48 protein-coding genes and 4 tRNA genes are annotated in these 52254 nt (G+C 41.6%); 12 read left to right on the top strand and 40 right to left on the bottom strand.

Annotated elements, in window-relative coordinates:
- Positions 1–607: 607 nt before the first annotated feature.
- Genes cysQ through cysG form a run of 6 tightly spaced genes read right to left on the bottom strand, consistent with a single transcriptional unit; the run spans position 608 to position 7518 of the window.
- Positions 608–1345, bottom strand: a complete 738-nt coding sequence (cysQ, locus tag C9I86_RS17450) for a 3'(2'),5'-bisphosphate nucleotidase CysQ (RefSeq protein WP_080158629.1) — start codon at positions 1343–1345, stop codon at positions 608–610.
- Positions 1346–1369: 24 nt separating this feature from the next.
- Entirely contained in the window at positions 1370–1993 is a 624-nt protein-coding gene (gene cysC / locus C9I86_RS17445; protein ID WP_107277064.1) for an adenylyl-sulfate kinase, read from the bottom strand.
- 19 nt (positions 1994–2012) lie between these two features.
- The gene (locus tag C9I86_RS17440) at positions 2013–3743 is read right to left on the bottom strand and encodes an SLC13 family permease (RefSeq protein WP_080158631.1); all 1731 of its coding nucleotides are present in this window, start codon (positions 3741–3743) and stop codon (positions 2013–2015) included.
- Between the two features lie 5 nt (positions 3744–3748).
- On the bottom strand, positions 3749–5170 hold the full coding sequence (gene cysN, locus C9I86_RS17435) for a sulfate adenylyltransferase subunit CysN (protein ID WP_107277063.1): 1422 nt from the start codon (positions 5168–5170) through the stop codon (positions 3749–3751).
- Between the two features lie 10 nt (positions 5171–5180).
- Positions 5181–6089 (bottom strand): sulfate adenylyltransferase subunit CysD, encoded by a 909-nt coding sequence (gene cysD, locus C9I86_RS17430; protein WP_080158633.1) that lies wholly within the window; start codon positions 6087–6089, stop codon positions 5181–5183.
- A gap of 13 nt (positions 6090–6102) precedes the next feature.
- Positions 6103–7518, bottom strand: coding sequence for a siroheme synthase CysG (gene cysG, locus C9I86_RS17425; RefSeq protein WP_080158634.1), 1416 nt, complete (start codon positions 7516–7518; stop codon positions 6103–6105).
- A gap of 414 nt (positions 7519–7932) precedes the next feature.
- On the opposite strand from cysG, the gene C9I86_RS17420 reads away from it, so the two are divergent.
- From C9I86_RS17420 to C9I86_RS17405, 4 genes are all read left to right on the top strand, one after another.
- Positions 7933–9900: a bifunctional 2',3'-cyclic-nucleotide 2'-phosphodiesterase/3'-nucleotidase gene (locus tag C9I86_RS17420; protein ID WP_080158635.1), complete on the top strand. Its 1968-nt coding sequence runs from the start codon at positions 7933–7935 to the stop codon at positions 9898–9900.
- A 94-nt stretch (positions 9901–9994) separates the two neighbouring features.
- Positions 9995–10591 carry a Crp/Fnr family transcriptional regulator gene (locus tag C9I86_RS17415; protein WP_107277062.1) on the top strand — a complete coding sequence of 199 codons (597 nt, stop codon included), beginning with the start codon at positions 9995–9997 and terminating at the stop codon, positions 10589–10591.
- 70 nt (positions 10592–10661) lie between these two features.
- A complete protein-coding gene (locus C9I86_RS17410) occupies positions 10662–11123 on the top strand; it encodes a GNAT family N-acetyltransferase (RefSeq protein ID WP_107277061.1) in 462 nt (153 codons plus the stop codon).
- The gene (locus C9I86_RS17405) at positions 11123–11995 is read left to right on the top strand and encodes a DMT family transporter (protein ID WP_080158638.1); all 873 of its coding nucleotides are present in this window, start codon (positions 11123–11125) and stop codon (positions 11993–11995) included. The genes C9I86_RS17410 and C9I86_RS17405 overlap by 1 nt, the downstream gene beginning before the upstream one ends.
- A 72-nt stretch (positions 11996–12067) precedes the next feature.
- Here C9I86_RS17405 and C9I86_RS17400 read toward each other — a convergent pair whose 3' ends face one another.
- Positions 12068–12931: a LysM-like peptidoglycan-binding domain-containing protein gene (locus C9I86_RS17400; protein WP_107277060.1), complete on the bottom strand. Its 864-nt coding sequence runs from the start codon at positions 12929–12931 to the stop codon at positions 12068–12070.
- Between the two features lie 124 nt (positions 12932–13055).
- On the opposite strand from C9I86_RS17400, the gene C9I86_RS17395 reads away from it, so the two are divergent.
- Both C9I86_RS17395 and C9I86_RS17390 read left to right on the top strand, forming a co-directional pair.
- Positions 13056–13676, top strand: coding sequence for an FKBP-type peptidyl-prolyl cis-trans isomerase (locus C9I86_RS17395; RefSeq protein WP_080158640.1), 621 nt, complete (start codon positions 13056–13058; stop codon positions 13674–13676).
- A 176-nt stretch (positions 13677–13852) separates the two neighbouring features.
- Positions 13853–14344, top strand: a complete 492-nt coding sequence (locus C9I86_RS17390) for a DUF2780 domain-containing protein (protein WP_107277059.1) — start codon at positions 13853–13855, stop codon at positions 14342–14344.
- An 84-nt stretch (positions 14345–14428) separates the two neighbouring features.
- On the opposite strand, the gene C9I86_RS17385 is transcribed toward C9I86_RS17390, so the two are convergent.
- From C9I86_RS17385 to C9I86_RS17350, 8 genes are all read right to left on the bottom strand, one after another.
- Positions 14429–15193, bottom strand: coding sequence for a phosphoadenylyl-sulfate reductase (locus C9I86_RS17385; RefSeq protein ID WP_080158642.1), 765 nt, complete (start codon positions 15191–15193; stop codon positions 14429–14431).
- Positions 15186–16877, bottom strand: coding sequence for an assimilatory sulfite reductase (NADPH) hemoprotein subunit (cysI, locus tag C9I86_RS17380; RefSeq protein ID WP_107277058.1), 1692 nt, complete (start codon positions 16875–16877; stop codon positions 15186–15188). Before cysI ends, C9I86_RS17385 begins: the two co-directional genes overlap by 8 nt.
- Positions 16877–18691 carry an assimilatory sulfite reductase (NADPH) flavoprotein subunit gene (locus C9I86_RS17375; RefSeq protein ID WP_107277057.1) on the bottom strand — a complete coding sequence of 605 codons (1815 nt, stop codon included), beginning with the start codon at positions 18689–18691 and terminating at the stop codon, positions 16877–16879. The genes cysI and C9I86_RS17375 overlap by 1 nt, the downstream gene beginning before the upstream one ends.
- A gap of 166 nt (positions 18692–18857) precedes the next feature.
- Positions 18858–19088 carry a thymidylate kinase gene (locus C9I86_RS17370; RefSeq protein WP_080158645.1) on the bottom strand — a complete coding sequence of 77 codons (231 nt, stop codon included), beginning with the start codon at positions 19086–19088 and terminating at the stop codon, positions 18858–18860.
- A 154-nt stretch (positions 19089–19242) separates the two neighbouring features.
- Positions 19243–19869 carry a TIGR04219 family outer membrane beta-barrel protein gene (locus C9I86_RS17365; RefSeq protein ID WP_080158646.1) on the bottom strand — a complete coding sequence of 209 codons (627 nt, stop codon included), beginning with the start codon at positions 19867–19869 and terminating at the stop codon, positions 19243–19245.
- A gap of 114 nt (positions 19870–19983) precedes the next feature.
- Positions 19984–20226, bottom strand: coding sequence for an envelope stress response protein PspG (pspG, locus tag C9I86_RS17360; protein WP_080158647.1), 243 nt, complete (start codon positions 20224–20226; stop codon positions 19984–19986).
- A gap of 231 nt (positions 20227–20457) precedes the next feature.
- Positions 20458–21438 carry a tRNA dihydrouridine(20/20a) synthase DusA gene (gene dusA, locus C9I86_RS17355; RefSeq protein WP_080158648.1) on the bottom strand — a complete coding sequence of 327 codons (981 nt, stop codon included), beginning with the start codon at positions 21436–21438 and terminating at the stop codon, positions 20458–20460.
- Positions 21439–21775: 337 nt separating this feature from the next.
- Positions 21776–23038 (bottom strand): RidA family protein, encoded by a 1263-nt coding sequence (locus C9I86_RS17350; protein WP_107277056.1) that lies wholly within the window; start codon positions 23036–23038, stop codon positions 21776–21778.
- Between the two features lie 751 nt (positions 23039–23789).
- Here C9I86_RS17350 and zur point away from each other — a divergent pair.
- The gene (gene zur, locus C9I86_RS17345) at positions 23790–24242 is read left to right on the top strand and encodes a zinc uptake transcriptional repressor Zur (RefSeq protein WP_080158650.1); all 453 of its coding nucleotides are present in this window, start codon (positions 23790–23792) and stop codon (positions 24240–24242) included.
- 221 nt (positions 24243–24463) lie between these two features.
- Positions 24464–24670, top strand: a complete 207-nt coding sequence (locus C9I86_RS17340) for a cold-shock protein (RefSeq protein WP_080158651.1) — start codon at positions 24464–24466, stop codon at positions 24668–24670.
- A 90-nt stretch (positions 24671–24760) separates the two neighbouring features.
- On the opposite strand, the gene pgi is transcribed toward C9I86_RS17340, so the two are convergent.
- On the bottom strand, positions 24761–26413 hold the full coding sequence (pgi, locus tag C9I86_RS17335) for a glucose-6-phosphate isomerase (RefSeq protein WP_080158652.1): 1653 nt from the start codon (positions 26411–26413) through the stop codon (positions 24761–24763).
- Positions 26414–26666: 253 nt separating this feature from the next.
- Here pgi and C9I86_RS17330 point away from each other — a divergent pair, with 253 nt between their 5' ends.
- Entirely contained in the window at positions 26667–27086 is a 420-nt protein-coding gene (locus tag C9I86_RS17330; protein ID WP_107277055.1) for a secondary thiamine-phosphate synthase enzyme YjbQ, read from the top strand.
- A 66-nt stretch (positions 27087–27152) separates the two neighbouring features.
- Here the strand turns inward: C9I86_RS17330 and alr are convergent, their stop codons facing one another.
- Both alr and C9I86_RS17320 read right to left on the bottom strand, forming a co-directional pair.
- Positions 27153–28232 (bottom strand): alanine racemase, encoded by a 1080-nt coding sequence (gene alr / locus C9I86_RS17325; protein WP_080158654.1) that lies wholly within the window; start codon positions 28230–28232, stop codon positions 27153–27155.
- 26 nt (positions 28233–28258) lie between these two features.
- Entirely contained in the window at positions 28259–29656 is a 1398-nt protein-coding gene (locus C9I86_RS17320) for a replicative DNA helicase (protein ID WP_080158655.1), read from the bottom strand.
- 230 nt (positions 29657–29886) lie between these two features.
- Here C9I86_RS17320 and C9I86_RS17315 point away from each other — a divergent pair, with 230 nt between their 5' ends.
- Positions 29887–30645 carry a YdiY family protein gene (locus C9I86_RS17315; protein ID WP_080158656.1) on the top strand — a complete coding sequence of 253 codons (759 nt, stop codon included), beginning with the start codon at positions 29887–29889 and terminating at the stop codon, positions 30643–30645.
- Positions 30646–30720: 75 nt separating this feature from the next.
- Here the strand turns inward: C9I86_RS17315 and rplI are convergent, their stop codons facing one another.
- The 7 genes from rplI to nsrR all read right to left on the bottom strand — a co-directional run bounded on the left by rplI (position 30721) and on the right by nsrR (position 36344).
- On the bottom strand, positions 30721–31173 hold the full coding sequence (gene rplI / locus C9I86_RS17310) for a 50S ribosomal protein L9 (RefSeq protein ID WP_080158657.1): 453 nt from the start codon (positions 31171–31173) through the stop codon (positions 30721–30723).
- Between the two features lie 38 nt (positions 31174–31211).
- Complete coding sequence (gene rpsR, locus C9I86_RS17305; protein WP_005421136.1) at positions 31212–31439, bottom strand: 30S ribosomal protein S18; 228 nt, start codon at positions 31437–31439, stop codon at positions 31212–31214.
- A gap of 15 nt (positions 31440–31454) precedes the next feature.
- A complete protein-coding gene (gene priB, locus C9I86_RS17300) occupies positions 31455–31757 on the bottom strand; it encodes a primosomal replication protein N (RefSeq protein ID WP_036788812.1) in 303 nt (100 codons plus the stop codon).
- Between the two features lie 9 nt (positions 31758–31766).
- Positions 31767–32153, bottom strand: coding sequence for a 30S ribosomal protein S6 (rpsF, locus tag C9I86_RS17295; RefSeq protein ID WP_045038396.1), 387 nt, complete (start codon positions 32151–32153; stop codon positions 31767–31769).
- Between the two features lie 309 nt (positions 32154–32462).
- Positions 32463–33197 (bottom strand): 23S rRNA (guanosine(2251)-2'-O)-methyltransferase RlmB, encoded by a 735-nt coding sequence (gene rlmB, locus C9I86_RS17290; protein ID WP_080158658.1) that lies wholly within the window; start codon positions 33195–33197, stop codon positions 32463–32465.
- Positions 33198–33200: 3 nt separating this feature from the next.
- A complete protein-coding gene (rnr, locus tag C9I86_RS17285; RefSeq protein ID WP_080158659.1) occupies positions 33201–35774 on the bottom strand; it encodes a ribonuclease R in 2574 nt (857 codons plus the stop codon).
- A 135-nt stretch (positions 35775–35909) separates the two neighbouring features.
- A complete protein-coding gene (gene nsrR / locus C9I86_RS17280) occupies positions 35910–36344 on the bottom strand; it encodes a nitric oxide-sensing transcriptional repressor NsrR (RefSeq protein ID WP_080158660.1) in 435 nt (144 codons plus the stop codon).
- A gap of 105 nt (positions 36345–36449) precedes the next feature.
- On the opposite strand from nsrR, the gene hmpA reads away from it, so the two are divergent.
- A complete protein-coding gene (gene hmpA, locus C9I86_RS17275) occupies positions 36450–37652 on the top strand; it encodes an NO-inducible flavohemoprotein (RefSeq protein ID WP_107277054.1) in 1203 nt (400 codons plus the stop codon).
- Between the two features lie 90 nt (positions 37653–37742).
- On the opposite strand, the gene C9I86_RS17270 is transcribed toward hmpA, so the two are convergent.
- The 11 genes from C9I86_RS17270 to tsaE form a co-directional block, all read right to left on the bottom strand.
- The gene (locus C9I86_RS17270; protein WP_107277053.1) at positions 37743–38366 is read right to left on the bottom strand and encodes a tetratricopeptide repeat protein; all 624 of its coding nucleotides are present in this window, start codon (positions 38364–38366) and stop codon (positions 37743–37745) included.
- A gap of 144 nt (positions 38367–38510) precedes the next feature.
- Positions 38511–39827 carry an adenylosuccinate synthase gene (locus C9I86_RS17265; protein WP_080158663.1) on the bottom strand — a complete coding sequence of 439 codons (1317 nt, stop codon included), beginning with the start codon at positions 39825–39827 and terminating at the stop codon, positions 38511–38513.
- Positions 39828–39947: 120 nt separating this feature from the next.
- A complete protein-coding gene (locus C9I86_RS17260) occupies positions 39948–40142 on the bottom strand; it encodes a DUF2065 domain-containing protein (RefSeq protein WP_080158664.1) in 195 nt (64 codons plus the stop codon).
- A gap of 76 nt (positions 40143–40218) precedes the next feature.
- Entirely contained in the window at positions 40219–41220 is a 1002-nt protein-coding gene (gene hflC / locus C9I86_RS17255) for a protease modulator HflC (protein WP_080158665.1), read from the bottom strand.
- A 2-nt stretch (positions 41221–41222) separates the two neighbouring features.
- Entirely contained in the window at positions 41223–42386 is a 1164-nt protein-coding gene (hflK, locus tag C9I86_RS17250) for an FtsH protease activity modulator HflK (RefSeq protein ID WP_080158666.1), read from the bottom strand.
- A gap of 53 nt (positions 42387–42439) precedes the next feature.
- The gene (gene hflX, locus C9I86_RS17245; RefSeq protein ID WP_107277052.1) at positions 42440–43729 is read right to left on the bottom strand and encodes a ribosome rescue GTPase HflX; all 1290 of its coding nucleotides are present in this window, start codon (positions 43727–43729) and stop codon (positions 42440–42442) included.
- Positions 43730–43757: 28 nt separating this feature from the next.
- Positions 43758–44024, bottom strand: a complete 267-nt coding sequence (gene hfq / locus C9I86_RS17240; RefSeq protein WP_107277051.1) for an RNA chaperone Hfq — start codon at positions 44022–44024, stop codon at positions 43758–43760.
- An 86-nt stretch (positions 44025–44110) separates the two neighbouring features.
- A complete protein-coding gene (gene miaA, locus C9I86_RS17235; RefSeq protein ID WP_080158721.1) occupies positions 44111–45046 on the bottom strand; it encodes a tRNA (adenosine(37)-N6)-dimethylallyltransferase MiaA in 936 nt (311 codons plus the stop codon).
- A 21-nt stretch (positions 45047–45067) separates the two neighbouring features.
- Positions 45068–47200 (bottom strand): DNA mismatch repair endonuclease MutL, encoded by a 2133-nt coding sequence (gene mutL / locus C9I86_RS17230; protein WP_107277050.1) that lies wholly within the window; start codon positions 47198–47200, stop codon positions 45068–45070.
- Positions 47201–47202: 2 nt separating this feature from the next.
- On the bottom strand, positions 47203–48933 hold the full coding sequence (locus C9I86_RS17225) for an N-acetylmuramoyl-L-alanine amidase (RefSeq protein ID WP_107277049.1): 1731 nt from the start codon (positions 48931–48933) through the stop codon (positions 47203–47205).
- Positions 48934–48938: 5 nt separating this feature from the next.
- A complete protein-coding gene (gene tsaE, locus C9I86_RS17220; RefSeq protein ID WP_080158671.1) occupies positions 48939–49403 on the bottom strand; it encodes a tRNA (adenosine(37)-N6)-threonylcarbamoyltransferase complex ATPase subunit type 1 TsaE in 465 nt (154 codons plus the stop codon).
- Between the two features lie 425 nt (positions 49404–49828).
- On the opposite strand from tsaE, the gene queG reads away from it, so the two are divergent.
- Positions 49829–50962 carry a tRNA epoxyqueuosine(34) reductase QueG gene (queG, locus tag C9I86_RS17215; protein WP_107277048.1) on the top strand — a complete coding sequence of 378 codons (1134 nt, stop codon included), beginning with the start codon at positions 49829–49831 and terminating at the stop codon, positions 50960–50962.
- Positions 50963–51682: 720 nt separating this feature from the next.
- Here the strand turns inward: queG and C9I86_RS17210 are convergent.
- The 4 genes from C9I86_RS17210 to C9I86_RS17195 all read right to left on the bottom strand — a co-directional run bounded on the left by C9I86_RS17210 (position 51683) and on the right by C9I86_RS17195 (position 52213).
- Positions 51683–51758, bottom strand: a tRNA-Gly gene (locus C9I86_RS17210).
- A gap of 24 nt (positions 51759–51782) precedes the next feature.
- A tRNA-Met gene (locus C9I86_RS17205) sits at positions 51783–51859 on the bottom strand.
- Positions 51860–52036: 177 nt separating this feature from the next.
- Positions 52037–52112: transfer RNA gene (locus tag C9I86_RS17200), tRNA-Gly, on the bottom strand.
- 24 nt (positions 52113–52136) lie between these two features.
- A tRNA-Met gene (locus C9I86_RS17195) sits at positions 52137–52213 on the bottom strand.
- Between the last annotated feature and the right edge of the window lie 41 nt (positions 52214–52254).

Below are 52254 nucleotides of genomic sequence, written 5' to 3'. Positions count from 1 at the left end.
TAATGAATTGACTGTGCCAAAATAACTTACGTCATTTTGTATTGGTCACTCAGTTCATTGATAAATCTTTCGACTTAACTATTCAACGAGTGCCCACACAGATTGCATGGTCAAATTGTTAAAGAACGTTAGCACAATACATCGTATTGGCTGAGGCTGCGTATATTACTCCGCGCCAGTTTAAAGTCAACAAGTTTTTTAAAATTAGATTTAACAAACCCTTTATTGACCTGCCCTGCGTTAAAAATAAATTATATTTTCAACCACTCGAATAATATTCGAGTCAAGACTGCAGTTTTCATAGCTTAATGTAAGACAAGAACCGTCAATTACCGCAATGATTTTTATAAACCGCTTATCGACAAGTTACACACAGGTTGTAAATAACTTACTAACCGCACGTATTCCGTGTCGTTGGGGTGCATTATAGAGATAACAGGAAGGATGACAATTGTTTATTTGCTTTTTTAATGCGAATGCTAGTAATACCAACCAAAAGCCACAAAAGAGTCAATATTCATACAATAACGCTATTAAACAATAGTCGCTATTTAAAAATAGTGTTGAGTATTTAATCAATCCATGACATTTAGTTGATTGTATATAGTTAAGAGACAACAAAATAAGGATTTAATAGTGACTCTCGATCATAACGAAGGGGAAAACCATCCAGATCATTCACTGTAGCGCCTGCGCTTTCAGCGATACATTGACCAGCTGCAGTATCCCACATCATTGTTGGTCCTAAACGCGGGTAATATTGAGCTCGCCCTTCAGCCACTAAGCAAAACTTTAATGATGATCCCACTGCCACTAATTTATGATCTCCTAGTTGTTGAAGATAAGCCTCTAACTCAACCGAAGGATGTGAACGACTACCAACCACAGTTGGTATAGTTGAAGGTAAAAGACGAATAACCTCTTTACCTGCTTTAGTCATTAGCCAAGCTGTTTTTCCATCACCCAGCCATGCTTTATTTAATGCGGGAGCATAAACAACAGCTAAAATAGGTTTCCCATTTTCAATCAGCGCAATATTAACGGTAAACTCACCGTTCTTATTAATAAATTCTTTAGTTCCATCCAATGGGTCCACCAGCCAAAAAGATTGCCAATGTTGACGCTGTTGCCAATCGGTCTGTGGCGACTCTTCAGATAAGATAGGAATATCGGGTGTCAGTTGTTGTAGCTGATTAATGATAATTTCATTTGCAGCAAGATCAGCAATAGTGACCGGACTATTATCTGCTTTATTTTCAATCGCTATATTACTGTGATAATGCGCCATTATCGATTTACCCGCATCCAATGCGGTAGTGTATATAGCATCAAGTAATGTTGTCACTTACGGTACTCCTATTACCGATGATCACGCAATAATACTTCGACTACGTAAAGCGTTAATACATTGATCAACCAATTCATGAATATTATGACTATCAGCGGCTAAATGAATTTCAGGTTGTAAAGGCGATTGGTACTCTGCATCAATACCTGTAAATTGCTTTATTTCACCCGCTCGTGCTTTTTTATATAACCCTTTAGGATCGCGCTTTTCGCATTCAGCTAAAGGGGTATCAACAAACACTTCAATAAACTCACCTTGTGGCAGTAAATCTCGTACTATTTGTCTTTCTTCACGATGAGGAGATATAAACGCACTCAGTACGATCAATCCTGAATCTGCCATCAATGTGGCAACCTCACCGATACGACGAATATTTTCTCGTCGATCTTGAGCAGAGAAACCAAGATCTTTACACAAACCATGGCGAACATTATCACCATCTAATAAATAGGTATGATAACCCAATGCCAAGAGTCTATGTTCAAGAGCACCAGCAACAGTCGACTTACCTGCACCACTTAATCCAGTAAACCATAACACGCAAGGCTGCTGCTGCTTTTGCTGTCCTCGCTGATCTTTAGTCACACTATAACTATGCCAGACAATATTATTGTTATCGTCATGGGGCTTCGTGGTCGTATTCATAACATATTCCATTGTTAATTTAGTTAAAAGGGAAGACGACTGGGATCAAGATCAACACTACAGTGGAATACACAATTGAAAGCGGTAACCCCAGTTTTAAATAATCTCGAATTTTATAATTACCGACGCTATACACGAGTAGATTGGTTTGATAACCATACGGCGAAATAAAACTCGCACTAGCGCCAAACAGTACCGCCATAATAAAAGGCATCGGATCGATACCATAGCCCAGCGCCAAGCTATAACTTATTGGGAACGCTAATGCAGCGGCAGCGTTATTAGTGATCAACTCAGTTAGTATTAATGTAAGTAAGTAAACTGCAATTAATCCGCCATACACTCCCCAGCCATTAAATGCGGTAATAAGTGCTTGGCCCATTTGCTGTGATAAACCACTGGTTATCATTAATTGTGCCAGCGTTAATGCTGATCCAACAATAACTACAATATCAATCGGAAATCGACGTCGAAGCTCACCAAAGGAAATAATCCCTAATCCCACCAGCAGTACCAAATAAACGGCTAACCCTTTAATCAATGGCAGCCAATCAGCTAAAGCCAATACAATCACACTTAAAAAACCGACCAATACTGTTGTGCTGCGGTAACGGTCTAAACGTGCACTTGAATCAAGACCATTAACTAGCACAAACTCGCGTTCCAGCATGGCTTGTTTTTGGTTAAACAATTTCCCCGGTACAATAACTAACGTATCACCCGCGCGTAATTCAATATTACCCAAGCCACCAGCTAACCGTTCATGACCGCGACGGATGGCGACCACGACCGCATCAAAGTTTTCACGAAATTGAGTGCTCTTTAAGGTACGACCACAAATAGCAGCAGAATGACTGACCACAACCTCCATCATCGATTGACCATTAAGATGGTGCTGACCAAATAAATGCAGTCCTTCTATTTCTTGTAAGGTGGTAACACTTTCAATATCACCACAAAACAATAATCGATCTCCGGCTTGTAATTTAGTTTCAGGGCAAACAGGGGCTATAGTCTTACCCTCACGGATAAGCTCAGCTAAAAATAAACGTCGTAATGCACGTAGTCCATTTTCAGTGACGCTCTTTCCTATTAACGGTGAATGACTTTTTACTCGCGCCTCTAAGAAATAAGGCAGCTGTTCTTCACTGTCATCGTCGTTATTCGGTAAAAAATAACTCAGTGGAATTAAAATCATTAATCCAATAACTAACACCGCTAAGCCAATCATGGTGGGTGCAAAAAAGCCCAGGCTAGGTAAACCAATATCTTCTACAAAACTATTAATAATAAGGTTCGTTGATGTACCAATTAGCGTTAATGTGCCACCTAAAATAGCGGTATAAGATAACGGCAGTAATAATTTAGAGGGGGCATGGCGTTGATTACGCTTTATCGCCCCTATTAATGACACCACCACCGCAGTGTTATTGGTAAAGGAGGACAATAATGCGGTCGATAAGCCCAGCTTAGCCACAACAGAGCTATGACCACCTTGTGAAATTTGCCGCCCAACCCAACTAATTAAGCGGGTTTTTTCAAGAGCAATGGAGACCAAGATTAATAACACTAAGGTTAATAATGATGAATTGGTAAAATTTGCGGCAATAGCAGGTAATTCAATTAAGTTCGCTTGAAAACCAATAAATGCACAGCCAGCAAATAAATACGCAGGTTTAATCTTCGTAGTGAGCAAGCAGAGAATAATCACTACTAGCATTGCCAGCACAGTAGCTTGTTCCCAGCTCATTCACATTACTCCAGTAATTGACCGATATCTTTTGCATCCCAATGCGGAAAATGCTTACGGACTAGTGCATTAAATTCAACTTCAAACGTTGAATAACGACGACTGTTATCGATGGCTAATGGTTCACGAATTAAACCAGCCCCAACAGTGACATTGGTTAATCGATCAATAATGATAAACCCGCCAGTATCTTTACAAGTTTGATAGCTATCAACGGCAATTGCATCATGTAAGTTGAACTCACATAAACCAATGCCATTAAGGGGTAATGTCTCGGTTGCAAAGGTATCAAGACTATTAATATCAACTTGATGACGTATCGCACTTACACTACCTAGCGTTTTTTTACCTGCCACTTTAATATCATACTGACGTCCAGCCGTTAATGCGGTTTCACCCATCCACACGATATCTGCCAATACATTGTTACTTAGCGGCACTTCATCTTCCGCTGCGATCAACGTATCACCACGGCTAATGTCAATTTCATCGGCTAAGGTAACGGTAATGGCTTGACCTTTAGTTGCAAATGCTAAATCACCATCAAAAGTTACGATTCGCTCTACGGTTGATGTTTTTCCTGATGGTAATGCTGTTACTCGTTGCCCTACCTTTAGTTCGCCTGAGGCTAATGTGCCAGCAAAGCCACGAAAGTCGAGATTAGGACGGTTTACATATTGAACCGGAAAACGTAACACTGGTGAGTCATCATCAGTGAATAAATCAACTTGCTCTAATAATGTTAACAATGGCTCGCCTTGATACCACGCCATCTTGGCACTTTGACTAACAACGTTATCGCCTTCTAAAGCAGATAAGGGCAATAATTGAATATTGATCTTAGGGTTGAGTTTTTTTGAAAACTGGAGGTATTGCTGACTAATATCGTCAAAACGAGCTTGATCAAAATCGACCAAATCCATTTTATTGACAGCCACAATAAATTGGCGAATACCGAGTAAACTAGCGATATAAGAATGACGACGGGTTTGATCTAATACCCCTTTACGGGCATCGATTAAAATAACCGCCACATCACAGGTTGAAGCACCGGTTGCCATATTACGGGTGTACTGCTCATGTCCTGGGGTATCAGCAATAATAAATTTACGCGCTTTGGTCGAGAAATAACGGTAAGCAACATCAATGGTGATCCCTTGTTCACGCTCAGCTTGCAAACCATCGACTAATAACGCTAAGTCTGGCTTATCACCCGTGGTACCGACTTTTTGACTGTCAGTATGAATTGCGGCTAGTTGATCTTCATAAATTTGGTGAGAATCATGCAGCAGACGACCAATTAAGGTACTTTTACCGTCATCTACGGAGCCACAAGTTAAAAATCGCAACAGAGATTTATTATGATGCTGATCGAGATAAGCTTCGATTCCAAGCTCTGCGACCTGTTGTTCTATCACACTATTCATTTATCTCTCCTTAGAAGTAACCTTGGCGTTTTTTCAATTCCATTGAGCCAGATTGATCGTGGTCGATAGCCCGCCCTTGACGTTCACTGGATGTCGCCACCAGCATTTCTTCAATGATCCCCGGTAACGTATCAGCCGTTGATTCCACCGCTCCCGTTAATGGATAACACCCTAAGGTTCTAAAACGGACACTTTTTTGTTGAATCGTTTCACCCGGCAATAATTCGAGTCGCTCATCATCAACCATGATTAACATTCCATCTCGCTCAACAACGGGGCGTACTTGGGATAAATACAGTGGCACAATTTCAATTTGCTCTAAGAATATATATTGCCAAATATCAAGTTCAGTCCAATTGGAGAGTGGAAACACGCGAATGCTTTCACCTTTATTAATTTGACCGTTATAGGTTTTCCATAATTCAGGACGTTGGTTTTTTGGATCCCAGCTATGGTTTTTATCGCGAAAGGAATAGACTCGCTCTTTCGCACGTGATTTCTCTTCATCACGCCGAGCGCCACCAAACGCAGCATCAAATCCATATTTATCGAGAGCTTGTTTTAAGCCTTGGGTTTTCATAATGTCGGTATGCTTTGATGAACCATGAGTAAAAGGTCCAACACCCATCGCCACCCCTTCTGGGTTCTGATGGACTAATAAATCAAAACCGTATTTTTCAGCGGCACGGTCTCGAAATTCAATCATTTCGCGAAACTTCCATGTGGTATCGACATGCAATAGTGGAAATGGAATTTTACCCGGATAAAAAGCCTTACGGGCTAAATGCAACATCACCGACGAATCTTTACCGATGGAATACATCATTACTGGATTATCAAATTCAGCCGCGACTTCACGCAAAATATGAATACTTTCAGCTTCAAGCTGTTTGAGGTGGGTTAAACGTTTCGGGTCCATCACTCTCTCCATGTTATGCCAGTTTCACTGCCGCTTCAGGTTGCGGCTGTAACTGTTCCTTTGTTGTGAACCAAGCTAATTTATGTGATAACTTTACGACTTCACCGACAACAATTAATGATGGTGATGCAGCATGTTGTGCTAAATCAGCGAGTTCATGTAATTGTCCGGTTAATACTTTTTGAGTGGCTTGTGTACCACGTTCAATAATCGCGATTGGGGTATTAGGGGCGCGGCCGTGTTGTAATAACTGCTGTTGAATATGACTGGATTTCATTAGCCCCATGTAGATAACTAATGTTTGATTACCACGCGCTAATGTTAACCAATCAAGTTGTTTACCATCAGGCTTTAAGTGCCCAGTAATAAACATTGCTGTTTGAGCATAATCACGGTGGGTTAATGGAATACCTGCATAAGCGGTGGCACCAGCGGCGGCTGTAATGCCGGGAACAACTTGAAAATCAATCCCCGCCTCCACCAGCACTTCTAATTCTTCTGCACCACGACCAAATACAAACGGATCACCACCTTTAAGTCGCACCACACGTTTGCCTTGTTGGGCATATTCAACAATCAATTGGTTGGTTTGCTCTTGCGGCACACTGTGAAAGCCCGCTTTTTTACCAACACAAACAAGTTCTGCATCACGACGTACCAACGCCATCACTTCATTGGAAACAAGGTAGTCATACAACACCACATCCGCTTGCTGCATTAATTGCAAACCACGTAAAGTTAGTAACCCCGCATCACCAGGGCCGGCACCAATTAACGCAACTTGCCCAACAGGTGACGTGTGCTGTTGTAACTGTTGATGTAATGCTTGTTGGGCTTCACTATGACGACCGACAGCAACCAAATCTGCAAAGCGACCATTAAATGCTTGCTCCCAAAAGGCGCGACGGCTAGAAAAGGTAGAAATCTTGGTGGCAAGATAGTCACGAAAACCGCCTGCAATAGTCGCCATTTTTCCTAAATGCTGTGGCAATGTTGCTTCTAGTTTTTGACGCAATAAACGCGCTAAAACGGGTGCTTTACCCGATGATGAAATAGCAACAATGATCGGTGAGCGGTCAACAATAGAAGGCACAATAAAACTACAACGTTGAGTATCATCAACAACATTCACTAACACTTGACGTTGATTGGCTGATTGGTAAACCAGAGCATTCAGCGCTTTATGTGGCGTTGCGGCAATGGCTAGAAAAATCCCATCAAGATTCGCGGGAGAAAATGTGTCACCAACAAAGCGGATCTGGTTAGCAGCAATCGCCGTGGTAAAATCAGCATTAAGCTTAGACGCGATAACCCCCACATCGGCACCCGCTTTTAATAACATTTGAGTTTTGCGCCATGCGCTATTACCACCACCGACAACCAAACAGGGTCGACGCTTTAAATCCGCAAATATTGGTAAATAATCCATTGTTAACTCTCCTTGGTGTTCTGTAACCACTATAGAGAGCTCGTGATATTACTTGAAATTCTAAAGTTTCATTTTTTATATCAAAAAGTTTGGTTATTAATTCAACAATCCTAATTTCATGATCGAATAGAATGATCAACCGCAAATAAATATAAAGCAGATATAAATAGCTAGCAGTAAGCAAAATGAAGAATATTCAAATATCACTTCGAACCTAAGTTATGCCTTTTCTTTCTTAATTTAATCAACACCATTTCGTTTTGAATCAAATATTGCGATTCTTTCACCGCTTAATAATGGTTATGCATATAAAAAATGAGAGTTAAAGCACAATTATGTGACGGGTTCAGATAGTAACTGCATAAGATTTGTTATTTTAGGCACGCTTTCCTTACCTACCCTTTGGAGAAACACATGACACTATCTGTTAAGCCTTTATCAATCGCTGTTTTAGGCGGTTTGCTATTACTAGCAGGCCCCGCAAATGCAGAAACGATTAAATTACGTATTCTTGAAACAACAGATATTCATACAAATGTAATGGATTACGATTACTACAAAGATAAGCCGACTGATAAAACGGGGTTAGTCCGTACAGCGACCTTGGTTGAAAAAGCACGCGCTGAAGTCATTAATAGTGTGTTAGTCGATAACGGTGATTTGTTGCAAGGTAGCCCTATGGGTGACTACATGGCAGCAAAAGGTATTAAAAAAGGCGAAGTGCACCCTGTCTATAAAGTGATGAACCAACTCGGTTATGCGGTAGGTAATATTGGTAACCATGAATTTAACTATGGGCTTGAGTTCCTTGATACCAGTATTGAAGGGGCAAATTTCCCTTATATCAATGCCAATGTTTATGATTTAAAAACCGGTAAAAATTTATTTACCCCTTACCTTATTCAGGATTACACCTTTAAAGATAACGATGGCAACAACCAAAAACTAAAAATTGGTTACATTGGCTTTGTTCCGCCACAAATTATGGTGTGGGATAAAAACAATCTTGAAGGCAAAGTAGAAGCAAAAGACATTAAGCAAACTGCAGAGAAATTCATTCCTCAAATGAAAGCCGAAGGCGCTGATATTATTATCGCCATTCCACACTCTGGCGTTTCAGCAGACCCTTATAAAGTCGGCGCAGAAAACTCAGTCTACTTCCTAACCCAAGTAAAAGGGATTGATGCGATTGCATTTGGTCACTCGCATGCGGTATTCCCAAGTAAAGATTTTGCAAATCTACCAGGTGCTGACATCAACAAAGGCACCATCAATGGTATTCCTGCAGTAATGCCTGGTCGTTGGGGTGATCATGTGGGTATTATGGATTTGGTGTTAGACAAAGACGGTAATAGCTGGAAGGTGACCTCAGCCCAAACTGAAGCGCGTCCTATCTTTGATAAAGCCAACCAAAAATCATTAATCAAAGCCGATCCAAAATTAGTCGCGGCAGTAAAAATTGATCATAACGCTACCCGTGACTTTGTTAACCAGCCAATTGGTAAAGCCAGTGATGTAATGTACAGCTATTTAGCCTTGGTTCAAGACGACCCAACGGTACAAATTGTTAACTTGGCCCAAAAAGATTACGTTGAACGCTTTATTCAAGGTGACCCCGACCTTGATGGTTTACCCGTATTATCAGCAGCTGCCCCATTTAAAGCTGGCGGTCGTGGTAATGACGCAGGCAACTACACCGAAGTAGAAGCAGGCCAACTAACATTCCGTAACGCGGCTGACTTATACTTATACCCCAATACCCTTGTTGCGATGAAGGTAAAAGGTAAAGATGTTCAAGAATGGCTAGAATGTTCCGCGGCACAATTTAATCAAATTGATATTAACAGTGAGAAGCCGCAAGGACTTATTAACTGGGATGGTTTCCGTACTTACAATTTTGATGTCATTGATGGCGTAAAATACAACATTGATATTTCACAACCAGCAAAATACGACGGTGAATGTAAACTGATTAATCCAACCGCTAATCGTATTAAAGATTTAAGCTTTAATGGCAAACCGATTGATTTAAAGCAAACGTTCTTAATCGCGACCAATAATTACCGCGCGTACAGTGGTAAGTTTGCAGGTACAGGTGAAGCGTTCGTTGCCTTTGCCTCACCGGATGAAAATCGCACTGTATTATCAGATTACATCAGTCGCGTGAGCAAACAGAAAGGTCAAGTTGTTCCAAGTGCAGATAATAACTGGCACTTCACACCACTGAAAAGTGATAAGAAGTTAAAGATTCAATTTGAAACAGCGAACAGTGATAAAGCAGCGAAATTTATTAAAGATAAAGGCCAATACCCAATGCAACAAGTCAACACCACGCCGGGTGGGTTTGCTATTTATCAATTAGATCTTCAAACGCGTAAATAATTCCCCTCAATAAAATATCTATATACCGCAGCCTTGGTTGCGGTATTTTTTTGATACACTGCCACTATCATTCTTTTTATTCATTAACTCGCTTATGCCTTTAAATAACCATTCTGAATTAGCGGCTTTCTTAACTCAGCTAGGTGCAGATACCGCCACTATCAACGATGTCATTGCCGTTGCTGAACCACTAGATCTTCCGACTCGTCATATTTTATTACACCAAGGGCAAACCCCAACCCATTGCTACTTTTTATTAAACGGTTTGTGCCATGCGTGTTATTTAACCGAACAAGGTAAACAATTCAGTAAAGAGTTCTATTGGGATCAAGATGTTATTATTGGCTTTGAAAGCTTAATTAATGACGCGCCCTCAGCCTATTTATTAGAAACATTATCTGCCAGCCAATTAATCATGTTACCCATTACCCTATTTCAGCAATGGCGTCAGCAGCAGCACCCGTTGTATCAGACCTTATTAGAACGTCAATTACTGCATAAAGAGCACAAAGAACGCTTTATGCTCATGCATACTCCGAAGCAACGGTTACAACTGTTTAGTGATCATTTCCCCGAGTTAGTTGGGCGCATAACCGATTACCAATTGGCTTCTTATTTAGGTATTACTTCCATTAGTTTAAGTCGAATCAAAAAACGGCTCGCGAGTGGTGAAATTAATCTTAAAAATTAACCATTGTTAACTTCATTTTTGGCGTAAATCGGTACACTACTCACATCATACCGAATTCAGGATCTTAACCATGACGACATGGCAGTGTTTACCCTTTGACGAATTAACAACCCACCAGCTCTATGATCTATTAAAACTACGCTCAGAGATTTTTTGCGTTGAACAAAATTGTGTGTATCCCGATCTTGATGATCACGACCGCGCTCCAAATGTGTTCCATTTGTTAGGTTACGTAAACAATGAACTCGTCGCATACTTACGTTTATTAGCCCCTTGTGTTACTTATGATAATGTCAGTATTGGACGAGTTGTAGTAACACCAAGTCAGCGTAAGCATGGTTTAGGACATCAATTATTACGTCAGGGATTAACCCATGCCGAGAAAATTTGGCCACAACAGCTAATTGAAATTGGCGCTCAACAATATTTAGTGGCGTTCTATCAGTCTCATGGATTTACCCAAACGTCAGATATGTACCTTGAAGATGGCATTCCCCATGTTGATATGCAGTTATTACAAGATCCCACCTAATGCGCTGGTCTGCGGTTTCAATCGGTATTGCTATTTTAATTTGCGGTAATTTATCGTCATCACTGTCTGATGTGGCGGTAAAATTATTAGACGGTAGCGTATCGGCATTTCAGTACATGTTTATTCGCCAACTATTGAGCGTGATCCTAATTGCGCCATTATGGCTACGATTAACCCCCGCTCAGCGTGATATTGGGCATTGGAAGGTGAATGCAATCCGTGCCCATCTTGTATTAGCGGGTAGTGGCATGTTGCTGATTGCCTTAACTTACCTTCCATTAGCCACCGCCAATGCCTTATTTTACGCCGCACCGTTACTCATGCTGCCATTATCAATGCTGGTATTAGGTGAGCGGCCAAATAAAGAAAAAGTATTAGCAACTGCTGTCGGGTTTATTGGCATCGTCATTGTGTTACGCCCCGATCAATTTCATTGGGCCGCATTTGCCGCATTAGGCACCGCCTCAACATTGGCGTTATACAATGTTTTAGTACGTAAACTACCGCCACAACAACCGATTATCAGTACTCTATTTTGGACAGGTATTTTATCGTTACCCATATCAAGCCTATTAGCCTACCAATATTGGCAGCCACTACAGCCAAAACAATGGTTATTAATTACGGCAAGTGCGTTATTCACTTTAGGTTATCAGGGCTGCTGTGTTGCGGCTTACCGTCAAAGCGAGACTTATAAGATTGGACTTGCGGAATATTCAGGGCTTATTTTTGTCGCGATATTTGGTTATTTATGGTTTGACGAGATTCCCGATCTGCTCACGGGGTTAGGTATTCTTTTGATCATCATTCCAATGGCCCCATGGCCGAAAATCCGTCGCTCATCACAAAGCCTGAGCCATAACGCAGATTAAACATTTATCACTTAAAAATAATAAGCCGCCTTAACTGGCGGCTTATTATTTTAACGTATAACCATTGCAAATTTATTGACGATAAAAACGGCCACTAGCATTAACTGCATACGAAGCAGAAACACCATTACCTAAAATTTGTAAGCCACTAATTTCACCACGGCTGTTTTGACGATAACGTAACGTCTGTCCAGCTTGAATACGGCTAATAGGTTTACCCGCCCCTTCAACTTTCGCGATAGCATAAAGATCCCCAAGTGGTAGTCCTTTATTACGGAAAATATTGGCTAATGTATCTCCCGCTGGCACTTTATAGCTATACCATTGATTTGCAGCACCCGCTGGCTGCTGAGTCGCCTTTGGCGTTGATACTGACGCTGTCTTTACCGCAGCTTTTGCAGCGACCACGGGTTTATGAGTAGCGGTATCAATGGTGTAGACCTTACCACCATTAATCGGATAGATTTTTGAAGTCATCGGTTTACGCTCAGGTGCTGGGCCGCGATCTTCCATGCCTCCCCTCGCTTTCATACCTGAATCTTCTTTAATATCAGCGCTGTCTAATACAACATCGGTACGTTTAACCGCACTGTGCTTACCATTGCCATCTGGATTATTTTCAGTTTGAGTATTAGGCTCCGACGTCACCTGACTTGCCACATCACTATTGCCTAAATTTAAGGCAATATCACGCCGCATCGGTACACCGTCAGATTGACCTTCTAATTCTTTGGTTGATGGCAGCATTAGCGCACCAATAAATACGGGCACAATAACGACTAACGCCCAACGATGAAACCGAGGGAAACGCTGCCATACCTGACATACACCAGATACACGCTCACTGCACTTTGCCTTTATTGCACCAAAATTGAGTTTCATTGGTGGTTGCAGGTTAGCGTTTTTTTTATTTGAACGGCGATTTACCTTTCCCATATACAGCACTCCAAAGCTTCATATGTCACGCAATTAGCGAATATTAGTTACAAACATTTACCCGATGGGGGCTAAACTGTTATCCTGCCTGCTTTAATTCATTCTACATTAAGAGATGACAATAATGTCTGACGTTAAACTAGATACAATTGAGACTAAAGCAAGCTACGGTATTGGTCTACAAATGGGCCAACAACTAGCACAAAGCGGTCTTGAAGGCCTAAACGTAGCAGCTATTGCTAAAGGTATCGCAACTTCTCTAGCTGGCGAAATGCCAGAAATCGAAGTTGATGACATCAACAATGCACTACGTGAACTTCACACAACAGCAGATGCAGCTCGTCAAGAACAAGCTAAACTAGCAGCAGCTGATGGCGAAGCATTCCTAGCTGAAAATGCACAACGTGCAGAAGTTACAGTAACTGATTCTGGTCTTCAGTACGAAGTTCTTGTTGAAGGTACTGGCGAAATTCCAACTTCAGACAAGCAAGTTCGTGTGCACTACCACGGTATGCTAACAGATGGCACTGTTTTTGACAGCTCTGTATCTCGTGGTCAACCTGCAGAATTCCCTGTAACTGGCGTTATTGCTGGTTGGGTTGAAGCTCTTCAAATGATGCCTGTAGGTTCTAAGTGGAAACTGTCTATTCCACAAAACCTAGCTTACGGTGAGCGCGGCGCAGGTGCTGCAATCCCTCCGTATGCAGCACTAGTATTTGAAGTAGAGCTATTAGATATCCTATAAGATATCAAGCTTGAACAAATAAATAAACGGCGCTATGAGCGCCGTTTTTATACCTATACGTCATTCAAATAACAAAAAATCATTGCAACAAGACAAATCTTCACTAGGATTGACATACCCAAGTCAATTTCTGATTTAAAAGACTTCGGTATTAATCTTTACTAAGGAGTCTCCCCATGAAAAAACATCGTATCGTAACGACTGTTGCAGCAGTTGCATTGCTATCATCAAGCGCCATGAGTTACGCTTTTAGCTTATCTGATATTTTCGGTGGCGAAAGTGCCGATCAAGTGGTTAGCCAAGTTGCAGAAAACCCGCTAACAAAAACCCTGATTTCTGAACTCGGTGTTAAACCTGAACAAGCAGCCGGTGGTGCAGGCGCATTACTAGGCATGGCTGCAAGTCAACTTTCAGGTCCACAAGGAAGCGAACTGGCTAAATTGATCCCTGGCGCTGAAAAATTAACGGACTCATTACCAATGGGACTTGGCCAGCTACTTAGCAACCAAGCTAACATTGATAAAGTGTTCTCAGTTCTAGGAATGGATCCTGCGATGATCAATAAGTTTATTCCCGTTATTACCCAATTCTTAGGCCAACAAGGTGCAAGTAATGCTCTTTTAGGCGCATTAGATAAAGTATGGGCTCCTGCTGCGGCAGCAAAATAATCTTATTCTCTATCTGAATAACCCACAAGGCAGCGTCGATACGCTGCCTTGTTTTTTTATTGATAAACCCAACACAAAATGAAACTAAATCCCTGAACCTTGTGATTCAGTGTCATTGTCTTCATGCAAACCACATTCACGTTTCAAACCAAAAAAGCGCGTCTCTTGTTCTGTCATTCCTGGCTGCCATTTCACCGTAGTATGAATATCACCGACAGATAAATAATCGTGGTGTTTTAACGGATGATAAGGTAATTGATGTTGCAGCAAGTAAGCATCAATATCGTCATTAGTCCAATCAATCACAGGCAAAAATTTAAAACGACCATTTTGAATCGCTAATACAGGTAACGTCGCACGAGAATCGGCTTGCTCACGACGTAATCCTGAAAACCATGTTCCAACATTCAGCTCACTCAATGCCCGCCGCATCGGCTCTACTTTGTTTAATTGGTTATATTGCTTAATACCTTCGACACCTTGCAGCCATAATTGACCATAACGTGCTTCTTGCCATGCAGCACTGTGTTGAGCGCGATAAATATATAAATTCAAATTAAGTTGTTTAGTTAAACTATCAATAAACTGATACGTTTCGGTAAATAAATACCCGGTATCCGTTAATATCACCGCAATATTTGATCGAACTTCCGTCACTAAGTGCAGCATAACTGCCGATTGAATCCCAAAGCTAGATGCTAATGCAAACTCGCCCTCAAGATTATCAAGCGCCCATTGCACTCGCTGTTGAGCTGTCATTGTTTCCAGCGTGGCATTAATTTCAGCCAGCTGAATAATTTGACTCACTTTTGGCAGTTCAAGTAACTCAGCCAGTTGAAATCTAGGCATAAAAATCCCTCATTGATATTTTTACTTCATCAATAATGCCAGCACGAATAGTGAAATCACCAAAGCCTTCATTTTCTTGACGCTCCGTCGACCAACGACCGACTAAACTATCTATCTCATCCATTATTTGAGCTACGGTAATATTTTCGCGGTACATTTTAGGTACTCGAGTACCATTACGGTTACCACCTAAATGAAGGTTATATCGTCCAGGCGCTTTACCCACTAAGCCTATTTCAGCCAACATCGCGCGCCCACAGCCATTAGGACACCCGGTTACCCGTAAAATAATATTCTCATCTTTGGCTAAATCATGCTTCGCTAATACCGCTTCAACATCAGTCACAAATTCAGGTAGGAAGCGTTCGGCTTCCGCCATGGCTAACGGACAAGTTGGCAGAGACACACATGCCATTGAGTTTTTTCGCTGCTCACTGACACTGTCATCCATCAAACCATGATCACGCGCGATCTTCTCGATCTTAGCTTTGTCTTTTGCTAACACACCAGCAACAATCAGATTTTGGTTGGCCGTCATTCTAAAATCACCACCATGGACCTTGGCTATTGCTGCCATACCGGTTTTAAGAGGTTTATTCGGTGTATCCAATAAACGGCCATTTTCAATAAATAACGCTAAATGGTGCTTACCATCAATACCCGCAACCCAACCAATACGATCACCACGATCGGTAAACTCATACGGTCGACTGACTTCAAAGGTAACCCCGGCTCGTGACTCAACTTCTGCTTTAAATACCTCCACGCCAACCCGATCAATAGTGTATTTAGTTTTGGCATTTTTACGGTTAGAACGGTTTCCCCAATCACGTTGAGTAGTAACCACAGCAGTCGCGACATCAAGGGTTTTATCTAAAGGTACAAACCCGAAATCATCAGCACGGCGCGGATACGTGGCATGGTCACCATGGGTCATTGCTAAGCCACCGCCAACTAACACATTAAAACCTACCAATTTCCCATTATCGGCAATTGCGATAAAATTGAGATCATTAGCATGGACATCAACATCATTTTGCGGCGGAATAACCACTGTGGTTTTAAACTTACGCGGTAGATAATTACTGCCTAAAATCGGCTCTTCATCGGTTGTTTCACGCTTTTCACCGTCTAACCAAATTTCAGCATAAGCACGGGTTTTCGGCAGTAGATGTTCACTGATCTTTTTTGCCCATTCATACGCTTGTTGGTGTAACTCAGATTCAACAGGGTTAGTGGTACACAACACGTTACGGTTTACATCTCCCGCCGTTGCGATGGAATCAATACCAATACTATTTAGTGTTTGGTGCATTAGTTTAATGTTAGGTTTCAGCACTCCATGAAACTGAAATGTTTGACGGGTAGTTAAACGAATACTGCCGTAAGAAGTGTGCTCATCAGCAAATTTATCAATTGCTAACCATTGTTCAGGAGTGATCACGCCCCCCGGCATTCGCGCCCGTAACATCACATTCTGAAGCGGTTCTAATTTTTGTTTAGCGCGCTCAGCACGAATATCACGATCATCTTGCTGATACATGCCATGAAAGCGAATTAATTGAAAGTTATCAGCGCTAAATCCCCCGGTGATACGATCATCAAGATCTTGCTCTATAGTACCGCGAAGAAAATTGCTTTGACGTTTTAGACGCTCATTGTCTGATAGTTTTTGCTCTGTCATTAGTACACATCCCTTTGATAGCGCTTAGTTTTACGCAGCTCATTGAGATACTGCTCGGCTTGCTCGCGCGTTTTCTTTCCTTGTTGTTCAATAACGGTTAACAAGGCTTGATGAACATCTTTGGCCATGTGGGTTGCATCACCACACACATAAACATGCGATCCTGCTTGTAACCACTGCCACACTTGTGGTGCCTGTTCTAAAATGCGCTGTTGAACATAGATTTTCTCGGCTTGATCTCGACTAAATGCGACATCTATTTGATCCACCACTCCGTCTTTTAGATATTTCTGCCATTCAACTTGGTAAAGAAAATCTTCAGTAAAAGTTCGATCACCAAAAAATAACCAGTTTTTACCTGTTGCTTCACGGCTATCACGCTCTTGCACAAAGGCACGAAAAGGCGCAATTCCCGTACCAGGACCAATCATGATCACTGGCGTATTATCATCAACTGGTAACTTAAAGTTATTATTGGTTTCAACAAACACTTTCACCGCTGCACCTTCTGCTAGACGTTGCGCTAAGAAACTTGATGCGCCACCTTGGCGTTGCTCATCGCCTTGGGAAAATTCAACCACACCGACCGTTAAATGCACTTCTTCGCCCACTTCTTGTTGGCTGGAAGCAATGGAATATAAACGGGGCGTTAAACGACGTAATAAACTGATTAATTGGGTGGCAGTTAATACCGTCTTCTTAGCCGTTAAAACATCAATAATTTGGTTATTAGCCGCATACTCACGCAATTTTTCACGATCATTCACCAGCTTTTGTAATTTTTTACTGCCAGATATTTCTGCATATTTAGTTACAAACTGTGGATTTGATGCGGTAATTTCATAATGGCTAATCAACGCATCACGAATAGATAAGTTACTGCCATCAACATCCACCGAAGTTGCGGCATCTAAGTCAAGTTTCGCTAATATGGCATCAACTAATTGTGGATCATTGTCAAACCACACCCCTAGCGCGTCACCCGCTTGGTAGCTTAAACCTGAACCTTCTAAATCAATTTCAATATGGCGTACATCTTTATCTGAATGGCGACCAGTGATTTTCTGGCTTACTAATAAACTGGCGGTATAAGGATTTTGCTTAGTATAAGTCGCAACAGCTGTGGCCTTTTGTCCCACGGGTAACTGAACAACTTCTGCTTCACCGGTTGATAAGGTTTGTTTGGTTTTGGCTAATACTTGTGTACACCACTCTGCGGCGGCCGCTTCATAGTCAACATCACAATCAAGGCGATCAAGCATCGGCTTCGCACCCAGTTTTGCTAAGTAGCGATCAAAATCTTTAGCTGTTTGGCAGAAAAATTCATAACTAGAGTCGCCGAGCCCAATCACGCTGTAGTGTAAATTCGATAATTGGGGGGCTTTTTTTGACTGTAAAAACTGATGCAGTTCTATTGCATCGTCGGGGGCTTCACCTTCTCCATGTGTTGAAGCAATAATAATAACGTGAGTTTCTTTACTAAGATTTTTCCCCTTATAGTCCCCCGCCGACACAAGATTCACCGCAATATCTTGTGCGAGAGCTTGCTGTTGTAACGCTTGAGCGACACCTTTAGCATTGCCTGTTTGCGAGGCATAAATAATGGTTAGTTTACCCGCAGTTTTTGCAGCGGCCAGTACATTTGATGCAGGAACAGTTGCCGTTGTTGATGATTGAGATTGACTCAACCCCCAAAAATAGCCACTGATCCAAGCCAGTTGTTGTGGTGATGATTCTGCTGCGGCTAGCTTAAGCTGATCTATTTGTTGATCATTAAGTGGGCTAGCTAAAGCTGATAGTTGGTTGATTGACATAGCACGACGATCCCTATTCATTGCGTTATGTTAGAGTAGCCATTTAAACTAATAACAAGAAAGAATAGATAAGAATGTTTTATAACCATTTGTAAGGTTAATCGTACAAAAAAACCAAATAGCGATAACACTATTTGGTTTTAGAATAGAGAAATAAAGGCAGGATTTAATATTCGTCAGCAATTCTAACTTGTTGAAAACCAACTTCAAATGCTTGTTGAGTCGCACTATCAACATCACCATAGCATTGTTCACTACCACTAATATCAGTTAATGGCACCAAACCGCCGCGACGATGACGAAATTCAACGATATAACCACTATTAATTGATGGTTCGATGAGTGCCTCAACAAGATCTTGGTCAGCGTATAGGTGTTTCAATTCAGTTAATGTCATCACTTACTCCTCCCTAATACTGATATTGTGCATCACACATATAATCAGTTTGCTTACCTTTAAAAGTGGTACATAAATGGGATTAGCGCCAATAAAAAAACCACGAAATAATCGTGGTTTTATAATTAGATCACACAATGAAAGCTGAAGTTAATTAGAAATCAACTTCTACGCCAGCAAACCAACCATCTAGGTCAACATCACCAGATGTTGATTTTTTAAAGTCATAATCCATCATGCGGTAACCTGCTCGAAGGTTAAGATCTGCTGCAATTAAATCTAATGTGAATTTCACACCCGCTTGGCCATCAAACAAACTTGTACCATCGTATTTACCCGCATTCGCTTGAGCAAATACTGATAATGGTGTTGCTGGAATACCTAACTCAGCAGCAGCATAAACTGTTGGCTGCCAATCACTAAAGCTGTTCTGGTGTTGAATTTGAACACCAGCAAACTTAGTCATTGTTACACCTAAATCCAATGCGACTAAATCGTTATCAAGAATTTCATAATAAGCCGTGAAATCACTTTGCTCAAAATTCACATTCCCAGTGTCAATATTGTTGTAACGTACCATTACGTTTGGCACTAAAGGAATAAAGTGCTCAAAAGATGCATAGTAAGATGTTGATGTATCGTCACTTTTTTGACCAGCTACTTTTGCGTTTGTAAACCATGCATCCGCACCTACTTTAACACCTAGTAAAGTATCTGCTTGTGCTGGAAGGGCTGCTGCTAGCGTCATTGCTGCTGCAAGTGAAAGCACCACTTTTTTCATGCGAGTCTCCGCTCTTATCATTTTATGTAATTAATCGCACAAAATTATATCAGAAGCAGTATGAAAACTCTGCAATCAATCGCAATCAATAGCTGTTATTTGCAATCAATTGCATTAGTGACGACGGTAACGTGACATCCGATCTTGATGCTGCTTGTCAGCATTACGCTCACGGAAGAACCAAATACCTAATGCTATCAATACGATCCACGGTAATAATTTAAAGACGAGCCCTAACATACCAACAACAGCCATTACCGCAAAACCTGCTGCAACCGCAATCAGAACGCCAATTAAACTAACACCGGTAAATATCAGTACCAATGTAAAAGCAACCAAAAATAGGAACTCAAACATAGATTATCCTTTTTTATAACTGCGGTATCCACATGAAACCCCAGTGCTATCTTTATTATTACTTACAATATTGCACAATTCACGCCAACTCTAATATAAATATTTTAGCTTATTTTTCATATAGATAAAAAACGCCAATTCAATAATGAATTGGCGTTTACTATTTATTGGTCAATCTCACCTAATACTAAGTAAAACTCACCACTATAATCACGTTAATAGTGTGTATAACTACACATCTAACTCGGCAGGAATTTTCGCTAATGCCTGTTGTACCACTTCAATACCCGCTCCTGGCTTGTGGGCATTTTCACTAATATAACGACGCCATTGACGAGCTCCCGCCATATTTTGGAATAAACCTAGCATATGACGAGTAATATGGCCTAAGTATGAACCGTTCGCCAATTGTTGCTCTATATATGGATACATAGCTTCAACCACTTCACGACGCTTCATCACAGGGCGGTTACTACCAAATAAACGCTGATCCACTTCAGCCATCAGGTAAGGGCTTTGGTAAGCTTCACGACCGACCATTACACCATCCATATATTTAAGATGCTGTTCCATTTCTTCAAAAGTTTTAATACCACCATTGATTGCCATGGTTAACTGTGGAAAGTCTTGCTTTAATTGGTAAACTCGTGGGTAATCAAGTTCTGGAATTTCACGATTTTCTTTTGGGCTTAAGCCTTTTAGCCATGCTTTACGGGCGTGAATAGTAAAATTATCACAACCGCCTTTTTCTGATACGGTTTGAATAAAATGAGTTAAGAACTCATACGAATCTTGATCATCAATACCAATACGGGTTTTAACAGTAACAGGAATATCAGCGACTTCACGCATTGCAGCAACACATTGCGCCACCAACTCAGCTTCACCCATTAAACAAGCACCAAACATGCCGTTTTGAACGCGATCAGATGGACAGCCAACGTTTAAGTTGATCTCATCATAACCACGATCTGCTGCTAATTTGGCACAACGCGCAAGATCAACCGGATTTGAGCCACCCAGTTGTAATGCTAATGGATGCTCTTCTTCGTTATATGCCAGAAAATCACCTTTGCCGTGAATAATTGCACCTGTCGTAACCATTTCGGTATACAACAGAGCTTCTTTACTCATTAAACGATGGAAATAACGGCAATGACGATCAGTCCAATCAAGCATCGGTGCGACAGAAAAACGAGCAGATGGATACATATTACAATATTCCTTACATATTAAGTGGTTATGGCAAATACCACTTACGGGTATTGCAATATACTTCATCCAATGTCGACTATTGTTAGTGATAAGGGATGGATAAGGGACAGTTTAGGAGGCATAAACGGTCCCTAAAATATCTTTTGAGGCGCGGATTCTACCCTAAAATAACTATTGTCACCATGATTAGACTTGAATCCCCTTTAGCCCATAATCGGTTTAATAATGCTTAATATTCGTAATGGGGTATGAAGTAAGGTATATAAACAAGAAAAGCCATATTCATTAATATGGCTTTTTATAATAACAACATCATTTATCGTGACTCTTTTTATTACACGGCAGGCGGAGTACCTTCGCCGTTAGATACAATTGCATCCATTTGTACTAAAGCACCCATCGCGATGGTAGAAACACCAATAACAGTTCTAGCAGGAAACTGCTCATTAAAGAACGTCATATAAACATCATTAACCGCATCAAGATCAGCCATATTTTTTAGTTGAATATTAACCTTCACAATATCGTCCATTACATGGTTAACACTTTCAACTATCGCTTTAATATTCACTAAGCATTGTCTTGCTTGTTCATTAACACCACCATCAACAAGCTTACCTGTCATCGAGTTTAACGGTAACTGCCCAGAAATATTATTGTAATGTGAAAATGCCACCGTTTGAGAAGATAATCCAGTTTGAGGAGCAGTATGTGTATTATTCGCTTCGATCACCAAGCCATGACGATCTTCAACGGTTTGTGGTGGTGTTCCATCGCCATGAGAAACTGTCGCATCTATCTGTATTAATGCGCCCATTGGTAACCCTTCTACGACAATCACTGATCTGGCTGGCATATAGCCACATGTTCGCGCAATTCCCGCATCAGGGAAGTAACAACGATAAACTTCATTGACAACATCAATATCGGCCAAATTTTTAAGATAAATATTAATTTTCACGATATCGTCAGCAGGCACATCAATCGCTTCTAGAATACTCTTAATATTTTTTAAACACTGCCCGGTCTGCTCTTTTACGCCACCAGCGATCATATTCCCTGTTTTAGGATCAAGTGGTAATTGAGCTGAAATATGGTTGTAATGCGAGAAGGCAACAGTATGAGTCGATACATCACAGTTAGGGGCATTGGCTGTATTGCGTGCAATTTTAACAAGATCACAGGGAGCTTGTGTACCAGAGCCTTCACCATTAGATATCACGGCATCCATTTGGACTAATGCGTCAGACATAGGTAATGCTGCTACACTCATCACAGTACGTGTCGGTAAATAACGCGGGAAAAATGTCGCATAAACATCATCAACACACTCAAGATCTTTGATATTTTTAAGATACACATTAATTTTAATAACATCATGCATTGAATGATCAATACTTTCGACAATAGCCTTAATATTTTTTAGGCATTGTGCCGCCTGTTCAGTGACACCGCCATCAATAATTTTTCCACTTTTAACATCAATCGGTAATTGTGCAGAAATATTATTGTAATGCGAAAACGCAACAGTTTGTGTTGCTGCTAAATCGTAGGGAGCTGTTGCTGTGTTACGTGATAATTTGATAATACCGCTCATCTTTTCTCTCTCCATTTAACATTAATGACGAGATAATATTGCAGATTGAAGGCAAGTAAAAAACAGCTTGCATCACAACTTCCTAAATCTTCCAAATAATTGTATTTTATAAAAATTATATAAATAATTGATATTTGATCAGTAGAACTAAAATTTATATTTATTTACTGATTCAAGATATTACGTCGTAATCAACAGGCTCAATATTCAACAATTAAGATATAAAACCTCTTTTTTAAATAACAAAAAAGGCCTTGAACAATGTTCAAGGCCTTTTTCTAAATTCTTTTCGCTGTCGGTCGATGATTGACCCTACGACAAAATGTTACTTAGTCATATTACCGCTTTTGTACATTGTAGAGAATACAGGCGTGTAAAGAGCAACAATTTTAGTAATGATAACAGACATTTTTTTTACCTTAAAAATTAAGCATTTTATGTATAACCATTGCCTAATCACGAATATTTAAGGCGTCGGTCACGTTTCGATGGGCGTCATTATAGGTATTTTAAATCACTTGAGAAATGAAAAAAAACGCAACCTTGGCATTAGTTTTTATAATACATAATCAACATAGATGTCCTCACCTTTGTAATGCATCCATTTTGTGACATTCTTTTTTATTCTTCTTAGTATAACGTGATCATTTACACGGAATCTTTGCTCTTATTACAGTTACTTGCTAAGTGTGAGTATGTTTTTAGACAGCTGTGATAAAATATAAACTCAATGACGTTTTTTTGAGGCTCTATGACGGTTCAAACTCAACTGCTAGCTAAAGCACAACAGCTCTGTGAGCAACGAGGGGTAAGAATGACCCCGCAGCGATTAAAAGTACTGGCACTGATCATTAATCATCATAGTTCTATTAGTGCTTATGAGTTACTCGATTTACTCAAAGCATCAGAACCCCAAGCAAAACCACCGACAGTATATCGCGCCCTAGATTTTCTGTTAGCGCAAGGTTTCGTACATAAAGTAGAATCAACCAACAGCTATATTGCGTGTTGTGTACTCGGCCATGCTGATCATTGTTCACAATTATTAATTTGCGATAAATGTGGGTTTGTTGAAGAAATCCATGATGATGAATTAGCGAAACTTTTACGTCAAAAATCAGAACAGTATGGCTTTATGATCAAGCACCACGTTGTTGAAAGTCATGGTGTTTGTCACAAATGTCAGCAAACTAAAAACGATTAATACATCTTTTGTGCTGTCACAATTCGTGATGGCACCTTCTGATATTTCTCCCCCTCCTGACAGCGCCTTTCTCTTTAAAGTGAATTAACGTTAGCTAAGACATAAAAGCACAATAAAACACTACTCATTGTCATAAATTCGATCTAGACTGAATCCGTCATAAGCACCTAGTTACCTATAAGCTGTAACTACTACGATTAGTCTATAAGGGAAAGACGTACATGAGTAAACTGACTGGAACCGTAAAGTGGTTCAACGATGATAAAGGTTTTGGTTTTATTTCTGCTGCCGATGGTAAAGATGTGTTTGTGCACTTCAGTGCTATTCAAGCGCAAGGACGTAAAACATTACGTGAAGGCCAAAGTGTTGAATTTATCGTAACTGATGGTCAGAAAGGCCCACAAGCTAGCGACGTTATCACGCTATAATTGATCTAACGCCAAAAATAAAAAACGCCGCAATCATAACGACTGCGGCGTTTTATTTTATCGGTTAATTACATTAACCAATAAGAGGCATTATGCACGCCATTGTTTAAAAGCATTAATTAAACCATTCGTTGAGCTATCGTGGCTTACAACACCTTCATTGCTGTTTAGCTCTGGTAAAATTTGGTTAGCCAATTGCTTACCAAGTTCTACACCCCACTGGTCAAAGCTGAAGATGTTCCAAATAACACCTTGGGTAAAGATTTTATGCTCATACAATGCAATTAATGCACCTAATGTGTATGGCGTAATTTCTTTAAGCAGAATTGAGTTTGTTGGACGATTACCTTCAAACACTTTAAATTCAGCAAGCTCATCGATTTCTGCTTGTGATTTACCGGCAGCCACAAATTCAGCTTCTACTGTCTCACGGCTCTTACCAAATGCTAATGCTTCAGTTTGCGCGAAGAAGTTAGCCATTAATTTGGGATGATGATCACCCAGTGGATTGTGGCTAATAGCAGGTGCAATAAAGTCACATGGAATTAACTTCGTACCTTGGTGAATAAGTTGATAGAACGCATGTTGACCATTCGTTCCTGGCTCACCCCAAATGATAGGACCAGTTTGGTAATCCACAGGCTTGCCACCACGGTCAACATATTTACCGTTTGATTCCATGTTACCTTGTTGGAAGTAAGCAGGGAAACGGTGCATGTATTGATCGTAAGGTAGAATTGCTTCAGTTTCTGCGCCATGGAAGTTGTTATACCAAATACCAATTAAGGCTAGAATTACAGGTAATTTTTGCTCTAGTGGCGCGGTTGCAAAATGGTTATCCATTGCATGACCACCTTCTAATAACTTAACAAAGTTATCAAAACCTACAGCCAAGCTAATAGAAAGACCAATCGCTGACCATAGTGAATAACGACCACCAACCCAATCCCAGAACTCAAACATGTTATCAGTATCGATACCAAATTCAGCCACAGATTCTGCATTAGTAGAAAGCGCTGCAAAGTGTTTTGCAACGTGTGCTTTATCTTCCGCCATTGCTAAGAACCAATCACGCGCAGACAATGCGTTAGTCATAGTTTCTTGGGTAGTAAAGGTTTTAGATGCAATAAGGAACAACGTTGTTTCAGGGTTTAAGTCTTTTAATGTTTCAACAATGTGTGTCGCATCAACGTTAGAAACAAAGTGCATGTTTAGGCGTGTTTTGTACGCAGCTAATGCTTCTGACACCATGTAAGGGCCAAGATCTGAACCACCGATACCGATATTAACAACATCGGTAATTTCTTTGCCGGTGTAACCTTTCCACTCACCACTTACAATACGGTTAGTGAAGCTTTCCATCTTTGCTAATACGGCATTAACCGCAGGCATAACATCTTCGCCATCAACAATGATTGGCGTATTGCTGCGATTACGTAACGCAACATGGAGTACAGCACGATCTTCAGTACGGTTGATTTTCACACCGTTGAACATATCCGCAATGGCAGCATCAAGCTCAGTTTCTTTTGCTAATGCAAACAACTTAGTCAAAGTTTCTTCAGTGATCAGGTTCTTAGAGTAATCTAATAAAATATCAGAACCAAACTGAGCAGAAAATTTGGCAAAACGCTCGCTATCATTAGCAAATAAATCGCTTAATTCAAAATCTTGAGCTTGTTCAAAATGGGCAGTCAGTGCTTGCCACGCTTTAGTTTGCGTTGGATTGATGTTCTTTAACATAGTAATGTTCCTGATTTTGTTATGTTCATCCCTCGAATCATACCGCCTTCGAAAGATCCTCGATCTATGCTATTGACCCTAAATGACTAGGTCTCTAATAATGCTTCAGCTACAACCAATTATGACGTTAACATCGTACGATCGTCATTGCGTCAGGTCACGAAAGTATGATGCATCATACCTGTATTTATAAGCAAGATGATAATGGTAATCGTTAATTAAATTAAAAGGTTTCACCAATAGGTAAATAGCTATGTGGTATCAAAAAACGATTCATCTTACCCCGAGAGCGCGTGGTTTTCATCTAATAACCACCGAGATAGAGCAAAATTTGGCAATAATTCAATCATTAAAGGTTGGGATCGTGCATTGTTTTATTCAACATACATCAGCCAGCTTAACCATTAATGAAAATGCCGATCCAACGGTTCGCGATGATATGGAGGCTCATTTTAATCATAGTGTCCCCGAACGCGCCTCTTTTTATCAACACACCTATGAAGGTGATGATGATATGCCTGCACACATTAAAACCGCATTACTAGGTAATAGTGTCACCATTCCCATCACTGATGGTCAACTGGCTTTAGGTATATGGCAGGGGATCTACTTAGGTGAACACCGAGATCATGGAGGCTCACGGCGAATCGTTATTACAGTACAAGGTGAATAATAACAAATGGAAAAAAAAAGCCGCGAACTAAAATCGCGGCCATGTCTGCTTACATTTCATTTTTTATTATGAATAAGTCATTGCGACTCGAGGCGTTAACTTAGTCATTAACTCATACGCGATCACACCCGTATATTGAGCGACAACTTCAACCGGTAAACCTTTACCCCACAAAATCGCTTCATCGCCAACTTTATCGGTCGCATTCGGTCCTAAATCTACAGTTAACATATCCATTGAAACGCGGCCTGCAGTTGGAACGATACGCCCATTGACAACAACAGGGGTTCCATTGGGGGCACAACGGGGATAACCGTCGCCATAACCGATGGCAATAACGCCCATCTTGGTATCACGTTCGCAAGTCCAAATACCACCATAACCAACTTGTTCGCCTTTTTTAACATCACGTACGGCAATTAAGCTCGATGTTAACGTCATAACAGGTTGTAAGTTATAGTTTGATGCTGCACGCTCTAATTCATCAAATGGCGATACGCCATACATAATAATGCCAGGACGAATCCATTCAAAGTGACTATCAGGCCACGCTAAAATACCCGCCGACGCGGCTAATGAGCGTTCACCTTGATAAGGTTGAGTCAGCGTTGAAAAACACGCAATTTGATTTACGGTAATATCACTCTCTAGATTATCAGCATTACCAAAATGACTAATAAAACGTAATGGTTTAGCAACATTATCGCAGTCATTTAAGCGCTGCATAAACTCAGGCACTTGCTCAGGGCGTAATCCCAAGCGGTGCATACCTGTGTCTATTTTCACCCATACTCGTACAGGTGCATCTAACTCGGCTTGCTCAAGCGCTTCCAGCTGTTCAATCGAGTGCACCACGGTATGGATGTTATTGGTTACCAATACTGGAAGATCCGTTGACGCATAAAAACCTTCTAATAATAGAATCGGTTTTACTACACCACCAGCACGTAGTATTAAGGCTTCTTCTATACGCGCCACACCATAAGCATCAACATCGATAAGGCTTGTCGCCACATCTAGCAACCCATGTCCGTATGCATTGGCTTTAACAACCGCCAGAATTTTACTGTTTGGTGCCTGCAGGCGGATTTGACTCAGATTATGTGCCAAAGCTTGGGTATCAATATGTGCAGTTGCAGCTTTCATCCAATATCCTAAATAATTTTTAAGGCTTACTCTTCATCAAAGGCAGGACCAGCATAGTTATCAAAGCGAGAGAACTGGCCTTGGAACGTTAAACGCACAGTACCAATTGGACCATTACGTTGTTTACCTAAGATGATTTCAGCGATCCCTTTGAGGGCACTGTCTTCGTGATAAACCTCATCACGGTATATAAACATGATTAAGTCAGCATCCTGCTCGATGGCGCCAGATTCACGCAAATCAGAGTTTACAGGACGCTTATCTGCCCGTTGCTCTAACGAACGGTTAAGCTGAGAGAGGGCAACAACAGGCACATTTAATTCTTTCGCTAATGCTTTAAGCGAGCGTGAAATTTCGGCAATTTCTAACGTACGGTTTTCTTGTAGTCCTGGCACACGCATCAACTGAAGGTAGTCGATCATGATCATACTAAGACCACCATTATCACGCGCAATACGACGCGCACGTGAACGTACTTCTGTCGGTGTTAAGCCGGAACTATCATCAATGAACATATTCTTCTTTTGCATCAGAATACCCATTGTTGATGATATACGCGCCCAATCTTCATCGTCCAATTGTCCGGTACGGATTTTAGTTTGGTCAACGCGAGATAATGATGCCAACATACGCATCATGATCTGTTCGGCAGGCATCTCTAGTGAGAAAATCAACACCGGTTTTTCTTGATCCATGGCGGCGTTTTCACATAAGTTCATCGCAAAGGTGGTTTTACCCATCGATGGACGCGCAGCAACAATAATCAAATCAGACCCCTGCAAACCCGCGGTCTTCTTATTTAAATCAGTAAAGCCGGTTGATACACCTGTTACACCATCTTGTGGTGATTGGTATAGCAACTCGATACGTTCAAGCGTACGCTCTAAAATAGTATCGACGTTTTGCGGGCCTTCTTTATCATTAGTACGTTGTTCGGCAATCGCAAAAACTTTACTTTCGGCCATATCCAGCAAATCTTCACTGGTACGCCCTTGAGGATCATAACCCGCATCGGCTATTTCGTTAGCCACGCCAATCATGTCACGGATCAAGGCTCGCTCACGAACAATATCAGCATACGCTAAAATATTTGCGGCAGAAGGGGTGTTTTTAGCCAATTCAGCAAGGTAAGCAAAACCGCCTACATCATCAAGTTTATCCGAACGCTCAAGATGTTCAGACAGCGTGATCAAATCAAGTGGCTGTCCACCTTCCAATAAGGCTGCGGTTGCCTCAAAAATAATCCGATGAGGACGGCTGTAAAAGTCTTTAGCAACCACTTTTTCAGCAACAGTATCCCAACGCTCATTATCCAACATCAAGCCGCCTAGCACTGATTGCTCAGCTTCAAGCGAATGGGGTGGCATTTTAAGGGCGTCCATTTGATTATCTTTTAATTGTTTCGATTTACGATTATCTGTCATAACAACTGTGCATTTACCAAAACCAAGAACGGAGCTCGACAGTATAACCTATCCCCTCCGTCTGCGTAGCTATAAACGATTATGATTGATCACTTCCCAGTCTAACAATTATCCTCCTTTTTAGTTTTACGAAAAGTATGACGACGATTCCTAACCAAAAGCTGACAAATTTACGCTAGAATGCGGCATCAATATTCTGATATTCAAACTACCCTGCCAGCGGAGGACTTTTGGCAAGATATATACTCACATTACTTTTGCTTGCCACTACCGCAGCTAATGCCAGTGAAGAATCAACGCCTAAAGCACCGAATGAACCATCGCCGCTAACCAGTACTATCGGCTTAGGTTATCAATCTCTTTCTGGCAACTCTGACTCCCAAACATTAAATGGTAATGTTGCGCTAACTTACACCAAAGGCCGCTATCAAACTAACGGTGATGCCAAGTTCATTATGGCAAAAAAAGACGGTGAAGAAGACAAACGTAAGATGTCAGTGAGCTTAAAGTCAAAACGGATGATTCGTGATGGCTACTATTTTTATGGTAATGGTAGTTATATAGATGACCGCTATGGGCCTTATTACGCAGACTCGATATTTTCAACCGGTATCGGTTATCGATTATTTAGTTATGAGACCTTTCAAACTTTAGTGGATATAGGTCCCGGCTTTCGTCACCAAGATCCAAATCTTGATGAAATTAAAAGCGACAGTATTGTTAAACAAGAAGTCGTTAATGAAATGGTACTGCAAAGCACTATCGATATTCAGTGGAAGCCATTAAAAACGCTTACACTCAGTGCGAAATTTAACGTCATTTCAGGGCGTAGTAACACCACTTTAGAAAGCACGTTAAATGCCACTAATGCGATCACTGATAATATCGCCTTAAACTTAGGCTACACGCAAACGTCTTATTCTTGGGTACCTGAAGGCATGCAAAATTCCGATAGCACCACTACAGTGTCATTGATTTACACACTGTAAAACATCAAAAGCTAAACGACAGACATAAAAAAACCAGCCCGAAGGCTGGTTTTTTACTATTAAAGCTAAAAGCGATTACTCTGCAGCAACAACGTTTAGTTTAACAGTTGCGAATACGTCTGAGCTTAGCTGAACGCTAACTTCAAATTCGCCAGTCGTACGTAGTGCACCTTCAGGTAGACGTACTTCACTCTTAACAAGTGCAACGCCAGCTGCAGAAACTGCATCAGCGATGTCACGAGTACCGATTGAGCCGAATAGTTTACCTTCGTCACCAGCTTTAGATGCAATAACTACACCTTCAAGTACGTTAAGTGCTTCAGCACGTGCTTGAGCAGCAGCGTGTTGCTCAGCAACTTTAGCTTCTAGCTCTGCACGACGTGCGTCGAACATTTCAACGTTCGCTTTAGTCGCCATAACTGCCTTAGCTTGTGGGATAAGGAAGTTACGAGCATAGCCCGCTTTAACGTTAACCTGGTCGCCAAGGCCACCTAGGTTAGCGATTTTATCAAGTAGAATAACTTGCATTATCTTGTCCTCTATAAAGTTCTAAAAACGACTGCCGCTTACAGATGCTTATCTGTGTACGGTAGAAGTGCTAGGTAACGAGAACGCTTGATAGCGCGAGCTAGCTGACGCTGGTATTTAGCGCGAGTACCAGTGATACGGCTAGGTACAATCTTACCAGCTTCAGTGATGTAGTTTTTTAGAGTTGCTACGTCTTTGTAGTCAATCTCTTGTACGCCTTCTGCTGTAAAACGGCAGAATTTACGACGACGGAAGAAACGAGCCATGGGCTATCTCCTGATCTAAATTAAGTCAATGTGATCGGCATGCAAAACTAATTTCCCGATACCATTACGGCCGGTTTGGTAAGAGATAAATCCCTCCACCTTAATATTGCTTCCGACAACTAAATCTTGAGTGAGTACTTGTTGACCTTTACCACTGATTACCACGTTAATATAACAATATATTTGACGTGGTAAATCAGCTTCCCGCTGCACAGAGCGATGCTCAAGCACAAAGTGACAATGAGGTATGCCTGCCGGGGATTGGCTTCGTTTGGGATGCTTGGCAATAGTGCCAGTCAACACCAGACGATTAGTCATTAAGACAAATTACTCAGCAGCTGCTTCGCCTTCAGATTGTGCTTCAGCACGATCTTCACGCTTAGTAAAACGCTCTTCTTTAGCCTTCATCATAGGAGATGGCTCAGTAACAGCGTGTTTAGTACGCATGATCATGTTACGGATCACTGCGTCGTTGAAGCGGAAGTTTGACTCAAGCTCGTCAACAACATCTTGCTTAGCTTCTACGTTCATAAGAACGTAATGTGCTTTGTGCAATTTGTTAATTGGGTAAGCCATTTGACGGCGGCCCCAATCTTCTAGACGGTGAATTTGACCACCAGAATCTTTGATAGCAGCAGTGTAACGCTCGATCATGCCAGCAACTTGCTCGCTTTGATCAGGGTGCACCATGAATACGATTTCGTAATGACGCATAGGTTGCTCCTTACGGATTATTCAGCTTCCCTTGTCGGCTCGGTTATCCTGGGGAAGCAAGGAACTAAAAAAAAGAACCGAGAATTTGGATGACGGATAGTACAGAGAATGATCAATCTAGGCAAGCTTATTTTATCACCACTCGCCGTTTTTCAATGAAATGAACCCTAACCTCAGCAGATCACGTCTATTGCTTAGTAACAGCCTTGTTTAATGCTCATTTTTCATACCAATCCATAATAAAAAACCCATCCAGTAAGTGCTGAATGGGTTTAAATAATTATGCAGTTATTCGCGCTTAATCACGCATTATCCGCGTTGACGTACAGCTTCAAATAAACAGATACCAGTCGCTACAGATACGTTCAAACTCGATACTGATCCCGCCATTGGAATCTTAATCAAATCATCACAGGTTTCACGCGTTAAACGACGCATACCTTCACCTTCAGCGCCCATCACAATCGCCAATGGCCCAGTGAGTTTACTGTGGTAAATATCATGAGTTGCTTCACCTGCTGTACCCACAATCCATACGCCTTTATCTTGTAGCGCACGCATAGTACGAGCAAGGTTAGTGACACGCACTAACGGCATAATTTCAGCCGCACCACAAGCCACTTTACTTGCGGTCGCATTTAACTGTGCCGAGCGATCTTTGGGCACAATCACAGCCACAGCACCAGCAGCATCAGCGTTACGCAAACACGCACCAAGGTTATGAGGATCTGTCACACCATCTAAAATCAGCAGCAACGGATTTTCTTTGGTTGCTAATAAGTCTTCAAGGTTGTTTTCGTTATATTGCTTACCCGGACGTACACGCGCAATAATACCTTGATGAGAAGCACCATCAACTTTGTCGTCTAATGCTTTACGGCCCGCCTCTTGAATCGTAATACCTAAGTCTTGCAACTCAGTAATTAGCGGCAGTAAACGATCATCTTCACGTCCTTTAAGTACGAATACTTCAATAAAACGTACCGGATCAGATGCAAGCACGGCTTTAACGGCATGGATGCCAAAAATCATATCATTACTCATGGATTAACTCTTCTTTGCTGCACGTTCAGATTTACCCGCACGTTGCTTTTTCTTCTTGCGAACTTTGGGTTTCTTTTTTGGATCAGTCAGCGGCTTTTCATCCGTTAACTTACGTGGTTTTTTATTTCTTGGCTTTTTCTTTTTAGCATCTTTAGCATCAGCAGCTGGAATCGCGCCTTCTTTTAACTTTTTGCGTACAGAAGAGCGCTCACGTTTATTTTTAGAACGTGATTCATCGGCTACCGCTTCGCCATTTTCAACTTTAAATGCAGGCATTCCCTGACGTTTAAGGCCTTCAGCTTTGCGCATACGTTGCTTTTTCTCACGCCCTTTGGCAGTTTTACCCGCACCACGTTGTTTACGCTCAGCGCCAACAATATCAAAATCTAATTGACGATCATTTAAGTTAATAGCCGCCACTTTGACCTGAACCGTATCACCTAAACGATAAATAACGCCTGAGCTATCGCCTACTAAACGTTGACCCACAGGATCAAACTGGTAGTAGTCGTTAGCTAGGTTTGAGATATGCACTAAGCCATCAATGTTAAGTTCATTAAGACGGACAAAGAAACCAAAACCAGTAACGTTAGCAATCACACCTTCAAACTCATCGCCAAGATGATCTTGCATGTACTCACACTTGAGCCAATCAGACACATCACGAGTAGCGTCATCAGCACGACGTTCAGTGGTAGAACACTGCTCACCAATCACATCAATTTCATCAAATGAATAATGATGACCACCGGTTGGCGTATCGTTCTTAGTATTGCCGGCTTGCTTAGCAATTAAGAATTTAATGGCGCGGTGCAAGGTTAAGTCAGGATAACGACGAATTGGCGACGTAAAGTGAGCATATTGGCTTAGGGCTAAACCAAAGTGACCAATATTATCTGCTTGATAGATCGCTTGTTTCATAGAGCGTAATAGCATGGTTTGAATTAATTCACGATCATTACGATCTTGAATTAAATTCGCTAATGCTGCGTAATCTTTCGGGCTTGGCTCTAAACCACCGCCTAACTCTAGGCTTAGCTCGCCCAAGAAATCACGGAAACCTTGTAAACGTTCTTCACCTGGAGTGTCGTGAACACGGTATAACGCAGGCTCTTTGGCACTTTCAACAAATTGTGCTGAAGCGATATTGGCTAAAATCATACATTCTTCGATGATTTTATGTGCTTCATTACGCACTAGCGGTACGATGTTCTCGATCTTACGATCAGCATTGAAGACAAACTTAGTTTCAACGGTTTCAAATTCAATCGCACCACGCGCTTCACGCGCCACTTTCAGCGCTTTAAACATGCTGTAAAGTTCTTCAAGATGCGGTACTAAAGGCGCGTAACGTTGACGTAATTCTTCGTCACCTTCCAGCATGTTACTTACTTTAGTGTAAGTTAAACGCGCATGTGAATTCATTACCGCTTCATAGTGCTTATAACCCGTCAGCTTACCGCTCTCAGAAACGGTCATTTCACACACCATACACAAGCGATCGACTTGCGGGTTCAGTGAACAGAGACCATTTGAAAGCACTTCAGGTAGCATTGGAATAACTTGGGCTGGAAAGTAAACCGAGTTACCACGTTTTAGGGCTTCGTTATCCAATGCTGATTTAGAACGCACGTAATAACTAACATCGGCAATCGCGACCCATAAACGCCAGCCACCATCAGGATTACGCTGACAATGAACCGCATCATCAAAGTCACGTGCATCTTCACCATCAATAGTTACCAAGGGTAATTGACGTAAATCGACACGGCCAAGCTTCGCTTCTTCTGGCACTTCTTCAGTCAAGTGCTTAATTTGATTGTCGACTTCTGATGGCCACACATGGGGAATATCATGAGTACGCAGGGCGATTTCGATCTCCATACCCGGTGCCATGTTTTCACCCAGTACTTCAACAATACGGCCGACCGCATTATGTTGGCGAGTGGCACGCTGATTAATCTCAACCACCACGACATTACCCATACGGGCACCTTGGCGAACGTCTTGTGGAATAATGATATCTTGCGCAATACGAGAATCATCAGGTACGACATAGCCCATGCCATCTTCAAGGAAGAAACGGCCTACAATTTGAGTCGTTGACTCAGCTAATACACGCACTACACGGCCTTCACGACGGCCACGTTTATCTTCGCCTTCGGCTTGTGCCAAAATGTAGTCACCATGGATCACACTGCGCATTTGGTGAGCGGGTAATAATAAATCAGTATCTTTACTGAAAGTACCTTCTGGACGTAAGAAGCCAAAACCATCACGGTGGCCAATAACGTACCCTTTAATTAAATCTAAACGTTCAGGCAATGCATAGCACTGACGGCGCGTAAAAATTAATTGGCCATCACGTTCCATCGCACGTAAGCGACGACGTAGGCCTTCATAGTGATCATCACCTTCAAGTTTTAACGCAGTAAATAACTGGTCGCGACTAACGGGTGTACTAAAACCACGAATTACATCAAGTAGTAATTCACGGCTTGGAATAGGATTTTCGTAATTAGATGCTTCGCGTTCGCGAAAAGGATCAACCGGTAAATCGGTAGTACCTTTAGACATAAACAGTTCCTGTTGGCCAGCCATACTTTAAGTATACCCAGCTCTTAGGTGAACAGATGGGAACAGGCAATAAATACCTATTCCACTTAAATAATAGAGAGTAGTGTGATGCTAGACCATTATCGTTGGATGATCTTAGTGTTCTGCAGGCAATCCCAATAAGACACGCAATGGTGGATTATTATCTACCAAAGTCAATAATGTGTACTTATCTAGCTCATTTAAAAAAGCATTACGCGCATCAGCAAGGATCCCCTTTAACTGACATGCCGGAGTAATATTACAAAAATCAGGCGCACAATTGACGATTTGTAACGGTTCTATCGCCCTTACTACATGCCCTAATACAATATTTCCCGCAGGCATTCCTAATCGAATACCACCATTTTTTCCGCGTACGGTTTCTACATAACCTAATTGGCCCAATTTATTAATAATTTTGACCATGTGGTTGCGCGACACGCCATAGGTGTCGGTTACTTTTGTGATACTTGTTAACTCACCTTCAGGCAAGTTGGCAAGGTATATCAAGGCTCGTAGGCCATAATCGGTAAAACTGGTTAACTGCACATTCACTCCTCCTGTTGCTATTTTAATCTTGTTCTTGACTAAAAGATACAGATCAGATACAACTTATAACATATATTATAAATACAACTTACAAAAGAGAAAGTCATGCTCACTCAAAAAACCATTGATATCGTAAAATCGACCGCACCTGTGATTGCCGCTGCAGGCCCTGCCGTTACTCAACATTTTTATCAGCGTATGTTTCAACATAACCCTGAACTTAAAGATATTTTTAATATGAGCCATCAACAAGGCCCAGATAAAAACACTCCATCAAGCCAACAGCAAGCATTATTTAACGCTATCTGTGCTTATGCTAATAATATTGATAACTTAGCAGTACTCTTACCTGCCGTCGAAAAAATAGCTCAAAAACATACCAGTTTTTTAATTACAGCCGATCAATATCAGATTGTAGGTCATCATCTATTAGCCACTATTGATGAATTATTAGCCCCCGGCCAAGAAGTATTAGACGCATGGGGAGAGGCTTACGGGATATTAGCTAATGTCTTTATTAATCGTGAACAAGAAATCTATCAAGAAAGCGATGATAAAGTCGGTGGCTGGCGTGGCACGCGTGAATTTGTGGTAACAAGTAAGCAGCCTAACAGTGAATTAATCACCAGCTTTACTTTTACACCGACAGATGGCGGTCAAGTTGCGACTTACAAACCAGGGCAATATCTTGGCATTTATATCAATGCACAAGAATTAGCGAACCAAGAAATTCGTCAATACAGCTTATCGTCAGCACCTAATAGCAATCATTACCGTATTTCTGTAAAACGCGAAACCCAAGGTACGGTATCAAACTACCTTCACGATAAAATTAATGTTGGCGATAAGATCAAACTAGTAGCTCCTGCTGGTGATTTTTTCTTGGATGTTAATCCACAAACCCCCGTAACGTTAATTTCAGCGGGTGTGGGTTTAACGCCAATGCTCGCCATGCTTGAAACACTGACCCAACATCAAGCGCCAGTGAATTGGTTACACGCAACAGAAAATGGTCAGCAACACGCTTATAAAGATCATGTAAAAACACTGGCAAATCAACATTCGCATATTTCAGCATTAACATGGTACAACGCGCCAACGAGTGGCGATCGTCAAGTAGAAGATTATGATTACCAAGGCTTGATCGAGCTTGATAAAATTGCTACTCAAATTTCAGATCCTGAAATGCATTTTTATTGCTGTGGTCCAGTTGGCTTTATGCAATTTATCGCTAAACAGTTAATTGAACTGGGTGTAACTAGCGATCGCATTCACTATGAATGTTTTGGGCCGCATAAAGTACTGTAATATTTTTAATTACCGTCCGCATAATTACAGCGCCTCAATTAAAAACAGCACCTAATAAGGTGCTGTTTTTATTGAAATCTATACCCATAACTACCAAAAAGATGAACGTCGTTTAGCGCGCGCAATAATATTAGCTGGCATCTTTTGTTCTAGTTGGTGCCGTAATCGGCGTAATTGTTGGTGCTGGTATTTATCGGTGGTCACAGTTTGATATAACCATCGGTACGCATCTTCAAAATCTAACGGGCTGCCATTATCAGCAATCAATAATTGGGCTAATTGAATGCGAGCACGAATATTCCCAAGAGCAGCAGCCTCTCGTAAATAAGGAATAGCGCGCTGTTTATCTTGTTGCAAAATAACACCTTGAGCGTAATAACGCCCTAATTGTTCTAACGCAACAGGCACACCTTGTTGAGCAGCAGCACGCATATAATACACACCTTGTTCAACATCTTTTGGCACACACACGCCCCACGCTAACATATCGCCGTAAAGAAATTGATAGGTCGGTGATTCCGTTTTTTCCGCACGGGCTTGAATGTCTTGTACTAACTGACAATCATCAGCTTTTACTTGGCGCAAATGCTGGTTTGTCGTAAACCACACGCTAAGTTGATCTTCAGTGTAAATAGGCACCGCCTCTCCCACAACAGCAAGGGCATAAGCGGGGGTTGCTAGCCCAAGAGCAACGGTCATCAGTAAGTGTTTCATTTACATTCCTCGCACGTCGAATAGTTCTCTATCGGCAAGGTAAAACGAAACTTTAATCATGGCTGATGTCACCTAACACCAAATTTTAGCTATAAAAAAACCAGCTCGAAAGCTGGTTTTTTTGCTTAAAGTTATCGCCAGTGATTATTCACCGTATGGATGTACTTTAACGATCGTTTCGTTACGATCAGGGCCAGTTGAAATAATATCAATTGGCACACCTGTTAGCTCTTCAATACGTGCGATGTAATCAAGTGCAGCTTGTGGAAGCGCATCCAGTGTCTTAGCACCAAATGTTGTTTCGCTCCAACCAGGCATTGTTTCGTAGATTAGCTCTAGATCTTCGTACGCATCAGCCGCCATTGGAGAAACTTCTAGAAGTTCGCCAGACTTAGTTTTGTAACCAGTACAGATTTTCAGCTCTTCTAGACCATCTAGTACGTCTAATTTAGTTAGACAGAAACCAGAGATAGAGTTGATTTGTACCGCACGACGCATAGCGACAGCATCGAACCAACCAGTACGACGTAGGCGACCTGTTGTTGCACCAAACTCATGGCCAACAGTACCTAGGTGTTTACCGATAGGATCTTGCTTTTCTAGACCATCATATAGTTCAGTCGGGAAAGGACCTGCACCAACACGTGTACAGTATGCTTTCGCGATACCTAGGATGTAACCTAAGTGACGAGGACCAAAACCAGAACCGGCAGCAACACCACCAGCCGTTGTGTTAGAAGAGGTTACGTATGGGTAAGTACCGTGATCGATATCAAGCAGTGTACCTTGTGCACCTTCAAACATGATCTTGTCGCCACGTAGACGCGCATCATCAAGTTCTTTCGTTACATCGATAACCATTGATGTTAATAGATCAGCTTGAGAAAGTACTTTTTCTAGTACTTCTTCGTAGCTTACAGGTTCAGCGTGGTAGTAGTTCTCAAGCTGGAAGTTATGGTATGCCATTACTTCTTTTAGCTTTTCAGCAAAAGCCGCTTTATCGAATAAATCACCAACGCGAAGACCGCGACGAGCAACTTTATCTTCATAAGCAGGACCGATACCACGACCTGTTGTACCAATTGCTTTTTTACCACGAGCCGCTTCGCGGGCTTGGTCAAGAGCAATATGGTAAGGAAGAATTAGTGGACAAGCTTCTGATAGGAACAGACGCTCACGAACAGGAATACCACGTGCTTCTAGTGGACCCATCTCATTCATTAGTGCATCAGGAGAAAGTACAACACCATTACCGATGATGCATTTAACATTGTCACGTAGGATACCTGATGGGATCAGGTGAAGAACAGTTTTCTCACCATCAATAACTAGGGTGTGACCGGCGTTGTGTCCGCCTTGGTAGCGAACTACATATTTTGCATCTTCGGTCAGCAGGTCAACAATCTTACCTTTACCTTCGTCACCCCATTGGGTGCCAAGAACGACTACATTATTTGCCATCTTTCTTCATCTATCGTAGTTAAAAAAGGATTCTAGCACCTTAACCGCCCGCTTGCAGTCATTTTTGGCTTAATACATTTCATCTTTGATAAGCTTTATCTGTTTTTTATGGCTATTTTTCTACATTCTCAAATACATCATATACGCAATAACACTGCCAGCCACCACCAAACATCCACCTATGCGACGCAATGTATTATCGTCTTGTTGGCTTAATTGACTGACCATATTCCGCCATCCGTGAGGGGAAAATAATGGCCCTAACCCTTCAACAACTAACACTAAACCAATAGCTAACAAAACGGTATTCATCATATATTTCATCCAAAAAAAAAGACAAGGCGAAGGCCTTGTCTTTTATTATAACGATTGCGCTGTTATGAAAGCGAGCTTACTTTGCTGATAGCTCTGAATGGTTCATGTATTTAAAGAACTCATTATTCGGATCAACAACAAGAATGTCGTTTTTCGAATTAAAGCTATTTTCATACGCCTTCAAAGAACGCCAGAAGCTGTAAAACTCAGGATCTTGATTATATGCTTTCGCATAAATCTCAGCCGCTTGTGCATCTGCGTCACCGCGTACAACTTGTGCTTTACGCTTTGCGTCAGCCAAAACTGTTGCCACTTCAAGTTCTGAACGAGCACGAAGCTCTTCAGCACGTTGACGGCCTTGAGAACGGTAGCTACGTGCCACTGACTCGCGCTCAGCACGCATACGACGATAGATAGACTCACTGATTTCATCAGGTAAGTTGATTTTCTTAATACGGAAATCAACTACTTCAATACCTAAATCTTTCGCACTTTCGCGCGTTTCTTCAAGTACATCAGCCATAATTTGATCACGTTGTCCTTCAACTTTCTTCACCGGTACCACACCTTCAATTACCGCTAGAGCAGCTTTAGCCGCTTTCGTTTGGGCAATATCAGACGGTGTCGCTGGTGTTGAAATGCTGTCTTCTCCAGATACAATTTGCTTGATCTCTTTCGCACCAATTTCGGCACGTAAGCTATCAACAACTTTACGCTTCAACAGTGATTCTGCAGTTGATGTGTTACCACCACCTGTTGCTAAGTAATATTTACCGAAATCTTTAATACGCCACTTTACGTAAGTATCAATGATAACGTCTTTTTTCTCAGCAGTTAAGAAACGGTCAGCTTGGTCGTCCATGGTTTGAATTCGTGCATCAAGATCGTGCACACGGTCAAATACAGGGACTTTAAAGTGCAAACCAGGTTCGTAAATACGTGCAATTTCGGTATTGTTATCTTTAAGAATACGACCGAAACGCACCACGATACCGCGCTCACCCTCTTTCACGACAAACATAGACATCAATAATAGTGCAATAAAAATCACAACTACTGGGATGATTAACTTACGCATAATTAATATCTCCCTTGACGGCCAGTATCAGCGCGTGGTGTTGGAGCGACTGGTGTCGGTGTTTCCACTTTTTCCAATTCAATACCACTTAATCGGCTAGAATCTGCCGGCTTTTTCGCTTGGTTATTTGATTGATTCATTAATTTCTCTAGCGGTAAATACATCACGTTATTACCACCAGACTTAGTATCAATTAACACCTTGCTGGTATTGCTGTAAACACGTTCCATCGTATCAAGATACATACGTTCACGGGTTACTTTCTTAGCCGCTTCATATTGAGGCAACAGCTTATCAAACTGTGCAACATCACCTAAAGCACCATTAATAACACGCTCAGAATAACCTTCTGCTTCATTCTTCAGACGCTCAGCACGACCGGTTGCTTTTGGCAAAATGTCGTTACTATAAGCTTCTGCTTCACGAACATAACGTTCTTCATCTTCACGTGCCGCAATAGCATCATCAAAGGCATCTTTTACAGCCTCTGGTGGACGCGCACTTTGGAAGTTAACGTCCACAACACGGATACCCATGTCATATTTTGCAATAATTTTATTGATTGCAGCTTGAGTATTCGCACGAATAGTCTGACGGCCTGTTGTTAACGCTTGATCCATGGTTGAATCACCGATAACCGCACGCAGTGCAGAATCTGTTGCTTGACGCAAACTATCATCAGCATTGGTCACACTGAATAAATACTTCTCAGCGTTATCAACACGGTATTGAACATCCATCTCAACTTTCAGTACGTTTTCGTCTTTGGTTAGCATTAAGCCAGAAGCTCGTAGCGAACGAATTGCTTGTACGTTAACTGGGATGACTTCATCAATAAAAGTCGGCTTCCAGTTCAAACCAGGCTTGACGATTTGATCAAACTTACCAAAGCGCAGCACAACACCTTGCTCTGCTTCACTTACGGTGTAAAAGCCTGAAAATCCCCATACAGCCACAGCTAAAACTGCAACAGCACCCAAACCTACAGCGCTACCGCTGCCTGTTGGTCCTTTTTTACTACCAAACACACCACCAACCTTACGACTCAGTTTTGAGAAAACTTCATCCAGATCAGGTGGTCCTTGTTCACGTCCACCATGATTTTTATTACCCCAAGGGTCTTTATCATCACGGCCGCCGTTGTTACCAGGCTCATTCCACGCCATTATAGAACTCCATCAATGTGATATGACGACAGTTTTTATTACTCAGCAATCCATTAAGCAACGATGTAGTCATCTAACGAAGTACTTTCTCTTTTTTGTAACCGCGACCATTCTGCCATCGGTAAGCGAATATCAATCATTAAACAGCCATCTGATTCATACTCTTCTTGCACAATACATCCCATCTGATAAAACTTGCTGCGTAACCGTCCAATCATTTCAGGCGGTAGACGCAAGCTGTGTTTTATCATCGTTCCTGCAAGGCGTTCTGTTAAGGCTTGGAATAACAAGTCAATGCCTTGCCCTTCCATGGCTGATACCCAAACTCGTCGAGGTAAACCCTCTTCGTCACGCTCAATTCGTGGTTGTGCATTATCCAAGTTATCAATTTTATTCATAACCTGTAAAACAGGAACATCGCCGGCATCGATTTCATCAAGAACGGTATCTACCGCCTCAATGTTTTCACGAAAGCGATCATCACTGGCATCAACCACATGAAGCAATAGATCTGCTTCTTGTGTTTCTTTTAATGTTGCTTTAAACGCAGCCACTAAATCGTGGGGTAAATGACGAATAAAACCAACAGTATCTGCAAGTATCGCTGCACCGACATCTGCAACTTCAATCTTACGTAATGTTGGATCTAAGGTAGCAAACAGCTGATCGGCTGCATATACCCCAGCATCGGTAATACGATTGAATAATGTTGATTTACCCGCATTGGTATACCCAACTAATGACACCGTTGGGATTTCTGCTCTGTTTCGCGCTCGACGCCCCTGATCACGTTGTTTAGCGACTTTATCTAAACGACGCAAAATAGTTTTAATACGTTCACGTAATAAACGTCGATCGGTTTCTAACTGAGTTTCACCTGGCCCGCGAAGACCAATACCACCTTTTTGTCGCTCAAGGTGAGTCCAACCACGAATTAATCGGGTTGATAGATGACGTAATTGTGCTAATTCAACTTGCAATTTACCCTCATGGGTACGTGCTCGTTGAGCGAAGATATCGAGAATTAACCCGGTACGATCAATCACGCGACATTGACAAAGCTGCTCTAAGTTTCGTTCTTGTGCAGGTGACAATGCATGATTGAAAATAATAATATCTGCATCAACAGCGCTTACGGCATCAGCTATTTCTTGTGCTTTACCTTCACCGACATAATATTTAGGAAGTGGTGTTTTACGACTGCCCGTAACCACGTGCAGCGCATTAACACCAGCGGAAGATACTAGCATTTCAAATTCGCTAAGATCTTCCCATTCCTCATCTTGAGTGAAGTTAATATGAACAAGAATAGCCTGCTCACCAGCTTCATAACGGTCAAACAAGTAATCAGCTCCTTATTTGAAAATAATTTTACTCTTCTGTTTTTTCTGGACGATCACTTCCTGCTGGACGATCACCCGTCTGATGATGATTCACCGGACGAGCGGGTACAACAGTTGAAATAGCATACTTATAAACCATCTGGTTGACGGTGTTTTTAAGTAGAATGACAAATTGATCAAATGATTCAATTTGGCCTTGTAGTTTGATACCGTTTACCAGGTAAATAGAGACCGGGATTCTTTCACGACGCAGCGCATTCAAAAACGGGTCTTGCAGAGATTGCCCCTTAGCCATTATTTCTTTTCCTTATTTGTTTGTAGTTGTATTAGCAACGAACAAAAACTAAAAATACGCAAAGCAGTTCAGAGTATACACGTTAATTAAACATCACATCTAACTGAGTTTGTGACGGTTTGTAACGCGCTATCAACATCACTACTATCCAACCAAGTCAAATCTTTCCAGCCACGAAGCCAAGTGATTTGACGCTTTGCCAATTGACGAGTAGCACAGATACCACGGAAGACCGCTTCATCTATGTCATGTTTCCCGTCCAAATATTCCCACATCTGTCGATAACCAACGCAGCGAATAGAAGGAAGTTCAAGGTGAAGATCACCACGGTCATACAATGCCCGTACTTCCTGCTCAAACCCTGCTTCGATCATTTTTTTGAACCGAAGCTCAATACGATGATGCAGTACAGCCCTATCCGTGGGCGTAATTGCAAACTGGTGAACCTTGTAAGGTAACGATTCACCTTGAGTTTTCGTTAACTCAGTTAGTGTTTTACCTGAAATGCGAAACACTTCCAATGCACGAGACAATCGCTGTGGATCATTAGGATGGATCCTGGCACCTGCAACAGGATCAATTTGCACTAATTCATCATGCAGAGCTTGCCACCCTCGAGTCTCAGCATCACTTTCTATACCAGCGCGCACAGCATTATCTGCCGCTGGTAATGGTGACAAACCTTCCAATAATGCCTTGTAGTACAACATAGTACCACCGACCAACAAAGGAATCCGCCCCGCAGCCACTATATCAGCCATTTCTTTTAGTGCATCCGTACGAAAGTCTGCAGCAGAATAACTTTGCGCTGGATCACGAATATCGATTAAACGGTGCGGTGCTAGTGCCAATTCATGCGCATCTGGTTTCGCAGTGCCAATATCCATTCCTTTATAAATAAGGGCTGAATCAACACTTATCAACTCAACAGGTAACTGTTCTCGTAACCGAATCGCTAGATCAGTTTTACCTGACGCTGTCGGGCCCATTAAAAAAATTGCTTGTGGTTGTGGCTTAGTCATAACTTGTGGCTTAGTCATAAATTACTTAAATGCTTCTATCGCTGCTTGCATATCAACAGGGCGAACAAGTTGTGTATTAAATGTCATTAATTGATCTCCCCATAGCTGCTCTAATTCGGTAATTAACTGAATCGCTTGTGCTAAAGTGTAGTTTGTTACTGACATATAACATTGCTTAGCGAGCCAGAATAAAAGGTTATCCCATCCTTGAGCATCAGGATCATCACTCACGGCATGAAGATAGGTTAACAAATTTGGGATTAACTGTTGTAAGTTTTGTTGCCTTAGTGGCATACAAACTGACAGAATAATAATGCTATTGCGCCCTTTGGCTTTCAGTTGGATCCCTAATTGTTTAAGTAGTTGTCCATGCTGCTCTGCGCACTGCATTAATTCCGCCTCAACGGGCACCGCCAATGGAATTAATAATGGCTGAGGTTTTAAACCTTCCGTTTTTGCTAATTGCAACTGCCCAACATAACGTAAGTGCTCTGCAACCGATAATTTTAATAACATTATCTGATGGTGCTGGCTTAACAATAGAAATTGCTCATCAACAATTGCCAGCGCTTTTCCTAGTCCAACCTCGTTACCATGAGAACGCTTAGTCGGCTTTATTGCCATCGGTTGACTCGGTGCCCCCCATTCACGTCGCGGTTCAGCTATTCGAGTCGATGCTTCCGGTTCTGCACTTCGTGTCGATATTAACGGCGTAACGTCTGAATTATCCGGTGTTATCAACCGTTGATAAGCGTTAACTTCTGCCGCCGTTGGCCCTGGCTCACCATAATGACGAGAAGGGGAATGATCAGACGTACCTTGTTGGCGCTTAGCGGTGGTTGATGATGGTGATAATGTTGGACTACTCTTTTGACTATAGCTTTGTTGAGTATCTTTACTAACTGAATTTACTAATAAAGTTTTTTTAGGTGTAGAAATAGGTGTCACATTACCATCAAGATTGGTAGCCGATACTGAGGCTGTCGTCATTGATGGTTGAGTCGTCAACCAACTATCAGAGTCAGCTTTGTTGGGATAATCAGGCATCGCTGCAATGGTTTGAGATACGCGATCAATCGGAGCTGTAATCACTTCAGTATGTGCATGCGCACTGGCTCTTACTGGTGTCTGATACTGATAGACATCCTCAATATCTGCAGCTTGTTGTAATGCACTTTGCAGTGTTTGATAAATAAAATCATGTACTAAGCGTGCTTGATGGAAACGCACTTCATGTTTAGCTGGATGGACATTAACATCGACCTGATGTGGATCAACTTCAATATACAACACATAAGCGGCATATTGCTCCGAGCGTAAACTCGATTCATACGCTTGTCGAATAGCATGATTGATTAATTTATCTTTCATCATGCGGCCATTAACGTAGCAATATTGAATATCATTTTGGCTACGCGCGCCTTGCGGACTACAAACCCAACCCGATAATTTCAAATCGCCATGTGCTAATTCAACCACTAATGCATGTTGTAAAAAGGCAGGCCCACAAGCTACGGCCAAACGGCGTTCTTGTTGTAATGTATTATCCGCAATACGATACTGACGCACCAGTTTACCGTTATGACGCAATGTTATTGCAACATCAAAGCGGCTTAAAGCAATGCGTTTAATCAGTTCATCAATATGGGTGAATTCTGTTTTTTCTGTCCGTAAAAACTTACGCCGCGCTGGTGTATTAAAAAATAGATCTAACACTTCCAGTGTCGTACCAACGGGGTGAGCGGCTGGCTTTAATTGAACCTCCATATCACGACCTTCAGCATAGGCTGACCATGCTTCTGTTTGGTCTTCAGTACGGGAGGTTAAGGTGAGGCGTGAAACTGAACTGATACTCGCGAGTGCTTCACCACGAAACCCTAAGCTTACAATGGCTTCAAGATCATCAAGTGAGGCTATTTTTGACGTGGCATGGCGACTTAGGGCTAAGCCAAGTTCATCCTTAGCAATCCCTTTACCATTATCACGAATACGAATTAACCGGCTACCACCTTTTTCGATATCAATATCAATTCGAGTGGCACCGGCATCTATACTATTTTCAACAAGCTCTTTGACTACCGATGCGGGGCGTTCAACAACTTCACCCGCTGCAATCTGGTTAGCCAGCCGAGCGGGTAAAATCTGAATCGGCATAATTAACTTCTTGGAATGATTAGCGTCTGTCCTACAGCTAGTTTATCAGAACGTAGCTTATTCGCATCACGAATAGTTGCTACTGACACCCCATATTTAGCCGCAATCTTACTTAGAAACTCACCACGAGCAACACGGTGACGAACGGTTTTAGTCGCTGGTACCGCTATTTTTAACTTCTGACCTCGCATCACATTGTCAGATTTTAAATGATTAAGCTTACGAATGCTGCTCATTGTCGTACCGTAACGAGCTGCAATCTTACCTAAATACTCACCTCGACTTACTGTGTGCCAAATCACTCGTGTTGATGATGTATGTTTAACCACGGCTTTTGGTGCCGTTGTATTTCCTGTAGGGGCTGTCTTGATGCCACTACCTGGAATCAACAACATTTGACCAATATTCACTGAGTTTGATTTCAGATGATTCGCCGATCTAATGGCTGCCATCGATGAACCATATTTAGCCGCAATACCACTCAATGTTTGTCCCGATGTCACTTTATGCTTCATGCCACCGGCATTTAAACGCGAAGCAAATAAGGTACCTTCAGGTGGATGAGCCGTGAAGTATTGTAAAATACCTTTATAAACCGCATTTGCTAGTTGGTTTTGATGAGCATTTGACGTTAATTGACGTTCTTCTACTGGGTTAGTAATAAAGCCCGTCTCAACCAATAATGATGGAATATCAGGTGATTTTAATACGGCCAAACTTGCATATTGCGGTACAGTTTTATGTAAACGTGCAATATGACGTAAATTCGACAATACACGCTTAGCAACATCGTAGCCTTCTTTCTGCGAATAACTAAATTGCAGATCCAGCACCGCACGACCTAAATATTTATCTTTAGGATTACTGGATAACACATCACCACCACCCAGTAGCTCTGATTGTTTCTCACTTTGCTCTAACCAGCGACCGATCTCAGTATTAGCACGACGGGTGTTCAATACCCATACAGATGCACCACGAGGTTTAGGTGAACTAAAGCCATCGGCGTGAATAGAAACCAGTAGTAGCGCTTTATTTTTACGTGCGATCTCTGAACGTTTACTTAATCCTACATAATAGTCACCACGACGAGTCATGACTGCACGCATACCCGTTGTGGCATTAATTTTTGCCGCTAATTTTCGGGCAACGGCTAAGGTCACGTTTTTTTCGTATTTATGTGTTGGACCAATAGAACCAGGATCATCACCACCATGGCCGGCATCAACCGCGACCACAATATCAGCCGTACCAGATGGCAACTTGGCTAAGTTATTTTCAGTGGCTTTTTCTTCCGCTCGTTCTTCTTTATCCGCAGCACCTGCACCAGAACCATTAGGTAAATCCATTACCAAGCGATAGCCATAGCTACCATCAGGGGTTGGTGATAATGAGAAAATTGTAGGTTTAGTGGTACGCTTAAGCTCAAACACCAACCGTGTCGTGCCTTTTTCAGGCGCATTGCTGCTACGAACCGTGGTTAAGATTTCACTCTTAGCCACTGTTATTGGCAATTTTGTTTTTAGTGAAGTCTTGTTTAAGTCAATCACTAATCGTGATGGGTTTGATAGCATAAACTGCGAATAATCCGCTTTGCTTTGCATATCTAATACAACACGTGTTTCGTCAGGAGCTGGCCATACCCGCACTCCCTTTAGTTCATTTGCAAACGCGGTAGAACTAACTAATCCCACTCCCAAAATTAGAAGATTTGCATACGTCCGTAACGCCATTCTAATTAGCCTAATTTTAAGTGGTTGATTAACGTTGAACCATAATCCGTATTCGACGTCACTAATACTGTTCTTTGTTCGCCGTGATAGCGTAATTCCAACTCAAGGTCAGCATCAGGCAGCATTCCAATTCCTTTTTCTGGCCATTCCACTAAACAAATAGCATCTTTAGTAAAATAATCACGGATCCCCATAAATTCTAATTCTTCAGGATCAGCAAGACGATATAAGTCAAAGTGATAAACCTGCCAAGGAGCAAGATCATACGGTTCAACTAACGTATAAGTCGGACTTTTCACATTACCTTGATGGCCCATAGCACGAATAAAACCACGGCTAAATGTCGTTTTACCTGCACCTAAATCACCATGAAGGTATATTGTTGTTTGTTGCGTGCAGGCTTTAGCCAATTTAAGGCCAAAATCTACCGTTGCCTGCTCATCAGCAAGAGAAGTTTCAAATGTTTGCATTATATTTTATCTTGGATTGACTAATTGACGAATAAACGGAAAAAGATCAGTAGCCAGCATACCACGCTCGCTGCTTTGCGCACATAAATCTGCTGCTTTACGATAAATCAAAACCTCGATATATCGAGAGATATAGTGCACGAGATTATGATCTGCCTCGAAAAATGACTATTTTAATTTTACCGCAATAAAGTAACAGCATTCAATTTGTGTCATCCACATATTCAGCAGTGGTGCAGCTTTATACTCTGTCATTATTATCTCAGCTATTATTCCAGCCATTGACAACAGCATGTCAGCTTGTGACTGAGCTAACCATAGCAACTACGGAGTTATCCCTATCATTATTGCTACTAATGGCTATTCTAAAATAATAATGTGCTAGAATCCGTTCCCTGATTTTTACTGGCTATAAGACTGACGCTATGAGTATCGATTATCAACAACTCGCACTGCAAATTAAAATTTGGGGGCAAGAACTTGGCTTTCAGGCAGTCGGGATTTGTGATATCGATTTAACACAGCACGAAGCACAGCTACAGCGATGGCTTGATGCTGGTTACCATGGTGATATGGAGTGGATGGCGCGCCACGGAATGATGCGAGCTCGTCCTCAGGAATTACTGCCAGGAACAGTACGTGTCATCAGTGTTCGTATGAATTACTTACCACCACAAGCTGGGTTTGCTCAAACCTTAAAACAACCAACAAAAGCCTATATTAGTCGTTATTCGCTTGGGCGTGATTATCATAAATTAATTCGAAATCGCCTCAAACAATTAGGCCAACGTATTGAAAGTGTTGTGGGTGAATTTGGCTGTCGACCATTTGTTGATTCGGCTCCAGTATTGGAACGCCCACTTGCTGAAAAATCGGGATTAGGCTGGACAGGAAAACATTCTTTAATTCTTAACGATCATTCGGGCTCATGGTTCTTCTTAGGAGAACTATTAATTGATTTGCCGTTACCGGTTGATACTCCGACAACCAATCAATGTGGAAAATGTGTGGCTTGCATGACTAGTTGCCCAACAGGTGCCATTATTGAGGCTGGCGTCGTTGATGCACGACGTTGTATATCTTATCTCACCATTGAATTTGACGGTATTATTCCAGAGCAATATCGAGCAGCAATGGGCAATAGAATTTATGGTTGTGATGACTGCCAATTAGTTTGCCCTTTTAGCCGTAACGGTGAAATAACAACAGAAACGGACTATCACTGCCGTGATGTATTATTTCAGCAAGATCTCGTCACACTCTATCAATGGAATGAAGCAACGTTCTTAAAAAATACAGAAGGCTCAGCCATTCGCCGTATTGGTCATACTCAGTGGTTACGAAATATTACGATTGCGTTAGGCAATGCGCCTTATCAAACTGACATCATCGATGCATTGAACGCTCGTCAGGGTGAGCACCCGCTCGTCGATGTCCATATTGAATGGGCTTTAGAACAACAACATCAAAAACGCCAACAAATGGTTATTGATGTTCTACCTAATGCCACTAAGCGTTTAGTACGAATTATAGAAAAAGGCTTACCTCGAGACGCATAGCATTCTAGGTACTCTGGGTATATGTGGAAAACTTTTTAAATGACGTCAAAATAGGCAGTAAAAAGAAAGATTAAACACAGGGAGTGGATAACATAATCAAGATGGTTATCCCGCAAAAGGAAGGATTAAATGAACTGTGTGCAAATTGTAGATAAATGAAAAATTCAACATAAAAAACAAAGAGTTACCCTGTTAATTATTCTTACTGAATAAAGCGTATAATTTTACAAACATCACTATTCCTAAAGTTATTCACACCTACCTATCACATCTAATCAACCAACTTACCCACAGATATTCTTATGTGGATAACTCTGTTAATTTAACTGTGATCTAACGGTGCAATAAATTTAAAACACTTACTAAAATAATAACTTATCACATCTTCTGTTTTTGAAAAAACACAAGATAAACCACAATGTGTATGGCGGTAAGTACAATTTAATCAATGCTAAGAAAAGAGCGTTTGTCATATATGACAATATTGATATTACAAACATCTTTGCAAATAGCTAAGATGAAAAAAACAACCGTTAGGTTGCATAATCAATAGCAGATGATGTAATCGAAGCTGATTGCTTCTAAGTGGGCTTCGTAGATAAACTAGAAACACTTGAAGCAGTACACTGATGATATCGGTAATCGAATACCTCAGGAATACCACATTAAGACTAATACTTCACAGTAGTAGTTCATCGATAAGTCCGATGATAACTAAATTGGAGCGACACACGAGGTTCGAACTCGTGACCTCAACCTTGGCAAGGTTGCGCTCTACCAGCTGAGCTAGTGTCGCATCACATCTCTTTAAAAAGAGAATTGGTTGCGGGGGCCGGATTTGAACCAACGACCTTCGGGTTATGAGCCCGACGAGCTACCAAGCTGCTCCACCCCGCGTCCGATTTTTTCACCATTAAAGTTTGGTGACAACTATTTTTGTTTACCGCCTAAGCCATAAACAATAATTTGGAGCGACACACGAGGTTCCCGATCTTCAAGGAACTAGGCGTGACCTCAACCTTGGCAATATTGCGCACAACCAGCTGAACTAGTGTACATTGCAAAGATTTAAATTGGAGCGACACACGAGGTTCGAACTCGTGACCTCAACCTTGGCAAGGTTGCGCTCTACCAGCTGAGCTAGTGTCGCATCACATCTCTTTAAAAAGAGAATTGGTTGCGGGGGCCGGATTTGAACCAACGACCTTCGGGTTATGAGCCCGACGAGCTACCAAGCTGCTCCACCCCGCGTCCGATTTTTTCACCATTAAAGTTTGGTGACAACTATTTTT

This window comes from Photobacterium sp. NCIMB 13483 (assembly GCF_003025475.1).
GTDB lineage: Bacteria > Pseudomonadota > Gammaproteobacteria > Enterobacterales > Vibrionaceae > Photobacterium > Photobacterium piscicola.
The sequence above is the reverse complement of the archived record's forward strand: the minus strand, read 5'-3'. Positions and strand labels throughout refer to the sequence as shown.

Bases quoted from the DNA above. Each gene is read 5' to 3' on its own strand.
- cysI (WP_107277058.1), bottom strand. From the start codon at position 16,877: ATGACAGAGCAAAAACTATCAGACAATGAGCGTCTAAAACGTCAAAGC.
- hfq (WP_107277051.1), bottom strand. From the start codon at position 44,024: ATGGCTAAGGGGCAATCTCTGCAAGACCCGTTTTTGAATGCGCTGCGT.
- cysC (WP_107277064.1), bottom strand. From the start codon at position 1,993: ATGAATACGACCACGAAGCCCCATGACGATAACAATAATATTGTCTGG.
- cysN (WP_107277063.1), bottom strand. From the start codon at position 5,170: ATGAATAGTGTGATAGAACAACAGGTCGCAGAGCTTGGAATCGAAGCT.
- C9I86_RS17340 (WP_080158651.1), top strand. From the start codon at position 24,464: ATGAGTAAACTGACTGGAACCGTAAAGTGGTTCAACGATGATAAAGGT.
- hflC (WP_080158665.1), bottom strand. From the start codon at position 41,220: ATGCGTAAGTTAATCATCCCAGTAGTTGTGATTTTTATTGCACTATTA.
- C9I86_RS17400 (WP_107277060.1), bottom strand. From the start codon at position 12,931: ATGGGAAAGGTAAATCGCCGTTCAAATAAAAAAAACGCTAACCTGCAA.
- miaA (WP_080158721.1), bottom strand. From the start codon at position 45,046: ATGACTAAGCCACAACCACAAGCAATTTTTTTAATGGGCCCGACAGCG.
- rplI (WP_080158657.1), bottom strand. From the start codon at position 31,173: ATGCAAGTTATTCTACTTGATAAAATCGCTAACCTAGGTGGCCTTGGC.
- C9I86_RS17370 (WP_080158645.1), bottom strand. From the start codon at position 19,088: ATGACATTAACTGAATTGAAACACCTATACGCTGACCAAGATCTTGTT.
- C9I86_RS17390 (WP_107277059.1), top strand. From the start codon at position 13,853: ATGAAAAAACATCGTATCGTAACGACTGTTGCAGCAGTTGCATTGCTA.
- rlmB (WP_080158658.1), bottom strand. From the start codon at position 33,197: ATGAGTAATGATATGATTTTTGGCATCCATGCCGTTAAAGCCGTGCTT.
- C9I86_RS17395 (WP_080158640.1), top strand. From the start codon at position 13,056: ATGTCTGACGTTAAACTAGATACAATTGAGACTAAAGCAAGCTACGGT.
- C9I86_RS17260 (WP_080158664.1), bottom strand. From the start codon at position 40,142: ATGATGAATACCGTTTTGTTAGCTATTGGTTTAGTGTTAGTTGTTGAA.
- tsaE (WP_080158671.1), bottom strand. From the start codon at position 49,403: ATGCAAACATTTGAAACTTCTCTTGCTGATGAGCAGGCAACGGTAGAT.
- mutL (WP_107277050.1), bottom strand. From the start codon at position 47,200: ATGCCGATTCAGATTTTACCCGCTCGGCTGGCTAACCAGATTGCAGCG.
- C9I86_RS17385 (WP_080158642.1), bottom strand. From the start codon at position 15,193: ATGCCTAGATTTCAACTGGCTGAGTTACTTGAACTGCCAAAAGTGAGT.
- queG (WP_107277048.1), top strand. From the start codon at position 49,829: ATGAGTATCGATTATCAACAACTCGCACTGCAAATTAAAATTTGGGGG.
- rpsR (WP_005421136.1), bottom strand. From the start codon at position 31,439: ATGGCTCGTTTCTTCCGTCGTCGTAAATTCTGCCGTTTTACAGCAGAA.
- C9I86_RS17330 (WP_107277055.1), top strand. From the start codon at position 26,667: ATGTGGTATCAAAAAACGATTCATCTTACCCCGAGAGCGCGTGGTTTT.
- cysD (WP_080158633.1), bottom strand. From the start codon at position 6,089: ATGGACCCGAAACGTTTAACCCACCTCAAACAGCTTGAAGCTGAAAGT.
- C9I86_RS17265 (WP_080158663.1), bottom strand. From the start codon at position 39,827: ATGGCAAATAATGTAGTCGTTCTTGGCACCCAATGGGGTGACGAAGGT.
- pgi (WP_080158652.1), bottom strand. From the start codon at position 26,413: ATGTTAAAGAACATCAATCCAACGCAAACTAAAGCGTGGCAAGCACTG.
- rnr (WP_080158659.1), bottom strand. From the start codon at position 35,774: ATGTCTAAAGGTACTACCGATTTACCGGTTGATCCTTTTCGCGAACGC.
- dusA (WP_080158648.1), bottom strand. From the start codon at position 21,438: ATGTATCCATCTGCTCGTTTTTCTGTCGCACCGATGCTTGATTGGACT.
- C9I86_RS17410 (WP_107277061.1), top strand. From the start codon at position 10,662: ATGACGACATGGCAGTGTTTACCCTTTGACGAATTAACAACCCACCAG.
- hmpA (WP_107277054.1), top strand. From the start codon at position 36,450: ATGCTCACTCAAAAAACCATTGATATCGTAAAATCGACCGCACCTGTG.
- C9I86_RS17375 (WP_107277057.1), bottom strand. From the start codon at position 18,691: ATGTCAATCAACCAACTATCAGCTTTAGCTAGCCCACTTAATGATCAA.
- C9I86_RS17320 (WP_080158655.1), bottom strand. From the start codon at position 29,656: ATGACAGATAATCGTAAATCGAAACAATTAAAAGATAATCAAATGGAC.
- C9I86_RS17440 (WP_080158631.1), bottom strand. From the start codon at position 3,743: ATGAGCTGGGAACAAGCTACTGTGCTGGCAATGCTAGTAGTGATTATT.
- C9I86_RS17350 (WP_107277056.1), bottom strand. From the start codon at position 23,038: ATGAGCGGTATTATCAAATTATCACGTAACACAGCAACAGCTCCCTAC.
- C9I86_RS17420 (WP_080158635.1), top strand. From the start codon at position 7,933: ATGACACTATCTGTTAAGCCTTTATCAATCGCTGTTTTAGGCGGTTTG.
- cysG (WP_080158634.1), bottom strand. From the start codon at position 7,518: ATGGATTATTTACCAATATTTGCGGATTTAAAGCGTCGACCCTGTTTG.
- zur (WP_080158650.1), top strand. From the start codon at position 23,790: ATGACGGTTCAAACTCAACTGCTAGCTAAAGCACAACAGCTCTGTGAG.
- C9I86_RS17270 (WP_107277053.1), bottom strand. From the start codon at position 38,366: ATGAAACACTTACTGATGACCGTTGCTCTTGGGCTAGCAACCCCCGCT.
- alr (WP_080158654.1), bottom strand. From the start codon at position 28,232: ATGAAAGCTGCAACTGCACATATTGATACCCAAGCTTTGGCACATAAT.
- C9I86_RS17415 (WP_107277062.1), top strand. From the start codon at position 9,995: ATGCCTTTAAATAACCATTCTGAATTAGCGGCTTTCTTAACTCAGCTA.
- C9I86_RS17405 (WP_080158638.1), top strand. From the start codon at position 11,123: ATGCGCTGGTCTGCGGTTTCAATCGGTATTGCTATTTTAATTTGCGGT.
- hflK (WP_080158666.1), bottom strand. From the start codon at position 42,386: ATGGCGTGGAATGAGCCTGGTAACAACGGCGGCCGTGATGATAAAGAC.
- rpsF (WP_045038396.1), bottom strand. From the start codon at position 32,153: ATGCGTCATTACGAAATCGTATTCATGGTGCACCCTGATCAAAGCGAG.
- C9I86_RS17365 (WP_080158646.1), bottom strand. From the start codon at position 19,869: ATGAAAAAAGTGGTGCTTTCACTTGCAGCAGCAATGACGCTAGCAGCA.
- pspG (WP_080158647.1), bottom strand. From the start codon at position 20,226: ATGTTTGAGTTCCTATTTTTGGTTGCTTTTACATTGGTACTGATATTT.
- priB (WP_036788812.1), bottom strand. From the start codon at position 31,757: ATGACTAATCGTCTGGTGTTGACTGGCACTATTGCCAAGCATCCCAAA.
- C9I86_RS17225 (WP_107277049.1), bottom strand. From the start codon at position 48,933: ATGGCGTTACGGACGTATGCAAATCTTCTAATTTTGGGAGTGGGATTA.